The sequence below is a fragment of the Pinisolibacter sp. DMC100 genome (assembly GCF_056313705.1).
This window is the reverse complement of sequence record NZ_JBQUZT010000002.1, coordinates 619,469-674,533: the sequence shown is the minus strand read 5'-3', so window position 1 is coordinate 674,533 and position 55,065 is coordinate 619,469. Positions and strand designations below refer to the sequence as shown.

The window sequence follows — 55,065 nt, the reverse complement described above, 5'->3', positions numbered from 1 at the left end:
GATTCCCGAGCCTTCGACGAGGCCCCGATCCCCATGCGTCTGTCGCGTTATTTCCTGCCCATCCTCAAGGAAACCCCTGCCGAGGCGGAGATCGTCTCCCATCGGCTGATGCTGCGTGCCGGCATGATCCGCCAGCAGTCCGCCGGCATCTACACCTGGCTGCCGCTCGGCCTGCGGGTCCTCGACAAGATCGCCGACATCGTCCGCGAGGAGCAGAACCGCTCCGGCGCCGTCGAGCTGCTGATGCCGACCATCCAGTCGGCCCAGCTCTGGCGCGACAGCGGCCGCTACGACGACTACGGCCAGGAGATGCTGCGCATCACCGATCGTCTCGATCGCGAGATGCTCTACGGCCCGACGGCGGAAGAGGTCGTCACCGACGTGTTCCGCTCCTACGTGCGGTCCTACAAGGACCTGCCGCTGAACCTCTACAACATCCAGTGGAAGTTCCGCGACGAGCGCCGTCCGCGCTTCGGCGTGATGCGCGGCCGCGAGTTCCTGATGAAGGACGCCTATTCCTTCGACGTCGATCAGGATCGTGCGCGTGAGGCCTACTACCGCATGTTCGTCGCCTACCTGCGCACCTATTCGCGCCTCGGCCTGACGGCGATCCCGATGCAGGCGGACAGCGGCCCGATCGGCGGCGACATGAGCCACGAGTTCATCATTCTCGCCTCGACCGGCGAAAGCCAGGTCTTCTGCCACAAGGACGTGCTCGATCTGCCGATCCCGGCCGAGGACACCGACTTCCGCGGCGATCTGAAGCCGATCGTCGACGAGTGGACCCGTCTCTACGCCGCGACTGAAGAGAAGCACGACGAAGCCGCCTTCGCCGCCATTCCTGCCGACAAGCAGGTCTCGGCGCGCGGCATCGAGGTCGGCCACATCTTCTACTTCGGCACCAAGTACTCCGAGCCGATGGGCGCCAAGGTGGCCGGTCCCGACGGCGTCGAGCGCCCGGTCCACATGGGCTCCTACGGCGTCGGCGTGTCGCGTCTGGTCGGCGCCATCATCGAGGCGAGCCATGACGATGCCGGCATCGTCTGGCCGGACGCGGTGGCGCCCTTCGACGTCGTGCTGATCAACATGAAGCCGGGCGATGCCGCCTGCGACGCCGCCGCGGCCGAGATCTACGCCAAGCTCGGTGCCGCCGGTCGCGACGTGCTCTACGACGACACCGACACCCGCGCCGGCGCCAAGTTCGCCACCGCCGACCTGATCGGCGTGCCGTGGCAGCTGATCGCCGGGCCGAAGTCGCTGGCCGAAGGCAAGGTCGAGCTCAAGCGCCGCAAGACCGGCGAGCGCGAGGTCCTGCCGATCGCCGAGGCGCTGGCGCGCCTGGGCGTGCAGGCCTGACGAGAGGACTTGACGAAGGCATGGCCAAGGCGAGCGAACTCGACGAACCGACCGGAACCGCGCCCTTCGCCGGTTTCGAATGGATGATCGCCTGGCGCTATCTCAGGTCGCGCCGGCGTGAGACCTTCATCTCGGTCATCGCCGCCTTCTCCTTCCTCGGCATCATGCTGGGGGTGGCGACGCTGATCACCGTCATGGCGGTGATGAACGGCTTCCGCACCGAACTGGTCGGCAAGTTCCTCGGTCTCAACGGCCACATGTTGGTCCAGGCGACGGCCTCGCAGTTCACCGACTACGAGGAGGTCTCCAAGCGCATCTCCGGCGTCAAGGGCGTGAAGTTCGCCTTCCCCTTCATCGAGGGTCAGGCGCTCGGCTCCGGCCCCGCCGGCGCCGTCGGCGTGCTGGTGCGCGGCCTCGAGCGCAAGGACGTCGACAAGATCGAGCTCGTCGCCAAGAACGTGAAGCTCGGCAGCCTCGACGACTTCGAGGCCGGCAAGGGTCTCGCCATCGGCACCCGTCTCGCCCAGAACCTCGGCCTCGGCATCGGCGACCCGATCACCATCGTCTCCCCGCGCGGCAACGTCACCCCGATGGGCGTGACGCCGCGGGTCAAGGCCTATCCGGTGGTGGCGATCTTCTCGGTCGGCCAGTCGGAGTTCGACGCGAGCTTCGTCTTCATGCCCTTCTCCGAGGCGCAGGGCTATTTCAACCTCGACGGCCGGGCGAGTGCGATCGAGATCTTCACCGACGATCCCGACAAGGTCGGCGAGATGCGCCGTCCGGTCGAGGAGGCCGCCCAGCGCTCGGTCTACGTCACCGATTGGCGCCATCGCAACGTCACGTTCTTCGCCTCGCTCGAGATGGAGCGGAACGTGATGTTCATCATCCTGACGCTGATCGTGCTGGTGGCGGCGCTCAACATCGTCTCCGGCATGACCATGCTGGTGAAGGACAAGGCGCGCGACGTGGCGATCCTGCGGACGATGGGCGCCACATCCGGATCGATCATGCGGGTGTTCTTCATCACCGGCGCGACGATCGGCACGATCGGCACCATGGCCGGCTTCCTGCTCGGCCTCTTCCTCTGCCGCCACATCGAGGAGGTGAGGGAAGGGCTGTCGTGGATCCTCGGTACCCAGCTCTATCCGCCGGAGATCTACTTCCTCGCCAAGATGAAGGCCGACATGAAGATCGCCGAGACCGTCGCCGTGGTGGTGATGGCGCTGGTGCTGTCGCTGCTGGCCACCATCTTCCCGGCGCGCAAGGCCGCCAAGCTCGATCCGGTCGAAGCCCTGAGGTACGAATGATGGCGATCGATCTCGACGACCAGAAGGCCGCGGCGGGGGTCGGTGAAGAGCCCGTCCTGCGGCTCGCCCGGGTGGAGCGCCGCTATTCCGAGGGCGACCGCTATCTCGAGGTGCTGAAGAGCGCCGACCTGGAGATCCGCGCCGGCGAGATCGTCGCGCTGGTCGCCCCGTCGGGCGCCGGCAAGTCGACGCTGCTGCATCTGGCAGGCCTGCTCGAGAAGCCCGACGGTGGCGAGGTCTATCTCGGCGGCATCGCGACCGGCACCCTCAACGACGCCGAACGCACCCGCATGCGCCGGCTCGAGATCGGCTTCGTCTACCAGTTCCATCACCTGCTGCCCGAGTTCACGGCGCTCGAGAACGTCATGCTGCCGCAGATGATCCGCGGCCTCGGCAAGAAGGAAGCGACCAAGCGCGCCGAGCAGCTGCTCGCCTACATGCGGCTCGAGGAGCGGGTGCATCACCTGCCGGCCGAGCTGTCGGGCGGCGAACAGCAGCGCGTGGCGATCGCCCGCGCCGTCGCCAACGTGCCGCGCCTGCTGCTCGCCGACGAACCGACCGGCAACCTCGATCCGAAGACGGCGCACTACGTCTTCGACGCGCTGCAGGCGCTGGTGCGGTCCTCGGGTCTGGCGGCGCTGATCGCCACCCACAACATGGACATCGCCGACCGCATGGATCGGCGCATCACGCTGGCCGACGGCAAGGTCGAGGAACTGTGAGCGGGCGGCGGGGCACCCCGCCGCGGCCGGTTCACAGATCGAGATCCCAGGTCTCTCCCAACATCGGCGTGCCGAACATCGTGTGCGGCTCGGCCGCGACGCGTCGGAAGCCGGTGCTTTCGTAGAGGCGGCGGGCTTCGACCAGAATGTCGTTGGTCCACAGCGTCAGCCGACGGTGCCCGGTCGCCCGGGCGAAGTCGATCACCGCCTCGACCAGCCGCCGCCCGATGCCGCGCCCGCGCATCTCGGCCTCGACGTGCAGCAGCCGCAGCTTGGCGACGCCCTCGTCGGCATGGGTGACGAAGACCGCACCGACCGTCCGCCCGTCGACCTCGGCGACGAAACAGGCCTCGAGCCCCGGATGAGGATCGTCGAGGAAGCGGGCGCCGATCGCCATGATGAGCGCCTCGAAGCCGCGGCCGAAGCCGTAGTCGGTCGCATAGAGCGCCGCCTGCCGCGCGACGATCTGCGACACGTCACCGGTGCGATGCGGCCGGATCAGCAGAGGGCGCGTCGTATCGGTCGGATCGAGCAGTCGCTCGACGTCGGCCATCGCCCCGACGAGACGGCCGATCGCGTCGCAGCCGAGCCCCGCGACGTCGGCGCCGACCCGCCGGCGTTGTTCGGCCTCGAGCGGCGCCAGTTCCGCCCGCCCGCGCTCCGTCAGGGTGACGACCCGCCGCCGCCCGTCGCGGGCGTCGGCGCCGCTCTCGACGAGACCGGCGCCGGTAAGGCGCTTCAGCGTCCGGCTGAGCTGACCGGGGTCGAGCCCGAGATCGCGCACCAGTTCCGCCGCGGCGGCGCCGCCGCGGCGGGCGAGCTCCCAAAGGATGCGGACCTCGCCGAGCGTCCAGGGACTGGCGAGGAAACCGCGGTCGAGCAGCTCGAGCCGCCGTGTGTAGAAGCGGTTGAACGACCGGATCCGGTCGACGGCGGTCTCCGTGTCCCGGTCCGGCTCGACGCGATGCTGCATGTCGACCTCCTCGGCGATATCATTGACATAGTCAACTATATCGTTGCGAAGGTCAATCGAGGATCACCACACCCCGGTGTTGGGCATCGACGCCCACGGCTCGGCCGGAGCGCGGCGTTCGCCCTTCTGCAGGAACTCCACCGAGATCAGGTCGGGCGAGCGCACGAAGGCCATGTTGCCGTCGCGCGGCGGCCGGTTGATGGTCACGCCGCCCGCCATCAGTCGGGCACAAGTGGCGTATATGTCGTCCACCTCGAAGGCGACGTGGCCGAAGTTGCGGGCGGTTCCGTAATCCTCGTCGTCCCAGTTCCAGGTGAGTTCCAGCGTCGGTGCCTCGCGCCGGCCGCGTGCGACGTCGGCGCCGACGGAATCGATGTCGCGGGGCGCGGCGAGATAGACCAGCGTGAAGCGGCCCTGCGGGTAGTCGTCGCGGCGGACCACCTCGAGGCCGACGAGATCGCGCCAGAAGCGCAGGCTCTCGTCGAGATTGCGGACACGGACCATGGTGTGCAGATATCGCATCGGGGACCTCGTGAAGGGTCGGGAGAGAGTGACATGACGAGGATCGTCGAGGACGATCGGGAGGGCGCCGCCCTCCTCGCCGAGCTGGTGGAAGCCGCCGACACCGTGGTGGTCTTCACCGGCGCCGGCATCTCGACCGAATCGGGCATTCCCGATTTTCGCGGGCCGAACGGTCTGTGGAAGAAGATCGAGCCGATCTATTTCGACGATTTCGTCTCCTCCGAAACGGCGCGCCTGAAGGACTGGCGTCGGCGCTTCGCCTTTCGCGACCAGATCGCGAGCGTCGAACCCAACGTCGCCCACCGGGCGATCGCGCGGCTGGTCGGGTCGGGCAAGGTCAACGCCGTCGTCACGCAGAACATCGACGGCCTCCACGCGCGTGCCGGCGTGCCCGAAGATAGACTGATCGAGATCCACGGCAACGCCACGTTCGCGACATGCCTGGACTGCGGAGAACGCCACGAACTCGACGCCGCCGAGGCGACGATCGCGGCGACCGGCGCGAGCCCGCGGTGCGCCTGCGGCGGCCTGATCAAGGCCGCCGTGATCTCCTTCGGTCAGGCCATGCCGACCCGCGAGATGGAGCGCGCCGAGGAGGCGATCCACGAGGCCGATCTCTTCCTGGCGGTCGGCTCGTCGCTGACCGTCCAGCCGGCGGCGACCCTGCCGCTGATCGCCAAGTATCACGGCGCCCGGCTGGTGATCGTCAACGGCGAGGCGACGCCGCTCGACCACATCGCCCATGCGGTGTTGCGAGGCTCGATCGGCGCGGTCTTTTCCCGTTTCGGCGGCTGATCGCCCCACAGATCCGTGCACGACGGCGGAAAGCCGGTGGCCGCGCCGACGGCCGATGGTATCCTCCGCGTCAGAGGGATTCGAGGAAGCGATTCGAACGCAATCGGGCAGCGTTCGCGCGCATCGGGACGGTCCCCACGTGAAGTCGTGTGAGCTTCGTTCCGGGCGGTCGGGACGGACGCAGGGAGTGAGGCCGATGGGAGCCAAGACCGAATTCGACGCCCGTCTCGAACACGACACCCACCTCGAGGCCGGGTCCCATCTCGATCATGGCCCTCGTCTCGAACACGATGTAGCCGACGATGCCGCCGTCGACGTCATCGAGGTGGTCGGCACCATCAAGTGGTTCGACATCGCCAAGGGCTACGGCTTCATCGTCCCCGAGAACGGCCTGCCGGACATCCTGCTGCACGTCACCTGCCTGCGCCGCGACGGCTACCAGACCGCCTACGAGGGCGCCCGTGTCGTCTGCGAGGTGCTGAACCGTCCGCGTGGTCTGCAGGCCCTGCGCATCAAGCACATGGACGAATCGACGGCGATCCATCCGGCCCAGATGCCGCCGCCGCGCACCCACGTCCAGATCGTCCCGACCTCGCCGCTGGAGAAGGCGGTCGTGAAGTGGTTCAACCGCGTCAAGGGCTTCGGCTTCGTGACGCGCGGCGACGGCACGCCCGACATCTTCGTCCACATGGAAGTGCTGCGCCGCTACGGCCTCGCCGAGCTGCGTCCGGGCCAGGAGGTCTGGGTGCGCTGGGGCGACGGCCCCAAGGGCCTGATGGCCGCCGAGGTCCGTCCCGACGGCATCGCCGGCGCCCCCGCGTCGCACTGAGCCGGGGATGCGACCGCATTCCTCCTGTCGGGAGCCGCGCGTCTTGCCGTTCGTCCGCGATCTTCTCCGCCCGTCGTTCACCGGCATCCGCGCGCCGCGACGCGGCGCCTTCGCCTCGACCGTGGCGGCGCTGCTGCTCGCCTTCGTCTGCCTCGTCGCCGTGGCCTGGCCGGCGCGCGCGCTGGCACCGATCCCGCCCGAGAACGAGCTCTTCGTCGTCGCCGCCGGTGCCGGCGGCGTCCGGACCGAGACGAAGTTCGAGGTCGAGGTGGTAGACACCGACGAGACCCGCTCCAAGGGGCTGATGTTCCGCAAGTCGATGCCCGACGACCACGGCATGCTCTTCGACTTCCGCCGCGAGGAGCCGGTGTACTTCTGGATGAAGAACACCTACATCCCGCTCGACATGATCTTCATCGCCGCCGACGGCCGCATCGTCTCGATCGCGCACGACACGACGCCGCTGTCGGAGGCGACGGTCTCCTCGCGCGGCGCGGTGCGTTACGTGCTCGAGGTCAATGCCGGGACGGCGCGGCGGCTGCACCTTTCGGCGGGCGACACGGTCCGCCACGCGCGGATCATGCGCGGTCGATGAGTGTCGTATCCGCGAGACGCTTGCCCGCCTTCGCCGGGGCGTGTATTGCGGACGCGAGAGCGAAGTTCGGCGCCGTGCGGCGTCGGCGGAGCGGTTTCGCGGCGACGCGCGACCGGCGGATACGGGGTATAGCGCAGCCTGGTAGCGCGGAAGTTTTGGGTACTTCAGGTCGTCAGTTCGAATCTGACTACCCCGACCACCGGCTCCCGGTCGCGCGATCGGCGAGCCGCGACAGGCGATCGGACGGCTCGGCCGTCGGGAAACGAAGAGACTGAGGAGAGTGGACGACATGGTGGCGCGCATCTCTCGACCGGCGAAGACGGCCATGCAGTCCGGTCAGGCCAAGACCAGGCGCTGGATGCTCGACTGGGAGCCGGAGACGGCGAAGTCGGCCGACCCGCTGATGGGCTGGACCTCGAGCTCGGACATGAAGGGCCAGATCCGCCTGTTCTTCGCCACGAAGGAAGAGGCGATCGCCTATGCCGAGCGCAAGGGCCTCGAGTATCGGGTGATCGAGCCGCAGGAGCGGGCCCCCAAGACCGTCTCCTACTCGGACAACTTCAAATACGGCCGCATCGGCACCTGGACGCACTGAGCGCCGGTCGGCCGGCGCCGACGTCGACGGGGATCACCTCCCGCGATCCCGTCGACGTGCGAAGCGTGCCGAGACCACAGGCGGCTCAGCCCGCCATCGCGGCCCCGTAGCTCAGGGGATAGAGCGACAGCCTTCTAAGCTGTTGGTCGCAGGTTCGATTCCTGCCGGGGTCGCCAAGTTTTCTGCCGTTTTCAGGCGCGATAGATGTCCTTCGATCTGGACCTGTCCGCAATCTTGTCCGCAATTTCGAATCCAGACGTCGCGAGATCCTCGCCGCATGGACGGCCGGGGCGATCTCCGATTCTGCCGTCGAAGAGCTTCTAGCCGAGGTTGACGCCGACGAGCTGCGAAGCCGCGCCACGCGCACCATACGGCAGCCGACGCGTTGGTCGGGTCGACGCACGCCAACTTCGCCAGATCACGCTGCATCCATCGCGCGCCGTCGCCGATGGGCCTCCGCCGGATGGTTTCCGCCGCGCCTCGCCGCATTGTTCACGCCAGCGCAAGCCGCAGCCGTCGCCGTGATCATGTCCGAGATCGCCGAGCGTGGATCGTGCGATCTCTCGATCGACGCGATTGCGGCCCTTGCCGGTACTTGCCGAACCGTCGTCCAGAACTGCATCCGCACCGCGACCACCGCCGGGCTCTTCGCCCGTCAAGAACGCCGCCGTAGCGGTCGGGCGTCTCTCACCAACATCATCACGCTGGTTTCTCCCGAGGCGGTCGATTGGCTTTCCAAGCGCCCTCGCACCCTCCGCCGTGCTGCTGCGCAAGGGGGGTGGGTTCACGCTGGTGAGCACAGCAACCACCCTGATTCAATCAATAGGGCGGAGCCGGCTTTCTCGTCGGCCGAAGGAGGGCCGAATAGGCCCGACGCAGCCCTCGGAAGGAGGGCTAGGCGATGAAGCGCCGAGGACTGACACGCGAACAGGTCGAGCGAATGACACCCGAGGAGCTTCGGTTGCATGTCGACGGGCTCGATGCGCTCGAGATCGTCGAGGCGGGGATGCTCGGCGAAGAGGAACAACGACGGGCGGAGCTGGCAGCGAAGCGCCGCCGGCTCGTCGGAAAGACGAAGGGGAGGCGGTGATGTTTCGATGCGTTGGAGGCGGTCGGGCTATGATCGTGCGGGCGACCGGAAGGACTGCGGCTCGTCGCGCGTTCCGGGAGGCGACCGGGATGGAGGCGGAGACGGTCGAGCCCTTATAGCTGGGGCGTCTGAGGAGCCGCAGGAAGCCCGTCGGTCCGGTTCTGCACCGCGAGCCGCCCCACGACGCCGAAGGCCCCGGCGCGGCGCACGGGGCCTTCCTGCATTCATCCCCTTCGGGGGCGTCACGCGAAGTTCGTCCCCCTCTTAAGCGGAACTGTCTTCGCCGTCGCGGCGCCGGTGGCGTTCAGCCCCTTCGGGGCGTCAATCTTCACCGTCACGTTGATGTCGGCGGAGCCGGCAACGTTGACATCCTGAGGTGCGGCGGTGCTGGTGCGCATCGCGCCGGGGCTGTAAAGCCCCTGTTCGGAGAAGCTCGACAGCTTCTTCCGGCTGCCGTCGGGCAGGTACTCGTAACCGTCGTTCTTGAAGAACCCGCCCTTGTTGTAGCCGTTCGGGTCGAGCGGAGCCGGCACGCCGGGGATCGAAGCAATCGACGCGATCAGGTCGCGCACCCACGCGACGGCCGACTTCACGGCTCCAATCACTGTGTCGAGGGCCGCGACCGCTGCTGACGCGAACGAGCCCCAGACGGCCGCGCCGTCGCCGCCGAGACTGTCGACGAAGCCTTCGACCAGCGTGCGGACGATGCCGACGACGACGGTGGAGAGACCTTCGAAGGTCTTCACGACCGAGTCCTTGTACCGCTCCCACGCCCCGCCGAAGTCGCCATTGAAGAGGGCCGCGACCGCCGCGCCGAAGTCGGCCGCACCGCCCTTGAGGAGATCCCAGCCCGCCGCCATCGAGGCGACGAGTTCCTGCCAATGGAAGGCGAGGCCGACCACGGCCGAAATGATCAGGTTCACGGGACCGATCAGGAAGCGCAGCCCCGCGCCCGCGAGACGAACCGCACCGCCGAAGATCCGAGCACCGATCGCCCCGGCGGCGAACAGGCCGGGAAGCCCGCGAATTCCGGCCGCGACGGGGCGGGCGATGGCCGCGAGGCCCGCGACGCCGACGTATGCGACTCTGCCAGCCGCCGCCAGCATCCGGAAGCCGGCGGCGACGACGCGCACCACGCGGGCAAGAGCCCAAAGACCGCCGACCACCAGCGCGGCCTTCTCTCCGCCCGTCAGCTTCGACCACGCGTCGCCGAGGGGGATGTTGCGCAGTTCGCCGACCAGCCCGCGAAGCTCTTCGCGCATCTTGCCGAGGTCGGCATCGTTGAGGGCCGCGAACGCCCGCTTGAGGTGGTCGAACGTCCGTCCGAGGCGGGGTCCGATCTGGTCGACCTTCGACAAGATCGAGTACGCGCCCCACATCCCGGCGACGAACCCGAGCACCGGCAATGAGATGAGCGCGCCGAGGGCGGTCGCCAGCGAATTGATGAATAGGATCGCCGGGACGGCGACCGCGAACGCTAGCAGCCCCTTCACGAGGGGCCGGAAGACGTCCGGGTGCTGCGTCGCGAGCTTGTAGACGCCGCGCATGCCGTCGCGGATGGTGGTGAGGCCGTCGACCACGTCGCCCTTCACCGCCTCGCCCATGGCGTCCGAGAGCGACGTGAACGACGCCTTGAGCAGCTTGAGAGCGCCGGGCAAGCCCTGTTCGCTGATGCGCTTGAGGACCGCCATGCGCTCGCCAGACTTCGCCAGCTCGCCGTTCAACGTCGCGGCTTCCTGTGCGACGGCATTCGGCGTCAGGTCGACGAACTTCGCGAGGTGATACATCCCCGAAAGCTCTTTGCGGACGCCGGGGGTGACGTTGTGCCGCGAAAATTCCTTTTCGAGGCGGTCGAAATCGATCGACGAGACCGAAGAGCCTTGGAAGAGGTCGAGGATACCCGCCGCCTTCTTCGCGTCGGTAGCGCGCTTGAACACGCCGTTCTTGGTGAGCTTGTCGAGCATCGCCTGCCGCGCGCCGAACCAATCGCCCTGATGATAGTCGATCGCCTTCTGGAATTCGGGCGCATACTTCGCCACGCCGCCGCCGAATTGGCCGGCGAGCATCGAGGCCGCGCCCGCACCGGTGAACAGCTCCGGATTGACAGACTGGAACGCGAGCGGGTCGATACCGGTGCGCTGCATCAGCATCAACGCCTTCGACGTCGGCATCGCCGCGCGGGTGCCGATCGCCTTGAAGGCGTTGCCGGCCTCCTCCGGGGCGAAGCCCGCCTGAGTCAGGGCGGCAAGGCGGGTGAATGCGCCGTTCATCGCGCCGGAATAGGTCTTCACATACTCGTCTTCGAGCCGGGAGAGTTCGGACCCGCTGGCCCCCTTCATGGCGTCTTCGATGGCCCCAATCTGGTCGTGGACCATCAGGCGCGCGATCGGGGCCGCGTTCTTGGAGAAGGACTCCATCTGTTCGAAGTTGAGGCCGAGCCGCTTCGCCATGACCGACGTAGTATTCGCGACGCTGTTCAATTCTTTGTCGAACAGGCTGGCGCTGCTCGTCATGCCGAAGAAGCCGCGCTGAATCGAAAGCACGCGCTCGGCGGTCTCTTTCAAGTCCTCGTTCTTGATCGACGCCAGCGTCGCCATGGTCTCCATCGACGCGGAAACCTGATCGGTGGAGAGGTTGCGGCTGCGCAGCTCATTCGAGAGCTTGATGTAATCCTGCATCCCGTAAATCGAGTTCATCGAGAGATCGCGGGACTTGTTGACCAGCGAGTCGAATTCCTTGACGTCGTGGTTCGACTTGTCGTTCGGGTCCTTGATCAAGAAGGACTTTTGCAGCCCCTGTTTCGCGTCCTCGATTTCCTTGATGTTCTCGGCAACGGCGTGCATCGCCAGCGCCAGCGGGGCAAAGGCGAGCGCGCCAGCGTGCGCCGCCTCGCTGATCGAGGCGCGGAACCCGCTGGAGAACTTCTTCACGCCCCTCGTCATGGTGGCGAGGCCGGCCGCGACCGGGGTCGACACGATGCCGGCGAGGCTCTTTCCGGACGAGATCGCGCCGACCTGTTCGGCGAGCTTGCGGAAGTTTTTCGAGACGGACGCCAGCCCGGCGAAGGTTCCGTCTTTCGCACTGACGTTGATGGTTGTCTGTAGCGTGGACATGCGGACGGTTCCTTATAGTCCGTACTTCGCCTTGATCGTCGACATCTTAAAATTGAAGGCGCGATCGACTTCGACGGGGAATTCGGTGCTGATGCGGGCGAGAATGCCGGTCTTGACGGGATCGCGTTCCATCTCTCGACCGACGCCGGGGCCGTACATTGCCTTGATCGGAAGCCGGGACTTGCCGACGCGATGCGCGACCAGCCGATTGCCGTTCTTGCCGTTGATGAAGAAGGAGCCCCGGAAGGTGCGCCGGGTGCGCCACGGGGCAGCCGAAACGCCGCGCCGCGTCTGCCGCGCGTTGAATTCGGTGAGCAGCGAGTACCGAGACCGGCCGATGATCTTCGCCGTGAGCGTCGCCGGGGTAGCGTAGGTTTGGCGCGTCTTGCCGTTGACGTAAGCTCGCTTCCAGCCGCCGGCCTGCGTCACGAGCTGACGCGTCGTCGTCAGTCCCTTGGCGGCGGTCTTGTTCGTCGCCATCGCCAAGACCTTCGCCCGCATGTCGAGCCGCAGCTCGTCCATGCCGCGCGCGACCCGGATCAAGCCGGATGTGTCGACGTGAAGGCCCATCAGCGGCCGACCCTGCGGCGCGCGTTGGCACGCGCTTCGGCGACGTCGGCGCGGCGGTCGGTCGGGACGTCGAACGTCGCACCGGCGCGGATCGTCCGGACGTTGTGGCAGGCCTGCGCAGCCGCAGCGCGCCGGGCATCGGTCGGGCCTGCGGGAGGCGGCGGCGGGGTACGGGCGGCGGCGTAGAGGCCTGCCAGCGCCCTGCGGGAGACGTCGGCGCCGGCACCGAGAAGGGCCTCGACAGCGGCAGCGGGGGCGATCTTTCGGTGCGAGACGTCGAGGGTGACGGCGTCGCCGAGGCGAGCCGCCAGCGTCGAGGTCTGGTCGGCGGAGAGACCGAGGGCGACGCCGAGGCGACCGAGTTCGTAGGTTGCTGACATTACTGCCTCAGGCGCGGATGAAATCGAAGGCGGAGACGTTGCCGAGGGCATCGCGGCGAAGAACCGCCCACCGGCCGAATTCGGTTTCGACTCTGGTGAGACCGTTCGCGCGCTGGAGTTCGCCCGGGCGCCACTGTTCGACGGTCGCGGCGGTAGCGGCGCGCTGGTCGTTGGTGAGCCCGAGCGCGCGGCCGGTCGAGCACGTCTTGATCTCGGTGAGGACGGCCGCAGGCGGCGTCTTCGTCACGCCGGCAGTGGTCGGGCGCGGCGCGGCAGCCATCGAGCGATCTGCGTTTGCCAGCGCAGCCGCAAGCGCCGGGGAGATGGCGGCTGCGCTGGTCGCGGGGGCAACCGGCTTGAGGCGTGCAGCGGTCTCGCGAAGCGCGGCTGCTGCATCCTGTTCGGTGCGGATGTCGGTCGCGCGAGCGGCGGCGCGCCGGAACTTGGCCATGCCGTCGAGTTCGGATGTCGTCATCGGATGAGTCCTCGCGCGGCGCTGCGCAGTTCGAGCGCGGCGCGTTGGGCGTTGGTGAGCTGGTCGAGTAGTGCCGCCTCGTCGAGGCCCGCGCGCCGGGCGACGTCGCGGGTGTCTACGACCGCCGCGCGGCCGGTGCCGGGCGAGGTGGCAAACGGGCGAAGCTGGCGAGGGGAGAGGCCGCAGGCTAGGGATGCGTCGGCGATCGAGATGTGCATTTCACGCAAGTGGTGCGTGTCGCTTTAAGTTACACCTATGCGGCAGCGGTCTCGTGGGGAGAGTTGTTGCGGACGTATTCGGAGACCTTCGCAAGAGCCCTGCGCTCAATTTGCCGGACGCGCTCGGTGGATATGTCGTATATCGACGCGATGTCCTTGAGTTTGTAGCGGCCTTCATCGACGAGTACACGCTCGACAAAGATGTCGCGGTCTCGTGGTGGCAGCCGTTCTGAGGCCTCGCCGATCAACTTGCGCAGATTGGCGAGCTGCTGCCGACGGTCGAGCAACTCGTCGGGGAGTTCGGCCGGATCGGCGAGCCGATCGCCGAGCGTTGCAGCGTCTTCGTCGTTGCCCATCGGATCATCGAGTGACAGGCGCGCGCGAGCGGCGCGGATGCCGTGGACGGTCGCGAGATCGAGACCGAGTTCGGCGGCGGCACGGGCCGTTACTTCGGATGCAGTGAGGTCGGGGTTGCCGACTTGGATGCGCCGCTCCAGCCGTGGAAGATTGACCGTCACGCGCTTCGTGAGCGGACTCACCGGGCAACGGACAGGTCCGTCGCCGTGCGTGATGAGCCCCAACAATTCAGCCCGAATCCAATACTCGGCAACTGTCGAGAGCCGCGCGCCGCGCGCGGGATCGAACGCGTCGATTGCCTTGAGTAATCCGACGAAGCCGGCCTGCACCGCGTCGGCGCGGCGGGCCGGATCGCGTTCGATCTTGCTGGCGATCCGCTGCACCAGTGGTGTGTGCGCCAGCACCAGCCGGTCGCGGGCGCGTGTCTCGCCGGCCTTCGCCCGCGTCATGAGGTCTCGTTCTTCTTCGGCGGTCAAAAGCATGCGGGGAGGGCCTTTCGTTTGGTCCTCTTCATCAAATAGCGTTCCGATCGAAATTCAATTGCTCGGCGGGCTTGATCTGGGGAGAGCTATAAAGTACATACAAGAGGAGTAGATGTATTGCCAAAGTGGCAACACCACTCCGCCAATGGAGCAATACATGTCTGAGATTTCTTTTCCCCTCGCATTCGACCCGATCGGCGGCCGTATCGTCGACTCGACTGGTCGCCTTGTCGCTTTCCTCGATGCTGATGTCGATGATCTCGCGGGCCTTGAACTTGTCGGGCTTGTCAATCGCGCCGCCGAGGATCGGGAGCCGGTGCCGGCGGCGGAGTGATCGATGCGGCGCGCCGGCTTCGGCCGGCGCTTCTGCATCGATAGTGCGCGGTGTATCGTTGCGCGCGAAGGTGGAGTCGATGAACCCGATCGAGAAGGCGCGGCGCGCGCGAGAGATTGCCGAGAAGCTGGCGGAGCTGCGCAAGGTCGCGGCCGAAGGCGACATGCCGTTTCTCGATTACCTTCTCCAGAACGCCGAGCTGGAGGCGGCTTCGATCCGCGACGAGACACCGGGCCTGCGGGTGATCGACGGCGGGCTCGTTGAGACATGATCCGTGCTGCGCTGGCGCTGGTCGCCGCCGTCATGATCTGGTCGCCCGGCCGTGCGGCAGAGATCCACTATTCACCGGGCGAGAATTTGGAACATCTCGACGTCGCCCTGATCGGCTCCGCCCGTGAGCGGATCGACGTCGCGGCGTTCGTCCTGTCCGATTGGCCGGTGATCGACGCGCTTGTCGCGGCTGCGGAGCGTGGCGTCGAGGTTCGGCTCGTGCTCGATCGGTCGCAACTGCCGCGCACCAACGTCGCCCGGCTGGAGCCCATTGCACCCTTCGTGCGGGTGTCGCCGGCCGGGCCGCTGATGCACTTGAAGGCATATGTGATCGACGGGCGGCGTCTACGGACGGGATCGGCGAACTTCTCGGCGGCGGGATTGAAACATCAGGCAAACGACTTGGTGTTGATTGACGATGCTGACGCGGTGGCGCGGTTCGAAGCTGCCTTCGAACGCGAGTGGACGCGGGCGAGACCGCTGGAGCCCTAAGAGCGTTCGCAGACGTCGGTTCGCAATAGGGCCTCGAGCCCCTCGAGATCCGGGAGCGCCGCGCGCAAGAGATCAACGGCGCGCATCCGAGCCTCGGCTCCCTGTGGCGAGGTCGGGGTGGTCGATTCCAACTCGACGCGGATCGTCTCGGCAGCGTCCAGAAGCCGTTGCCCATCGATGCCGAGGAGTTCGGAGATAACTGACGATTCCGCAATCAATGCCATGGCGTGACGGACCTTGGCGTCGATCTCCATCATGCGGGCTTCGGCAACTTCTCTGCGGCGGCGGGCTATTTCGGGATGCATGACGCTACGGTAAGACACGCGTTCGCTTGCAAATACAGAGTTTTGATTGAACCGAAACCAGACGCTACCGATAGTATGCGCAGTGTTGACGAAACTGTACCTATGTACAGGAGGAATTTTACTCGGCTGGTGTCAGTCGGCCTTGTTCGGGCCTTCGATCCGGTGGGGCTGGAGCGGCGGGGCCTTCATCACTACAAAGCCGGAAAGCGCGAGATGCTCGACCAGCCGCTCGGCAGTGATCTTGGCCATGAATTCATCGCCCGTGTGCGTGCGCTTGCGGCCGTCGAACCTGAGGCCGAAGGCGAGGGCGTCGCGGATCTCGTCGGCAGTGGCGGGGCGGGCTTCGTCGGTCATGGCGTCGTGTCCTCGATCTTGAGACTGAGAACATAAACAGAACATTCTCGATGCGCCAGCCCGTCGGCGAGTATCCGGTCATGGGCAGGGCGAGGGTAGGGGGACGGCTGGGGGAGGGACGTCCCTATTTCGGCGCGTGCGGCACGGCGGCGGCAGAAAATGTGCAGTGGGACGTCCCGCGATGCCACGGGACAAGGCGAGCGCCGAGTTGCCGCGATCGGAACGGCCGATCGATTGGCGTTTGGGACGTTGAATTTAGCCCATATCTAGTGAGGCCTCGCGCGGCCGAGCCCCCGCAAGCCCTCTCCCCGGGCGGAGGACCCGTGACGACATAGGGGGGTGGGTGTGTACATAAGCTATTGATATTGAGCCGAAAAATAACGAAGTGCGCTTCGGCTTCGTAATCCGGTCGATTTGCCGTTGGCGACAAGCGAAGAGCATGGGAAACCCCCGCTCGCCACGAAGTAACCGAGGGAATGATAGGCGCGGCCGATCGTTCGATACTCAGCAAGATGGGTGCTTCATCCTGCTACTGAGAAGCACCGTCACTATCCCGAATACGTCGAGCCTGCCGCGTGGTGTCACTCGACCGGCTGTGCTGCCGCTAGGGCGGCAGCGCGGCGTGCGTCATGCTGGTGGCGTCGGGGTGGTCATCGGGGTGTGTGGTGGTGGTCGCGGCTACATGGGGCTCACATTCGGGAGCCATAGTGTACGCCGACGCGGTTCGTCGATCAGCGCCATGGGTGGGAATTGACGTCCGGAGTGAAGGGGTAACCGTCCCGAACGGATTCGATGATTGCGCAAATGAGAGTTCCCCATCTTTGGTCGCGAAAATCAATATGTAGTGTAGACGTCCAGTATGCGATCTAGTAAATTCCTGTTATGTTCTTCTCAAGGAAGAGCCGCAGGAGAGAAAATGGCTAAGAAGCCCCCGGTTTTGGACATTCCCGAATTGGCGCGTGAACCGAAGCCCAACTATCCCACGGAAGAACTCGCAAAAGCAGCTAAGCAGCCGTTTTTAGATCACGTGCGCTCTGGCAAGCGCCCGTATGAATGGGAAGGTATTACGTACACGAACCCGAAGAAAGGGGAGCGAATTCGCTACATCTGCGATTTCGAAGTTCCGAATTATCGTAGGGACAGTGACACGGGGTGTCCTTGTCCACACTGCTCGCCAACGAGCCCGAAATTTCGATCCGGTCGCCTTGCTTGGTTCCCCGACAGCCATGTTCTTCGCATTATCGGGCCGAAGTGTTTCAAGTCGATCGACTCCGAGGAGCACGAGCGAGCCAACGCCGAGTTTCTGGCAGAGAAGCAGCGCGAGATCGCCCTCGAAAACCTTCGCCGAGACCCAAATCGCCTCGCGCTGGTCGCCAAGCAAATGGCAAACGCCGTCGCCTTCGCCGAGGAGTTGGAGAAGGTGCGGGGGGGCGTAAGAGATGCACTCACACGGGGAAGGATGGACCTCTCTACCCATGCACGCGACGGGCTTCTGATCGTCAGTGAAGACGTGCGCTACAAGACCTCGGACGGTCGAGAGGAGCGAATGGCTACGCCGTATATGCGTGACTCCACCCCGTTGACGTTCTATCGAGCGGATAAGCCTAGATACATGGACAAGCTGCCGAAGGCCCTGTCGACGTTTGCCGCTGCGGTCCGTGAGTTGGAAGAAACAGATCTGGCGACAGCTTCAACCAGCGACATGATGCGTCTGAATAGCAGGCTCACGGGGAGTCACAAGGCAGCCGACGAGTGCATCGCAGGGATTAGAGTCATTCACGCTGGCATCGACGGCGGCATCATTGGGCGGATACGAGATTGGTCCGCACGGGAAGACAGCGCGATCGGCGGCAAGCTCGTCGACATCCGTCGGGAGCCGGATGCGATTGTGGTGAGAGCAGGTGCCCTTTCCCGAAGGGTGAAGATCCCCGAGATCCTATGGTCTCGCCTCGAAGACCTCGCGGCGATCTGATGGGCCTGCGTTAGGTCAAAATTGAACGGACGATCGGGATGTTGCCGCAGTCGATCTGCGAACCACCGGGCGGCGAGTGTCGATTCAGGTTCCGGTCTCAGACGATCCGGATGGAACCGCCCTACGATACTCGACGCCGGCGACGACGCATTCGGGATGACGCACTCTCTGACGGACTAGAAGCGCTTTTATTTTGTGACGCAAACTGACGCCAAGCCTGTCGCCTGTTGTGCGAGCATTGCAGAAGCGCTCGGTCCCACGGACATTGTTATTGGATGCCTCGAAGCGACCGTCTGAACGTACATGTAATCTTGCGGTGCGCGCCCTTGAGTTATTGCGAGTGCAGTGTCTAATACATCATACAAGAAGTCTTCAAACAGGAAGACCGACTTCGCACCACTTCGGGCTGCGGTTTGCGTCACAGCATCTTCAATGCATTGGCATTTTAGCTCGTTCCAGCTTCGCACGCATAAATCATGAAACTGCTTCTTTTGGACGGTTCTCGAAGGTTGCGGGGGCACCGGTACAGGCGCCAGCATTGGCGGGGTTGCCGAAGGTATAGCGGTTGGTGACGGCGGTGGGGCGACGAAAACCGTTGCCGTCGTACAGCGTGGCCGCAACGCTTCCCGCACGGCCATCAGGCCGCCGATGGGAACGGACGTGGGTGGCGCGCCATTCACCCCAACTTGAGTGACGAAGGCGCTTTCAGGCAGGCGGGAGCCGTCTACCCTTGCTTGCTTGAGCAGGTCGGCTATCGCACCAACAAATCGGGCGGCGTCCTTCGCTGGCATGAACCCTGACGGCTCGATGCCGAGGTTCGTGTCCGTGTCCATTCCCGGCAGGGTGATGAACCGGGGTGGCCGACCGTCCGGCATCATGAACTTGTAGCCGAGGGCGTCTCGCGCTGAGCAAACCACTTCGATCTTCGGGAAATTGGGACCACCATCCAGCACAGCCCGAGGATTCACCGAGCTGGGGTCGACCTGCCACTTTCCGAAGTCTCCCGGCGCGGTGGGTTGCTTGCCATTGCAGGCGACATACTTTTTAGGTGTGCTCTTCGGATCTTCAAATTGACTTCTGTAATTCATTGAAGTGCCGTTGTCTTCCGTCCACACCTCACTCCACTGAATTTCAGGGTCGTTTTTGAATGGGCGTACTTCAATCCTAAAATGCCCATTGTCGAGTTTTTTGATGGATACGATTTCAATCTTTTTAAGCTGGCCTTCTATCTCTCGATATTGGATTTCCTTTTCCAATATTTGCTGAGCATTGGAGCCTTGTCCTTTGGCGAAGGCAGCACAATGCTTGGCGTCTTGCCCCCATGTCCCGTAAGGAAATCCTTGTGTAGGTGGTGTTTGAGCAACGGCATTAGAAGAGGCCAAGAAGAGCAGAGAGAAAGCGGCGCGTTCAAGCTTCTTCATGGTTGTGGCCTATAAAGTAGGTCTTGGTTGAATGAAACAGAATTCGCCATTCTATTTCAGAGGGATGGGGTGCCCATTCGTCACGAAGTGCGCGAGGACATACAACTTTCTAGCGAGGGTTACATGCCTTTGGCAATAAGGGAAATTCCCCCTCGGCTAGCCCTGCGTAAGACACAACGCGAGATCCTTCTTGAGGTCATCGCCACCAACGAAGCCGAGACGGGCCGCATCGAGCGTGAGCGCGAGCGCCTCGCCGAGTCTTCGGAGGAGACCATCCTAGCCGAACCGGCGATCTCGACGAGGAAGGCGGCCGAGGTGACGGGAGCGGGAGGCCGCCACTTCTTCGCCGTTTTGTGGTATTCGCTTGCGCAGCGCCCGGCCACTGCCGCGCTATTCGCGCTCCGTCAGCGGTGCCACGAACCGGCACCCCTTGCCACTCACTGTGAGCCGATCGCGCGTCAGGCGGGCCGGGAAGCGGATGCCGTGCAGCTCTCGCGTTTCCATGATGCCCCGCCGGCCGACGCTGGCGAGGACCGCGTCGACTACCGCGCGACCCTGTCGCCAATCGCGGTCGTTGAAGGTCAGCCACGGAATCGCAACCCGGCGCTCGCTGCCGTCGTCAGCACGAAGATGCATGATGATGGCGGAGCCATTGGCGTGGGGGCGGTGATCGCTGCCGATGATCGTGTAATGGTGGAGTTCACGCATGGGCGACCCCGATCTTGGTAAGGAGGTCGCCGAGCTTGTCGCGGTGTACGCGGAACGAGCGGAAGCTCTTGGAAGCATCGATACGCGTCTTGTATCGGCGCTTGAACGTATCCTTATGAATATTGGCGATTTCGCATACTTCGGCGAGATCGAGGTATTGATGATCCATCAGCGTGGACTCCTGCGGTTGAGTGTCCACTGCATTTAGGTGCTTTCTGATGCGTCGAAATGCTGCGCTTTGCGTCTCGTGGGGAGAGGCTACGGCGGGCCGGTTGACGTCCGCCCCGTGTTGTGTGTCACCGACGGCGCCCCCGGGCGCGGTGTTTCCGGTGGGTTAAGGGAACGCGAGACTCGACGCAACTTCCGCGACATGCTTCGATTGCAACCCTAACGGGGGATAAGAGATGAAGCGTATTCTTAGCGTCGCAATGGTCGCGGTTTCGATGGGTGGCTGCGCCACGGTCACGCGCGGGATGTCTGAACAGGTGACGTTCACTTCCGAACCGTCGGGGGCGTCCGTGCGACTGTCCACCGGCCTGCAGTGTTCGGCGACGCCCTGCACGTTCGATATCTCGCGGAAGCAAGAGTTCATCGCGGTCTTCTCGAAGCCGGGTTACGAGGATCAATCCATCGAGGTGAAGACCGAGCTAGCGGGCACTGGTGCTGCGGGCTTCGCCGGAAACGTCCTCGTCGGCGGTGTGGTCGGCATGGGGGCCGACGCGGTGACGGGAGCCACGCAGGACCACAAGCCGAATCCAGTTCATGCCGTCATGAAGCCGCAGACGAGCGGCGCCGCGCCCAAGGAAAAGAAGCACGGCCGCGCGACGTCGCCGGTGTCGTGAGTGGCGTAAAAGCCGGGCGATGCCGCTGTGACGCAGTTGAGGTGCGACCCGGTACCGCGACTACGTGAGGGGGTCTACGCGGCGGCGCTCAAGGAAAAGGTGCGCTCCGATCCGTCTTTCGGCTTCGTTGCCCTACGGACCAACAACAGCGCCGCGCACGCCATGGCGATCGTCCGAGGCGCCGGTATCGGCGCCTTGCCGACCTACGCGCCCCTTCTTTCGTCCGAGCTGGTGTCCGTGCTGCCAGAGTTCGAACTGCGGCGCGACGTCTGGCTAGCGCAGCGGAGCGTCGCGACATTCGTGCTCTGTCAGGGGGTGGGGTGACGAGCAGCGAGTGCCGTGGCCCCAGAGGAGAGGGTGCTGTGTGGCTAGGATGTCTGATCTCAACTAAGAAAGATGGTTCCAATCGCAATTGCCAATATGACGACAATAAATATTGCGACGAGCCAGTTGTTCATTTTCTCAGCCGGAACGCGTATTTTCTCACTATTTATGTGGATAATCATGTCGCTAATGGCGCTTTGAAGCACCAGCGCAGCACTTTTGTCTTGAGTGGGGGAGCTTTGGAAGCTTCCACCAGTTGCCGCATCGCGAACTTTTGACTGGCAGGCAATGTGAAGTTTGCGCCTTGAGGGATGGACTCGATCATAGAAGTCCCCCATCAACCCATCTATGCGCGATTGAAGACCTAGTATTTTGGCTTCTCGTATGGAGTCTTCTGTCGCGTCATTTCCTGCTGAGCACCAATATTCTGTGCCGAGATCTCCTAGGGACTCGAGGTTTTCACAAATAGAATCGACCAAGCTTCCCCAAGAGTCCTGGCCATACTGCCATATTCGAATAAATAGATTCGACATCCCGCCGCCAATAACGCCTAGCGTTGCGGGTAGTAGGATCAATATTTCAAATGTTTTACTTGCTACTTCTTTGGGCATTTTCAGCTAGAATGGCAGCGTCATGGATATAGCCCCACGCCTGCGGCTTGTAGGTCTGCATGCGTGGTGTATCTGCAACGATCTCCAAGCGTTCTTGGATTTGGTCTAGTGACCAGCCTTTGCGGATCAGGCCTCCGAGAGATTCCTCTAAGAACGATGATGGCAATCCAGCTACGCCATCAAAAATGAGGCGCACAGGACCGTCCTGCAAAGCAGGCTCAAGCACGTCGTCGCGGAATCTCTCGCCTGAATATGGCCCGTCGTCCCGGTAGCGGCCTGCGGGCGCTAGGCTGAACGACTCTGCAATAGACAGGATGCGTCCCACGGATCCACTCATATCGTCAGATCCCAAACAATCATGGTGCCCAGGATCGGGGTTGCGCGGTTAAAGGAGCGTGATTTTCCGCCCTTTTCATGCCGGACTACCCCACACCTTGAGTATATAGTTACTGAACCGCTATCGCAAAGGTCGGCTGCCGCAACAATCTGACGGAGCCCCTTGCCACGGTTCCCTTGTCCCGTCGATGTGCGACCCACTTTGATCGCGATCTTCATCGCGTGGCCATCGTTGTCGAATGGGTTAAGTGGTTTATTTGAACGAGTAATCCGCTCTAGGATTCGGGAGACCTTGTCGTATTTCTCCCATCGCGGCAGCGTGGCTGGGATGGAGGCGCCATGGTCGTAGATCATTATCACAACTTTGTTTTTCCCAGACTCCTCCGTGCGGCGATAGGCGGAGACCCACCATGAGGGCACTGTAAATTCCTCGCACAATTCCGTATATCGCCATGCATGATGTACTGAATTGGTGATGGCTTCCATAATTGCGTCGCACAAAGAAGGGTCTACCAAGGTAAGATCTACACCTATTTTTTTGAGGTAATCTATTATAACGCCTCCATTAACATTACTGCAGCGCGTCATCTTGAGTAATACGCCGCGTGTATAGCTGTATATTTCGCTTTCTGGCGAATCAACGCCAGATAATGAGAAGAATCCAATAGATCTAAGTATTCCTACAACGGACGCGTCCCACTCTTTAATATTTACGGCTTTTGGGACGAATGATCGATAATATCGAATGCGATCGTACTGTGAGGCAAGAACGAGTGCTGCGTGTAGGCCGATATATTTGATGGTAGAGAAATCCCAGTAATTATTTATTTTTACGTCACTTGCCGAGCGACGTGCTCTTCGCATGTTGCGACGCGGTAAGTATAGAACTCGCGTAAGTTCTGAACGGATCTCTGAAATGAATTGAATGGTAGCGTCCCACTCCGCTTTCGCTAACGACAATCTTTCTGGAGCAGGACGAGCTTCTCCTAACGCGATCGCATATTGAGTGCGGCCCTCGGCGTACAGTTCGACGACTCGCGCTGAGCGCGATCCATCACGGCTCGATCGTCTCGCGATTATCCAAGCACGGTGTTCTAGCTTGCGGCGCCGCTTGACGATCGCCCCCCGTTGGCTGCGAGCGTCTAGCCAGAGCTTTCTCGCAATTGATATTTTTCTCATTTGAAACGGTGCTGGCGATGAACGGAATTCAAACTGATATCAAGATGGCCCGTTATTGCAACCTATGAGCTGGCAGTGGTTCCTGCTGCAACGCCGGAAACGAATTGCAGCAATTTCACGCCGCCACTAACACCGCCGCTTCCCGAACCTCGATCGGCAGTCCCTGCCACACGTCCGGCTCGTCGACCTTGAGCGCCACCAGCTCCGCCGCGTCGTCGATCGAGATCCCGGCCACCGCCAGCGCGTGCTGTACTTGCCGTTCGTGCGCGAGCTCGCGCGCGAGGTCGACGTTGAGGCCGGCATCGTGCCGCCCGGCGACATGGTCCACGACAAGCGGTTCGGGCTCGGTGCGCACTGTGTAGGGTTCGACGACCGGCATCGCGTAGCAGGCCCCACGATCGGCGATCCACGTCGCGACCTCGCCCTCTGTCGGCTGCCGACGGAGGAGTGCGTCACCGACAGCCGCGAGCGTTAGCGGGCTGCCGTCGGGAAGCGTGATCGGTTCCGACTTCACGAGCTGGACGCCGACGGCGGCGAGGCGGTCGCGAATGATGGTGGCGGCATCGTCGGGGGAGGGGGCGAACACCCATGCACGAGAGGTCGTGCGTCCTCGTCCGGGCGTCTGGATCTGGACGGCGAACCACCCCGGCGAATTGTCCGCATTTCCCTCAAGAGTCCTATTAGAGGGGTTTGCGGACAATTCGGCAGCGGCGCGGACGAGCGCCATACCCTCCGCCATCCGCTTCTTCTCCGCCGCAACCTCCTCCTCGGTCCACCCATAGAGCCGCCCGGCGACGGTCGCACTCTCGACCAGCACCCCGACATCAAGCCCCACCTCGAACCGCCCCAGCTGGAGGTTCTGGAGTCCGACGACGACATCGGGCAACGGACCATCGAACGCGCCGTCACCGCACGTCACGATCAACTGGCGCTGATCGGGGCCGACGTCCGCCGGCCGACCGCGCGCCGCCGCCTGTCGCTGTTCGCTGGTGACCGTGCGCAGCACTGCATCGACGCCGGGATCGGGGTGGCGCGGTGTCCGTAGGTCGACCGTCGAGCCATCGAGGGCTGCGAGCACATGCACGTCGGTGTCGAACCACTGATCATACGCGAGATGCTCGACAGGCCGATCGAGCAGGACGGCGGCGAGCTGTTCAACGTCGCGCGGCGCGGGGGTGCTGGTGCCGATTGCTGCGACCAGCTCCGCCCCGTTGTGGACGTCGATCCCGCGCACGCTGCCGAAGGTGAGCGCATTCCAGCCGGCCGGCACGATCGAGTCCACTTCGCGACGAACCGCCACCTTCGGTGCAGAGACCACGGACGACGCCGAACCCGTCAGGACGTCGAGAAGGCGCAACGCCGACCGGATGCGACCACGGGTGCCGGAACTCCCGCCAAGGCTTCGCTTGGACGCCTGAGCGCCGGCAATGTGCAGCCGCGTCACGCCGGGGCCGTCGATCGTCTCGGCGTCGAAGATCTCGATGTATCCGGGGAAGATAGCCCGCATTTGGGGTTCCGGAAGCAGGCCCGCGTCGAGGAACAGAATCGGTGCCGACTGCACGATCGAGGACAACTCGAGCCGGTTCGCGATCGAGATCATCGACCGGCCTTCCGAGTCCACGTTGGCCGTCAGCCCCACCACATGCTCATGGTTCTTGGCGAGCGCCGCCGCCACTGCGTCGGCGATGTCTTTGCAGGCCCGCGCAGCTTTCAGGTCGGCGATCAGGGCATCGGTATTGGCGTCACCGGCGGCGGCGATCCGCCATTCGATCTGTCGAACCAACTCGGACGCAGCCCGACGACCGGCCTCGGTGTTGACGATGTCGAGACCGGCGGCGATCAGTGCCGACCGGGATATCGGTTCGGCCGTGCGATAGCCTGGCGACCGCATGGCAATCGCCTCGGCGGTGCTGGCGGCAACGGCGGCAACGGCGGCGGTCACTCTCCATAGGTCGCCCGTCGCCTGATCGGAGGGCGTCCACCCTCCCTCGGCGTTTTCGTAACCACGAACCGAACGGCGCTCGGCGACGTCGGCGACATAGGCCGATCGGGTTTCGACCAGCGTTGCGGCGAAGGACTCATCGACCGCCACCAGCCGCACCTTCGCGCCGCGCTTGTCGAGGATTTCACGCAAGATAGGGAGGTCGGCGACGAGCGCCGGCATGGGGACGAAGATCGTTTTGACGTCGGTAGCAAGTCGCGCGGCCTGTTCGCGATACACACACGTCTTGTAGAACGGACAGACGATCGGTTCCCCGTCCCGGTCGGTCGAACGGCAGAGCTGCGCAGCCGAACCGCCAGCGCCATTTACCTTGGCGACGAGCACGCGGCGGTCGCACACGGCAACGCCGGCCGCGTCGACACCCGTTCGGCCGACGACGACGGCAGCCCTTTCCATGAGCCCCGCCGCTTCATGAGCGAGCTTGAGCGTCGGGACGATCACAAGATCGATGAACCCGGCTGCCGGCGGCATGGCGGCGAGGGCATCACGAAGCGCACGGGACTTGCCGAGCCCCTCACGACCACGAACGCCGAGGCGCGGCGCGACCGCCTTCGGCGTCGCATGGAAGGCCTCAGCGGTGGCAACGGCTCGACGGACGGCAACTGCAAGGTCGTGTCGCACCTTGTTGACCGGAGCCGCGATGCGAGGCTTGAGCATCGGCGCCGCGAAGGTGAACGGCCGTTCCGCCTCCTCGGCAGCAACCTCGTCTGTGTGTTCGGCAGCGAGACGACGGCGCCATTCACCGAGGGCAGACCCGTCGCCGACACGTTCGTCGAGCCATTGCAGCGCTTCGGCGAACGAGACGCCGAGCGCCACCCGAACGAGTCCGATCGGGGTGTATCCGCGACCTTCGCCGAAGTCGTAGACCGACCGCCGGCCGATCTTGAGAGACGTCTGGTTCTCGCCCGACCGCCATGTCGCTTGAGCGGTGAAGGCGGAGCCCGACCGGCGAACGTAATTCAAGCCGAGGCAGAACACCCACGACTCCCGCGCGTCGTATGCACGCGCGTTCAAGTCGTCGAGCACCTCGCCGGAACTGCCGACCGGCGCGGGCGTCCATACCTTCGCGGTGCCGGCGCGGTCGGTCGTGGTGGCCGACGTCGGAGCGCCGAGGACCTCGCCGAGTTGAGCGAAGAACTCGTCGACCATGGACGGATCGACAGCGGGGATTTCGGCGACCGCGACGTTGTGGGGGCCTCGATCACCTTCCCACTCATAGGGTGCGAGCGTCTTCGGGTGAATGCCGAAGGCAACGAACTGTTTTCCGACGCCGACCAGCTCGACCTTGTGGCCGTCGGCGAAGGCGACCGACGACGAGGGGAGTGCAATCCCGCCGTCGGTGCGGAAGATAATCATCCGGCGCGGCCGGCGACCATACCGGACGAGTCCGTCAGTCGAGAGGAGCCGGGCGGCGAGGGCGTGGACCTTGTAGGCAAGCGCCTCGTCGTTCACGTCGACATCGACGCCGAACACGCCGCCGAATCCGCCCGCGATGCCGAGACCGCCGAGACGATCGTGGTGCAGCATGACGGCGTTGCGGAGCTGGTCGATATCGAAGCGACGGACGCAGGCGAACTGCCAGCCGCTGATGAGCGGGGCCTTGCCCGCGCCGGGGTGCGGGGTGCCTTCGAAGGTTAGCGCATCGTGCGACAGCAACGGCACGGGCGACCAGCCGCCGGTATGGACCGGGGCAAGGACGTCAAAGTATTTCGTGGGGGTTGAATTCAAGACGAGCCCCAGTCCGGGGCAGAATTTCGCCAGAATGTTAAGGCTTCACTCTTGACGAGATCTGAGCCGAAACCTATCTTACGCGTAAGGCGACGTTCTGCGATGTTGGGTCGCCCACCAGCTCGAAATACCACGGCTCCGAGTTTGCCTCTCGGGGCCGTTTTAATTTCAGGGCCAGCTACTGCCCTGCTTCGAACGGCGAACGGACGCGGCCGGATGCACGCGTCACCCGAACAGTTGGTGGTTCGCAAGTATTCTCTGCAACCCCGGCCATTTCATATTTTCTATACATCGGCCGCCGAGCCAATACAGTTTCCATGAATACCCTACAAATAGTAGGACGATGCGCGATGCCTACAACCCGAGCCGTGCGGCGCGCCGTTGGCGCTTCGGCAGGGTTTCGGGATGGCTCACATCAAATTTAGTATTGGCACGGCGTTAGATGTATTTGTGATGCTGATGCAAATGTATTGTAAAAACATGGCTTCGTGCCTTGCGCATGAATACATGACGCCACTACCTTCATCAGGAAGAAGCCACCCCCGGCCCCGATGGAGCCCACCGACATGTTGACCACCCCTCAAGCCGCCGAGAAGGCGGGGATCTCGCACCGAGCTATCTGTTACGCGATCGAAGACGGACGCCTCCCGGCGCGTCGCATCGGTCGCGACTGGACGATCGACGAAGCCGACCTCGAAGGCTTCGTCGCAGGCCGCGAAGCCGGCTCCCGTCATCGAGCCCGCCCGCTCGCCGTCGCACTCGGTGTGATGGTCTGTGTGGCTTCGTGGATGCCGAGCATGTGGGGAGGGATTGCCCGATGAAAGACGGCATGCTGACGAAATCCGACATCGCTGCCCGTGGCGGCGCGTTCACCTTTGCGATGTCGCGATAGACGGTTGCGCGCGACGCGCCGGTCGCCTCCTCGACCTTTCGACGTTCCTCGTTCGCTGGGCGACCGTTGGGCAACGCCTGCAGTTTCGTCTCATGAGACGAAACTGCAGTAGTCTCGTTGAGGCCGTTCTTCGACAGGCCACGATCCTGACGCCACTTCCACAGCGTCTTGTCGCTGCATCCGAGGATCTTCCCGCCCTTTCTGGTCGAGATCGACAGGTCGCGAATGATCGCCTCGCGCTCGCCCTCGGTCATGAGGCCGGGGTCTTCGGCTTTCGCTTCATGGACCTTGTCGAGAATGGTGCCGGCCGGCCCGCCGCCGCCGCGCTCGCTCGTTGGCTGTTGGGTCGCGAGGATCTGGGGAGAGCGGTTGCGTGCGCCTCGGCGCGGCCTTGAGCGGTGTTGAGCGCCTCACGAAATCAGGCGCATCGTGAACCGCAACGGAGCCACCAGTGCTCAATCTCCAACAAACCGCGAAGGCCCTCGGCATCGCCCCGGCGACCCTTCGTCGTCACCTCCGGGTCGCATTCCCCGGTGAACGCCCGACGCGCTTCGCGCCGGCCGACCTCTCGACCCTCGCCGCTCGACTGGGCTTCACGGTCGACCTCTCTCGACCGGAGCGCCGCGCATGAGCGCCAAATATCCGGCCGTCGAATTGGACCACCTCGCCGACCGTCTCGGCGTCTCGGTCTCGGCGCTCCGCCACATCGCCGAACGTTGCATCTTCCTCGACGAAGCCGACGTCGAACACGTCCCGGTCGCCGAGGCGTCACGCCTCCTCGATCGTCCTGTCGAGGACCTTCTCGCCGCCGTTGCCGATCTCGTCGTGCTCGACGATCCGCACTACGGCGACGCCTGATCAACCACATCAACCAGCTGCTGCGCGCCTTCGGCGCTTCCGCAGCACCGGAGCCACTCCATGGAAATTGTCACCCAGACTCGCCCCGATCCCGTCAACGCCATCGACGTCGAAGCCGTCACCGGCCTTTCGCGCCGCGAGATCGAGAACGCCATCCGCGCCGAGCGACGCATCGGCACACACGATCAGGTGTCGTGGCCCCGCGACCCCTTCGGCCTCGCCCGCGATCTCGTCTGGCGGGAAAGCACGGGCTCGTTCCGGCCCGTGCCGGATGCTCGTCGCACCACGACGCAGCAGCTCGGCGAAGCCCTCGTCGAGTCCCGCCGCCGCCGCGCCGAAGAGAACGCATCGGCCATTGCCGCCAGCCAGCGCGAGGCCGCCGCCATCGTGGCCAACGGCCGCAGCGATGCCTTCGCCAGTGCTGTGGCTGCGCAGGCCTGCCACGAGCGCGCCGTGTCGAACGCAGCCGCCGGGCTGGAGGGTTGAGCATGAGCCTGCATCGACCCGAACGGCTTCATGCACTGGTCGACGTCGCCGAGGCCTTGGGCCTTGGAAGCGCCGACGTCCTCCGCCTCGCCCGATCCGTCGCCGGCTCCGGACTCCGGTTCGAACAGAACACCCGCCGACCGCGCGTCGTCGACTTCCTGCGGCCGGCCTTCATCGCCGAGCACCTTGCCGACCTCGACGACGATCTCGGCGAGCGGCTGGCGGCGATCGAAGCGCGAGAGGGGGCCGACCACGTCCTCGGGATCATGACGCCACTCTGCACCGCCGAGGCCGAAGAAGCCCGTCGGGCGATCGACGCGACGATCGAGCGCGACCGGTTCACCGATCGCCGGCAGGAAGTCGACGCCGACGGCGCGGTGACATGGAAGCCGGCCGAACCGAAGTACACAAGCGCTCCGCGATCGGAATCGACATATGCCGCCCATCGGCGGGAACAGGTCGCCAAATGGGGCGTGCGCTCGCCCGCGAACAAGTGGGGGGCGTAATGTCCGACCTGATCGACTTGAACGAGTTGCGCGATGCCGCCTTCGACCCGTGTCCGGCGCGGGCCTATGCGCGGGCCGCAACTATCTGCTACCGGCACGGTCTGGACGCCGACCAGCGGACGGACATCCTTCGCGCCGTGATGCTTTGGCGCGGCGACACGAAGGCGGCGGACCTGCTGCCGCGCCTCGTACATCGTCGCATCGATGAGTTGACGGGCGATATCGGCTTCTTCGAAGTCGAGCCGGCGCTCGCGCCCTACGTCGCCGAGCGCGACGAAATCCTGTCGGCGGCGTCCTCGACAGCGATGTATGCCGCCGCCCTGCGGATCATGCACCGCGTCGTCGAAGACTATGGCGAGCATCACCCGGTCGCCGGCCGCGCCATGTGGATGGTCGCCGAGGCCGTGCTCGAAAAGTGCGGCGAAGGCAGCGAAATGCGTTGGCACCACGTTGCCGCCATGGCCGAACTTCTCGGCGAGCGCGCAATGAAGCTCGGCGACGAAGGGCTTGCTCGGGTATTGCGGCGAGGCCCGCCGATCCCGCCGGCCGCTGCCGCGTGATCTCCGCACCATCGCGACGACGAAGCCCGCCCCCTGTGCCAGCCAAGGCCCTGCGGCGGGCTTCGCCCTTCGGCAGGGTCAGCGCCGCTTGCGCGAGGCGCGAAGCGCGCCGATACGGCTCTGTTCCCTCTCTCGTTCCGACCACATGTCGTAGGCGGTGAGTCCTTCACCAGCGCGAGGCTGAACTTCCTTAGCCCAATCTTCGAGGCCGACCCTGCGCTCGTCGAGATAGATATGATGGTCATAGACCTTGCCGATACCGCGCACTTTGTGCGCAAGGCAAAGCTCTGCAATGTGTGGCGGAACACCAATGCGGGCAAGGCCGGTGCGAAAGCCGTGACGAATGGAGTGAATTTTCCATTCTGGTATTGGCTTGTCGCCATTTAGTTTGGCGACCCGTTCATCGATTTCGCGCTTGATCTTGGACCAACCGCTAGGCGGCGTACTTCCGTTGCTGGTGAAAACGAGAGTCTCGCCGGCTTCTTTTGCAGCTTTGATGCGTCGCGTTAGTATCGCTAGTGGAACGGGGGCAAGGGGGATCGCATGCGGTTCGTCAGCCTTCATTCGTGACGCTGGGATCTCCCATACCTTGCTCGATAGATCGACCTCGTCGACCACCATTTCGGCGACCTCAGACAGCCGCGCCCCGGTAAGTATCAGGAGGGCAAAGAGGTCTCCCCATATTCCGCGACGGCGAGCGCCTTCATCTAGTTCGAACGCTGCGCGCCAAACAAGGCGCATTTCTGGAATGGATAAGTATCGTTGCGACGGTTTCTCTGCCGTGCGGTCGATCGTAAGGTCGCGAGCGGGATTTTCCGCCGTGTAACCTCGCGCCATGAAGTATGAAAACGCCAATTTGATGTAGGTAAGCGTTCTGTTTCGTTGAACTAGTGCGCCACGGTCTTCAATCTCATTGAGAACGGACTTGATGTCACTCTTTGTAATCGCGCGGACACGGCGCGCGTTCCACGGCGCGCATTCCCTCCGCAGGGTGCGAAGGATCTCCGCCCCGCCGCCGCCAGTCAGCTTGTTTCGCTCCAATGTTTCCAGAGCTTCGCGCCACGTCACTGACGAAGTGGCTGCATCCGGGTCGCTCTTCGCACGGCGAACGATCTCCCGAGCCCGCTCGCGGGCGTCGGCAAGGTCTACCCCATCGACATCGCCAATCGTCTGGAGCGTCTCGGGACCTCCGGCGGTTGCGCGAAATCGGACCTGAAACGCCTTCCGTCCGTTTGGAAACACACGCACCTGAAAGCCGATGCCTCGCTCGATCGTGGCGTCGGTTACCGCGTACGGCGCGGCCTCCGGCTTTAGGTCGGCAACTGTCTTCTTTGTGAATCGGATCTTGGGTCTAGCCATGGCTCATAGTGCCATGTTCGCAATCGTGTCCGCAATCGGTCTTGCGCGAAATCAGCTGTGGCGATACAACCAATTATGCGATGACGGGAAAAATGTAGGAAAAACCGATGTTTGAGGCCATAGATTTGACGATCCGTGATCGCGATAGTGGCCAAAAGAACAGCCTTCTAAGCTGTTGGTCGCAGGTTCGATTCCTGCCGGGGTCGCCACATTCCCGCGAGATCGCCGAGGTCTCGCGCCAGCCTTCTTCGTCGACGACCACGTCGCCCGCGCCGACACGTTCGCGTGAGCGCGACGCCGCGCGGCCTTGCTCTGCCACCACCGATCGGCTATCGAGCGCGCCCGCATGCCGCACCGATCCGCGCGATCGCGGCATCACCGTCGCGCTGAGACGCGCGAGACGAGACCGCCGATGTCCGAACCGACCACCACCCCGACCGAACCCGTCCCCGCGCTCGAGCCGGCCGCCGCCAAGCGCGCGACCGCCTTCGCGCTCGCCGTGGTCTTCCTCGATTGCGTCGGCTTCGGCCTCGTGCTGCCGGTGCTGCCGCCGCTGATCGAGGAGGTCGGCGGCATCGGTCTCGACGACGCCGCGCGCGTCGGCGGCTGGATGTTCGCGCTCTTCAGTCTGGCGCAGTTCGTCTGCGCGCCGCTGGTCGGCGGGCTCTCCGATCGCTTCGGCCGTCGGCCGCTGCTGCTGCTCGCCGTCGCCGGCCTTGCGGTCGACTACGTCGTCCACGCGCTCGCCCCGTCGATCGGCTGGCTCTATGTCGGCCGCCTCTTCGCCGGCGTCTGCGGCTCGTCCTGGGTCATCGCCAATGCCTGCCTCGCCGACGCCAGCCGGCCGGAGGACCGCGCCCGCGCCTTCGGACTGATGGCGGCCGCCTTCGGCCTCGGCTTCGTCCTCGGCCCGGCGATCGGCGGCCTGCTCGGCGCCTTCGGCACGCGCGTGCCCTTCTGGTGCGCGGCGGCGCTGGCGGCGGCGAACTTCGTCTTCGGACTGATCGCGCTGCCCGAGACGCTGCCGGCCGACCGTCGCCGCACCTTCCGTTGGCGCGAGGCGAACCCCTTCGGCGCCTTCGTCGTCTTCCGCGCCCACGGCAGCGTGCTGCCGCTCGCCGGCGTGCTGACGCTCTACTTCTTCGCCACCTCGGTCTATGTCGCGATCTGGTCGTTCTGGGGCGTCGCCAAATACGGCTGGTCGGCATCGACGACCGGGATCACGCTGGCCGTCTCCGGCGCCGCCATGGCGTTGATGCAGGGTGTGGCCACCGGCCCCGCCGTCGCCCGTTTCGGCGAACGGCCGCTGGCGCTCGCCGGCCTCGCGATCGGGGCGGCCTCGTGCTTCGCCTACGGGCTGGCGCCGACCACGGCGATCGTCCTGCCGATCCTCGTCGTCCATGCGGTCGAGGGCTTCGTCCATCCGATGCTGAGCGCGATGATGTCGCGCGCCGTGCCGGAGGACGCGCAGGGCGCGCTGCAGGGCGGGCTCTCGGCGGGCATGAACCTCGCCATGCTCGCCGGCACCATCGCCTTCACGCAGGTCTTCGGCTTCTTCCTCGCGCCGCAGGCGCCGATCGTCAGCCCCGACGTCGCCTTCCACGTCGCCGGCGTCCTGATGGTGCTGGCGGTCGTGCTGCTCGCCGTCGTCACCCGTCCGGCGCGGACGGCGTGATCGTCCGCCTCGCGCGGCCCCGAAAACGACGAGACCCCCGCGAGCCGGCTCGCGGGGGTCTTCGGGATCTTCCGTCGCGGACTGGTTCTCAGCCGAAGCGGCCGGTGATGTAGTCCTGCGTGCGGGTGTCCTGCGGGTTGGTGAAGATGCGGTTGGTCTCGCCGAACTCGACGAGATTGCCGAGCAGGAAGAAGCCCGTCATGTCGGAGCAACGCGCAGCCTGCTGCATGTTGTGGGTGACGATGACGATGGTGAACTCGTTCTTCAGCTCGTCGATCAGCTCTTCGATGCGCGCCGTCGAGATCGGGTCGAGGGCCGAGGTCGGCTCGTCGAGCAGGACGACCTCGGGCTTCACCGCGATGGTGCGGGCGATGCAGAGGCGCTGCTGCTGACCACCGGAGAGGCCGGTCGCCGGCGTGTCGAGCCGGTCCTTGACCTCGTTCCAGATGGCGGCCTTCGACAGCGACCATTCGATCCGCTCCTCGAGATCGGCCCGGCCGATGTTCTCGTTGAGGCGGATGCCGAAGGCGATGTTGTCGCGGATCGACATCGGGAAGGGCGTCGGCTTCTGGAACACCATGCCGACCCGATTGCGCAGACGCACCGCCTGGACCTCGGGGGCGAGCACGTTCTCGCCGTCGAGCATCACCCGGCCGGTGGCGCGCTGGCCCGGATAGAGGTCGTACATGCGGTTCAGCACGCGCAGCAGCGTGGACTTGCCGCAACCCGACGGCCCGATCATGGCGGTGACCCTGCGCTCGGGCACCTTCATGTCGATGCCGTGCAGTGCACGGTTGTCGCCGTAGAAGAACTCGAGGTTCTCGATCGAGATCTTGGGTTCTCCCGCGGAGGCGGGGACGGAATCGCGCAGCGCTTCGGACATGGGGGTCACTTCGATGTTCACGGGGAAGCCTTTCCGCGAGGAGCCAGCACGACCCGGGACAGGACGTTGAGGAAGAGGACGCCGATCGTGATCATCAGCGCGCCGGCCCAGGCGAGTGCCACCCATTCGTCGAAGGGGCTACCGGCATACTGATAGATCGTCACGGGCAGGCTGGCCATGGGCTGGGTCATGTCGAAGGACCAGCCGAGGTTGCCGAGCGAGGTGAAGAGCAGCGGCGCCGTCTCGCCGGCGGCACGCGCCACGGCGAGCAGGATACCGGTGGCGATGCCCGGTCGCGCCGCCCGCCACAGGACGGAGGTGACGACCTGGGCCCGCGTGGCACCCAGCGCGAAGGCGGCCTCGCGCAGGGAACCGGGAACCAGCCGCAGCATGTCTTCGGTCGAACGCACCACCACCGGCAGGATCAGCACGGCGAGGGCGATCGACCCGGCGATGCCGGAGAAGCCGCCGAAGGGCTGGACCAGCAGCTGGTAGACGAAGAGGCCGACCAGGATCGACGGCGCCGAAAGGAGCACGTCGTTGACGAAGCGGACGGCGTCGGCGAAGCGGCCGCGGCCGAGTTCGGCGAGCCAGGTGCCGGCGAGCAGCCCGATCGGTGCGGCCAGCGCCAGACCGATCGCCACCTGGACGATCGAGCCGACGATCGCGTTGGCGAGGCCGCCGCCGCGACCCGGCGGCATGGTCGGCATGGTGAAGACCGAGAACGACAGGGCCGTGGCGCCACGATAGAAGAGCGTCCACAGGATCCAGGCGAGCAGCACGATCGCCAGGACGGCGAGGCCGGTGGCGACGACACGCCAGAACTGGTCGACGACGAGACGGCGTTCGAGGCGGGTCATGTTCAGCCCTCCATGCGCGAGCCGACGAGCCAACGCGCGAGCGCCAGCACGACGAAGGAGATGACGAAGAGCGCGAGGCCGAGCTCGAGCAGCGCATGGAGCTTCATCGAGCCGGGGCCGGCCTCGGGGAATTCGTTGGCGATGGTCGAGGCGATCGAGGCGCCCGGCGCATAGAGCGAGGCCTTGATGCGGTTGGCGTTGCCGATGACGAAGGTCACCGCCATGGTCTCGCCGAGTGCGCGTCCGAGGCCGAGCATGACGGCGCCGACCAGCGCCGAGCGGCCGTAGGGGACGGTCACCGCGCGGAACACTTCCGTCGTGGTGGCGCCGACGCCGTAGGCGGCCTCCTTCAGCACCGGCGGCACCGAGCCGAAGATCTCGACGAACATCGCGGTGATGAAGGGCATGATCATCAGGGCGAGGATCAGGCCGGCGGTCAGAACGCCGGTGCCCGCCGGGGCGCCGGAGAAGAGCTGGCCGACGAAGGGCAGGGGGCCGAGGACCGCGGTCAGCACCGGCTGCACCCAGGCCGACATCAGCGGCGCCACGACGAAGAAGCCCCACATGCCGTAGATGATCGACGGCACGGCGGCGAGAAGCTGGATCGCCGTGCCGATCGGCCGGCGCAGGCTCAGCGGCGCGACTTCCGTCAGGAACAGCGCGATGCCGAGCGAAGCGGGAAAGGCGAGCACCATCGCGATCACCGAGGTGATCAGCGTGCCCCACAGCATGACGCCCGCGCCGTATTGTTCGGTCACGGGGTTCCATTCGGTGGAGACGAAGAAGCCGAGGCCGAAGGCCTTCAGTGCCGGGAAGCCACCGTGGAACAGGAGCACGACGATGGCGCCGAGCAGCACCAGGACGAGCGTCGCCGCGCCCGTCAGGGCCCAGTGAAAGAGGCGATCCTTCACGAGCTTGGAATGGCGGGCCTGGACCGCCTGCAGCGGCGGGATGAGATCGGTCGAAGCCGGGTCGGGGCTGAGCGCGGTCAAGGGCTTGTCTCGCGTGGATCCGGGAAGACCCCTCCGCGGGCGAGCCGCGGAGGGGTGGTCGGTTCGGGGAAGATCACTTCCAGATCGGCGCGCCCGAAGCGTCCTTGACCTCGGCGGTCCAGGCCTTGCGGATGCGGTCCTTCACCGCGCCGGGAAGCGCGATGTAGTGCAGCTTCTCGGCCGCGGCGTCGCCCGACTTGAAGGCCCAGTCGAAGAACTTCATGACCTCGGCCGACTGCGCGGCATCCTTCGGGTCCTTCGGCAGAAGGATGAAGGTGGCCGAGACGATCGGCCAGGCGGTGTCGCCGGCGGTGTCGATCATCGAGGCGTCGAAGTTCTTCGCCTTGTCCCAGTCGGCGGCCGCAGCGGCGGCCTGGAAGGCCGGAACGGTCGGCTTGACGAACTTGCCGGCCTTGTTCTGGAGCTGGGTGGTGGTCAGAGCGTTGGCCGAGGCATAGACGTACTCGACGTAGCCGATCGAGCCCTTGGCGTTCTTGACCGAACCGGCGACGCCGTCGTTGCCCTTGGCGCCGTTGCCGGCTTCCCACTTGACCGAGGTGGCCGAGCCGACCTTGCCCTTCCACTCGTCCGAGACGGCGTTGAGGTAGGCGGTGAAGACGAAGGTCGTGCCCGAGCCGTCCGAACGGTAGACCGGCAGGATGGCGAGGTCGGGCAGCTTGACGTCCGGGTTCAGCTTGGCGATCGCCGGGTCGTTCCACTTGGTGATCTTGCCGAGATAGATGTCGGCGACGACCGGGCCCGAGAGCTTGAGCTGGTCGGCGGCGATGCCGTCGAGGTTGACGATCACGACGACCGAGCCGACCACGGTCGGGAACTGCAGCAGCTTGCCGCTCTCGAGCTTCTCCGGAGCCATCGGGGCGTCGGAGGCACCGAAGTCGACGGTGCGGTTGAGGATCTGGGTCTGGCCACCGCCCGAACCGATCGCCTGATAGTTGAGGGCCGAACCGGCGGCGGCCTTGTAGTCGGCACCCCAGGCGCCGTAGACCGGCGCCGGGAAGGTCGCGCCGGCACCGGTGAAGTCGCCGGCGAGAACCGGCGCGGTGAAGATGCCGAGCATGGTGACGGCAGCGAGCGTCGCGCGCACCGAGTGGACGGCCTTGTTCATGACGGAAATCTCTCCTTGTTCGCCGGGTCGATCCCGGAACGTCCCGACCATGCAACACGGTCGATGACAGTTTGATGTCGAACGAACGGCGGAGAATTTCAGAAACAGAACAAGGGATTGGAACGGAAGCGGCGGCGCCGGCCGCGGCCTTTCGTGGCAATTCGTCACGAAGGCCCGATCAGGCGGGAAGGGCGCGCATCACCGCTCCCGCGCAGATCGCCGTCATGATCGCCGGCAGCGCCCAGGACATCTGTCGCCTGACCTCGAGGCAGGGTCGATGCAGTCTCGATCTGGGCTTGCCGCAGGGCACGCCGAGCATGCTGTCGAAGAGCAGCACCGTGACCAGATAGACGTAACCCATCGAGATGATCTGGGCGATCGGCGTGTTGAGCGAGATCGAGCCGGGGAAGCTCGACTCGAAGGTGAAGCTGATGGCGGCGAGCGCCAGCAGCGCCGAGAAGATCAGCCCGCCCTTGTCGGTCGCCCCGAGGCCGGGCGCCCACAGCACGTAGATCGAGACGGCGAGCACCGCGGCGATCGGGATGAAGATGCGCAGGATGTAGCGCTCCGACAGTCGCTCCACCTCGAGCGCCGCCTCGAGCCGGGAATAGCTGCGGGCGTTCCAGCCGGCCGCCTCGGCATTGGTGAAGTCGAGGCGCAGCGGCTGCCAGTCGGTGACGGAGAGCCGCTCGGCGACCTTGGAGAAGCCGCGATCGGCGTCGGTCGCCACCAGCAGCACGTCCTGCTTGGCATGGCGCGGCGCCGAGAAGGAGAGGGCGATCTTCTGATGGTCGAAGGGGAAGGCCGTCATGTCGGTGGCGACGCGGAAGTCGGCCTCGTAGCGCTCGACCACGACGACCGAGCCGTCGGCATGGGTGGAGGCGGCGACCGTGCGGCCGTCGACGTCGCCGATCTGGTTGTCGACGACGACGCCGGGCGTCCAGATGCCTTCGAGGTACTTGTCGGCTTCCGAGCCGACGCGGTCGACCCGCGGCGTGCCGGCTTCGACGGCGTCGAAGCCGACGCGTGGATCGCGCCAGCGCTGGGTCACCTCGACCCACAGCCGCGCCTTGCCGGCGACTTCCTTGATCTCGGTGACGTCGAGGATGCGCAGCGCGATGCGCACCCGCACGGGCAGTTCGACCCCCTGTGGCAGACCGGTCTCGGCGTGTGCCGACGGAAGTGCGGCGAGCGCTGCGAAGAGGACGGCGGCGAGAGCCGCGACGAGCCGGATCATTTCGCCTCCTCGTCGCGAGCAGGCGACGCGATCACGCCGAAGGCGAGGATCGAGAAGAAGACGAAGGCGAGGATGCCGCCGACGGTCGCCAGCACGCCGAGATCGGAGCGCAGCCGGCGATCCTGCACCGCCTGTTCGGGGAAGGTGGCGAGCGCCACGACGTTGCCGACGAGGCGGCCGGAATAGTCGACCAGCGGCTGGCGCAACACTGCGCCGCCGGTACCGTCGATGTCGAGGTCGCCGACTTCGGTCTCCCGCGCGATCGAGAGTCGTCCGGCCCGCAGCTGGGCGGAGAATCGGGCGAGATCGGTCGAGGACGACAGGACGAGGTCGCCGCCGTTGTCGGCGGATGCCGGCAGACCGGCGAGCGAGCGCGACAGGACCACCGCCAGATCGGCATTGGTGACGGTCTTGATCTGCTCGAGGATCGGCTGCAGGTCGAGGCCGACCTCCATCGTGCCGGCGAGCGCATCACCATGGCGGATCACCGAGATGCCGCGCACGCCGACGATGCCGGTGACGCCGATCTCGACGCCGACCTGACCGCGGCCGGTCTTGTTGGCGGCGAGCACCATCGGACGCAGCCGCGAGATGTCGTCGTCGTGGCTCTCCGGCTTGTGGACGCGCAGGAGGTAGCGCAGGTCGGCCGAATGGAAGCCGAAGACGGTGACGCCCGCCTGTTCCTTCAAGTAGGTCCAGGTCGAGGCCGACAGCGCGGCGAGCGCCGGGCGATCGTTGGCGGCGAGCGGTGCCGGTACGTCGGAGCGCCGCGCCATCGCCTCCGCCTGGGCCTGGGCGAAGCGGCCGGCCTGATCGATCGCCGAGGTCACCGCCTGGCCGACCGCCCGCATCCGTGCGGCACGGTCGTCGGTCGCGGTCTCCCGCCGGGTCGAGGTGGCGAGCCACACCATCGCCCCGAGCGTCGCGACGATCACCAGCGCGGCGCCGAGGGAAAGGACGAACCGGGTCCGCAGGCGCGGTACCGACGCAAACGACGAAATCGCGCTTTCGCTCGACAAGGCTGAACTCCGATCGCGGGAGACGAGACGGCGGGCGCGGCCGGAAGGCGGACGCGGCAGGAGCCGCGATCCTAGTAGAATTGCGGAGGAACGATCAAGGCGTCGCGGCGGCGCGCGACGGCCCGAACCGGGTCGGAAAGATCAATGGCCGTTGATGTTTCGCCTCTGGTGCCCGAGCGGGGGCGATCCTCTGCGCCGCGTCCGAGACGACTCGAAACGCGTCGAGCCGGCCTCAGACCGGCGCGACCAGCGCCGCCGTCGCGGACGTCGTTCCGCTGGTCGTCACCCGCTCGCGGCCCTCGGCGTCGACGACCACGCGGGCCGCACCGCTCGCCACGCGGGCGAGCGCCAACGGATAGATCCGGTGTTCCTGCGCCAGCACGCGCGCGGCCAGCGTGTCGGGCGTGTCGTCGTCGAGCACCGGCACCGCGGCCTGGACGATGATCGGCCCGACGTCCATCTCGGCGCGGACGAAATGCACGGTGCAGCCGGCGATCTTGACGCCGTCGGCGAGCGCCCGGGCGTGGGTGTGTAGCCCCTTGTAGGAGGGCAGCAGCGCCGGGTGGATGTTGATCAGCCGATCGTGCCAGCGTTCGATGAAGTAGGGCGTCAAGAGCCGCATGAAGCCGGCGAGCACGACCAGTTCGACGCCGTGGCCGACGAGTTCGGCGACCACCGCGCGTTCGAAGGCCTCGCGGGTCTCGAAGCCCTTGTGGTCGACCACCACGGTCGCGACCCCGGCGGCGGACGCCTTGGCGAGACCGCCGGCCTCGGCGACGTTGGAGACGACGCAGACGATCTCGGCCGGGTAGGCGGGATCGGCAGCCGCCGCGATCAGCGCCGCCATGTTCGAGCCGCCGCCCGAGATCAGAATGCCGACGCGGACGCGCTTGGCCATGATCAGCGGCCGCGCGGCGGCCAGGCGAGGTCGAGCTTGCCGCGGGTGTCGACCCAGGCGCGCTTGCCGTGCTCGTCGGCATCGCGGCCGGAGCCGTCCTGCAGCCAGCCCAGCGTGACGCAGCTCTCGCCGAGATGGCGGAACATGTCGGAGATGTCGTGCGCCTTGTCGGCGTCGACCACCAGGACCATGCCGATGCCGCAGTTGAAGGTGCGCAGCATCTCGGCTTCCGAGACGTTGCCGACCGAGGCCAGCCACTTGAAGACCGGCGGCACGGCGCAGGCGTAGAGGTCGATCTCGGCGACGCAGAGTTCCGGCAGAACGCGCGGAATGTTCTCGATGAAGCCGCCGCCGGTGATGTGGGCCATGGCCTTCACGCCGCCGACCTTGCGGATCACCTCGAGGATCGGCTTGACGTAGATCCGGGTCGGCTCGAGCAGGGCGCGGGCGACCGAGGTGCCGGGCTGGAACGGCGCGTCGTCGTTCCAGTCGAGGCCGGCCTCCTTCACGAGGCGGCGCACCAGCGAGTAACCGTTGGAATGGACGCCGGACGAGCCGAGGCCGAGCAGCACGTCGCCGGGGCGCGTGGTCTTCTTCGGCAGGATCTCGTCGCGCTCGACCGCGCCGACCGCGAAGCCGGCGAGATCGTAGTCGTCGGCCTTGTACATGTCGGGCATCTCGGCCGTCTCGCCGCCGATCAGCGCGCAACCGGCGATCTGGCAGCCCCGCGCGATCGAGGCGATGACGCGCTCTGCGACGTCGAGCTCGAGCTTGCCGGTGGCGAAGTAGTCGAGGAAGAACAGCGGCTCGGCGCCCTGGACGACGAGGTCGTTGACGCTCATCGCCACGAGGTCGATGCCGATCGTGTCGTGGATGCCGGTCTCGATCGAGATCTTCAGCTTGGTGCCGACGCCGTCGTTGGCCGCCACCAGCACCGGATCACGGTAGCCGCAGGCCTTGAGGTCGAACAGACCGCCGAAGCCGCCGAGTTGCGTGTCGGCACCCACACGCGACGTCGCCTTGGCGTGCGGCGCGATGCGACGGACCAGCGCGTTGCCGGCCTCGATGTCGACGCCGGACCGGGCGTAGGTCCAGCTGTTCTTGCCCTCGGACATGGATGGCGTCCTCCCTCGAGATCTCGTCCGGTTCGATGGACGATCGAGACCGCTTTTGCAAGTCCGTATGAGAGCCGAGCGCGGTTGCGCGCGCCGGTGCATTTCGCGCGACACCTCTTGGAAGCGACTGGAATCGGGACCACATTGGGGTCGTGGAGGCTCGATCGGGCGAGTGGAGGGTCCATGGCGTCGAATGTCACCATCCCCAACCTGATTTCGATCGCCCGCCTCGTCATGGTCCCGGTCGCGGTCGACGCGCTCGTCGCCGGTCGGCCCGACATCGCCTTCTGGGTCTTCGTGCTGGCCGGCGCCTCCGACGGCGTCGACGGCTGGATCGCCCGCCGCTTCGACCAGCGTTCCGAACTCGGCGCCTATCTCGACCCGCTCGCCGACAAGGCGCTGCTCGTCTCGATCTTCGTGACGCTCGGCATCGTCGGCGTGCTGCCGGGCTGGCTGGCGCTGCTCGTGGTGTCGCGCGACGTACTGATCGTCGGCGGCGTGATGCTCTCCTGGCTGATCGGCCGTCCGGTGCCGATCCGGCCGATCTTCGTCTCCAAGGCCAACACCGCCGCCCAGATCGCCTTCGCCGCGCTGGCGCTCTCCGCCGGCGCCTTCGGCTGGGAGCCGGGCATCCTGTGGACGGTGGGGGACGTGGTGGTCGCCACGTTGACGATCGTTTCCGGCGCGGCCTATGTCGTCGACTGGCTGACCGCCATGTCGGAGGCGCCGGGCGATCCCGGCCGCCCGGCCGAGCGGCGCGAGGAAACCGAACCCCAGGGAAGGAACGACGCGTGACGCTCGAACGCCAGCTCCGCTTCTGGCTCGCCGCAGCCGCCCTCTTCGTCGGCTTCCTGTGGCTCTTTTCCGGCGTGCTCCTGCCCTTCGTCGCCGGCATCGCGCTCGCCTATCTGCTCGATCCGGCCGCCGACCGGCTGGAGGCGATCGGTTTCTCGCGCGGGATGGCGGCTCTGACCATCATCCTCGGGCTGGTGCTCGCCGGCCTCGTGGTGCTGATCCTGCTGGTGCCGTTGCTCGGCGACCAGCTCGCCGCCTTCGTCACCGAACTGCCGGTGCTGGTCACCCGCCTGCGCGCGCTCGCCGCGCCGATGGTCGACGGCCCGCTCGCCAGGCTGATGGGCGGCGACGTCTCCGCCCTCGAGGGCTCGCTCGGTCAGGCGCTGTCGCAAGGCGCCGGATTCGTCTCGCAGCTCCTCCAGTCGATCCTGTCGAGCGGCAAGACCATCCTGTCGATCCTCTCGGTCGTCACCGTCGCCCCGGTCGTCGCCGCCTACATGCTGGTCGACTGGGATCGCGCCATCGCCCGCATCGACGGTTGGCTGCCGCTGCGCCATCGCGACACCGTCCGTCGTCTGGCGAGCGAGATGGACGCCGCCGTCTCCGGCTTCGTGCGCGGTCAGGTGGCGGTCTCGGTCACCATGGGCATCTACTACGGCCTCGGCCTCGCCCTGGTCGGCCTGCGCTTCGGCCTGCTGATCGGTCTGATGTCGGGCCTCCTCGGCATCATTCCCTATCTCGGCTTCGGTGCCGGCCTGATCGCCGGCCTGATCGTGGCACTGGTGCAGTACTGGCCCGACTGGCACGGCATTCTGCTGGTGCTGGTCGTCTTCGGCGTCGGCCAGGCGATCGAGGGCTGGGTGCTGACGCCCAACTGGGTCGGCCGTTCGGTCGGGCTCCACCCGGTGTGGCTGCTCTTCGCGCTCTTCGCCTTCGGCTCGCTCTTCGGCTTCGTCGGCATGCTGGTGGCGGTGCCGGCGGCGGCGTCGATCGGCGTGCTCGCCCGTTTCGCGCTCGAGCAGTATCTGGCCAGCCCGCTCCATCTCGGCCACGGCGACGAGACGCCGGCGCTGCCCGCCCCCCGCGAGCGCGCGATCGATGGCTGAGGTCCGCCAGATCCCGCTCGATCTGCCGATCGCCGAACGCCGCGGCCGCGACGACTGGATCGTCTCGGACGCCAACGTCGAGGCGACGGCGCTGATCGAGCGCTTTCCCGACTGGCCGGGCGACGTCGTCCTGGTGACCGGCCCGGTCGGCGCCGGCAAGAGCCATCTCGCCCATGTCTTCACCGAACTCTCGGGTGCCGTGATCCTTCCCGCCGCCGATCTCGCCGTCCGCGACCCGGTCGAGCTCGCGGACCACCCCGCGCTGGTCGTCGAGGATCTCGGCGAAGGGCTCGACGAGACGGCGCTCTTCCATCTGCTGAATGCCGCGCGTCAGGCCGGCCGCAGGGTGCTGCTCACCGCCGCGACGCCGCCATCGGAATGGGGGCTGCGCCTCGCCGATCTCGCTTCGCGGCTCCGCGCCGCGACGCCGGTCGCCCTGCGTGAGCCCGACGACGCGCTGCTCGAGGCACTGCTCGCCAAGCTCTTCTCCGACCGCCAGACCATGGTCGACCCGTCGGTGATCGCCTTCCTCGCCCGGCGGATGGAGCGTTCCTTCGCCGCCGCCCACGATCTCGTCGCCGCCCTCGACCGCGAGGCGCTCGCCGCCAAGACGCCGATCACCCGCGCGGTGGCCGCCCGCGTCGTCGCCGGCCTCGGCGAGCGGGCTCGGCAGGAACCCCAACTCGACGATCCCGACGACGCGTGACACATTCGTCACGAAACTCGCACAAAGTCGGGTGAAGGATGGCCGGCGCGTGAATCGCCCGACCGCCCAGGAGGAATTCGTCTTGCCGAGAACCGCATCGAAGGAGCGCCGCATCGTGGATCCCGCCGACCTCACGTCGAGCCCCCGTCGTTTCGTCAACCGTGAGCTCTCCTGGCTCGGGTTCAACCGACGCGTCCTCGAAGAGAGCGCCAACGTCGATCATCCGTTGCTCGAGCGCCTGCGCTTCCTGTCGATCTCGGCGAACAATCTCGACGAGTTCTTCATGGTCCGCGTCTCGGGCCTGGTCGAACAGATGCGCGCCGGCCTCTCCACCCGTTCCGACGACGGCCTGACGCCGGCCGAACAGCTGGTGGTGATCGAGGAGGCGGTCTCCTCGCTGACCGGCGAGCAGCAGCGCCTGTGGCGCGAGCTGCAGCGCGAACTGGCGACGGTCGGTCTGGTGATGGTCGACGGCGACAGTCTGACCGACGGCGAGCGGGTCTGGCTCAAGGATCACTTCCTGAGCCACATCTTCCCCGTGCTGACGCCCCAGGCCTGCGACCCGGCGCATCCCTTCCCCTTCATCCCCAATCTCGGCTTCTCGCTGATCCTCGATCTCACCCGCGTCGGCGGCGGCGAGGGCATGACGGCGCTGATCCGCATCCCCTCGACGCTCGAGCGCTTCATCGAGCTGCCGTCGACGAAGCCCGGGGTGAAGCGCTACATCGCGCTCGAGACGGTGATCTGCCTGCACATCGCCGGCCTCTTCCCCGGCTATGACGTCAAGGCCAAGGGTGCCTTCCGCGTCGTCCGCGATTCGGACATCGAAATCGAGGAAGAGGCCGAAGACCTCGTCCGCGTCTTCGAGACCATGCTGAAGCGCCGCCGCCGCGGCGTCGTCATCCGTCTGGAGATCGAGGCGGCGACGCCGACCAAGCTGCGCGGCTTCGTCGCGGAGAGCCTCGGCGTCGAGCCCGACGGCGTCCATCTGGTCGACGGCATGCTGGCCTTGACCGAACTCTCCAAGCTGGTCGGCGTCGACCGGCCGGAGCTGCGCTTCGGCCCCTACGCGCCGCGCTTCCCCGAGCGCATCCGCGAGTTCGGCGGCGACTGTTTCGCCGCGATCAAGGCCAAGGACTTCGTCGTTCATCACCCCTACGAGAGCTTCGACGTCGTCGTTCAGTACCTGATGCAGGCGGGACGCGATCCCGACGTGGTGGCGATCAAGCAGACGCTCTACCGCACCTCCAAGGACAGTCCGATCGTCAAGGCGCTGTCGGAAGCCGCGGAAGCCGGCAAGTCGGTGACGGCGGTCGTCGAGCTCAAGGCGCGCTTCGACGAAGAGGCCAACATCCGCTGGGCACGCGACCTGGAAAAGGCCGGCGTGCAGGTGGTCTACGGCTTCATGGAGCTGAAGACCCACGGCAAGCTGTCGATGGTGGTGCGCCGCGAACAGGGCCAGTTGGCGACCTACTGCCACATCGGCACCGGCAACTATCACCCGATCACCGCCCGCATCTACACCGACCTCAGCTACTTCACCGCCGATCCGGCGATCGGCCGCGACGTCGCCCGTATCTTCAACTTCGTCACCGGTTATGCCGAGCCGCAGGCGCTGGAGAAGATGGCGGTGAGCCCGCTGTCGCTGCGCCATCGCATCGTCGAGCACATCGAGGCCGAGATCGAGCACGCCCGTGCCGGCCGCCCCGCCCAGATCTGGATCAAGCTCAACAGCCTCGTCGACGCGCAGATCATCGACAAGCTCTACGAGGCGAGCGGGGCGGGGGTGAAGATCGACCTCATCGCCCGCGGCATCTGCTGCCTGCGCCCCGGCATCCCGGGCCTGTCGGAGAACATCCGGGTGAAGTCGATCATCGGCCGTTTCCTCGAACACAGCCGCGTGTTCTGCTTCGGCAACGGTCATGGTCTTCCCTCGGCCGAGGCGATCGTCTACATCGGATCGGCGGACATGATGCCGAGAAATCTCGATCGTCGCGTCGAGGTGCTCTGCCCGATTATCAATCCGACGGTGCACCAGCAGGTGCTCGATCAGATCATGGTCGCCAACCTCCGGGACAACCAGCAGAGCTGGCGTCTGCTGCCCGACGGGGGTCACGAACGCATCCGGCCGGCGGAGGGCGAGGAGCCCTTCAACGTCCACAAATACTTCATGACCAACCCATCGTTGTCCGGCCGTGGAAAATCCTCGAAGCACGATCAGCCCCGAAACATCGTCCGTGTGCCCAGGACCTGAGGGTTGGCGGGGGCTGCTGTCGCGTTGCGGCACCCCCGGTCGTCTCGAAGGCTACGGGCCGCTCGCGGTCATCGACATCGGCTCCAACTCGGTGCGCCTGGTCGTCTACGAGCGGCTGACGCGCGCGCCCACGGTGCTGTTCAACGAGAAGGTTCTCGCCGGCCTCGGCAAGGGGCTGGCCAAGACCGGCCGTCTCGCCGAGGCCTCGCTCGCCCAGGCGCTCGATGCCGTCCGCCGCTTCAAGCACATCGCCGACCAGTGCGGCTCCGTCGGCCTCCACGTGCTGGCGACCGCCGCGGCGCGTGAGGCCGAGAACGGCCCGCCCTTCGTCGCCGAGCTCGAACGCATCTGCGGCGTCCAGGTCCAGGTCCTGACCGGCGCCGACGAGGCTCGCCTCGCCGCCTACGGCATCGTCGCCGGCGTCCACGATGCCGACGGCATCGCCGGCGACCTCGGCGGCGGCTCGCTCGAGCTCGTCGACATCCGCGGCGACACGATCGGCAAGGGCCTGACCTATCCGCTCGGCGGCATCCGCCTGCAGGAGGCGGCCGAGGGTTCGATCCGCAAGGCCGAGCGCCTCGCTGCCCAGATCCTCGACAAGTCTCCGGTCCTCGGCAGGCTCGCCGGGCGATCCTTCTATGCCGTCGGCGGCACCTGGCGTTCGCTCGCCAAGCTGCACATGCATCAGACCGACTATCCGCTCCGGGTGATGCACAACTACGCCATTCCGGCCGAAGTGGCGCTGGAGTTCTGCCGCGAGGTCGGTCGTGGTGCGGTCGAACTGCTGCCGCGCATCGAGACGGTCTCGAAGCAGCGCCGCGAGCTTCTGCCCTTCGGCGCCGTGGTGCTCGCCCAGATCATCCGCGCCGGCAAGCCGAAGAACGTCGTGCTCTCCGCCCTCGGTCTGCGCGAGGGCCATCTCTACGACCTGCTGTCGCCCGAGGAACGCGCCCGCGATCCGCTGCTGGCGGCGGCGGAGGAACTCGGTTACCTGCGTTCGCGCTCGCCGCGCCACACCGAGGAGACCGGCCCCTGGACCGGCGCGGTCTTCGCCGCCCTCGGCCTCGACGAGACCGCCGAAGAGCGCCGTCTGCGCACCGCCGCCTGCCTCGTCGCCGACATCGGCTGGCGTGCGCATCCGGACTATCGCGGCTCGCAGAGCCTCAACATCATCTCCAACGCCGCCTTCATCGGCGTCGACCACCCCGGCCGCGCCTATCTGGCGCTGTCGAACTACTACCGCCACATGGGGCTGGTGGAGGATGCCGTCAGCCCGCGCCTGGTGCAGTTGGCGCCGCCGCGTCTGCTCGCCCGCGCCAAGGCGCTGGGGGCGGCCTTCCGCGTCGCCTTCATCCTGTCGGCGGCGATGCCCGGCATCCTGCCCGACGTCAAGGTCGGCCGCCTCGGCGGACGCCTGACCATGGATCTGCCGCCCCACCTGGCCGACCTCGACGGCGAGGTGCTGCAGCGCCGCTTCCGTCAGCTCGCCAAACTCGCCGGCCTCGACACCGAGATCCGACGCGCATGAGTGGCGGGGCCTCATCCGGTCGCGGCGACCTCCGCGACGTCGCGGGCCTGGTCGCCGCCGGCCTGGTGCCGGCCGACGCCGCCCCGGCGCTCGCCCGCGTCGTCGATCGCTTCGCCCTGACCATCACCTCGGACATGACGGCACTGATCGACCCGAGCGATCCGGCCGATCCGATCGCCGCCCAGTTCGTGCCGTCGCCGGAAGAACTCGACGCCCGCCCCGACGAGACCACCGACCCGATCGGCGACGGCCCGCATGCCGTGGCGCCGGGCGTCGTCCATCGCTATCCCGACCGGGTGTTGCTCAAGCCGACGCATCTCTGCCGCGTCTACTGCCGCTTCTGCTTCCGCCGCGACCGGGTGGGCGACGGCGAGGCCAACCTCTCCGAGGCCGAGCTCGACGAGGCCGTCGCCTACGTCGCCGCGCGGCCCGAGATCTTCGAGGTGATCCTGACCGGCGGCGACCCGATGATCCTGTCGGACCGCCGTCTCGGCCTGATCCTCGATCGGCTGGAGGCGATCCCCCATGTCGAGGTCGTACGCATCCATTCCCGCGTGCCCGTGGTCGATCCGGCCCGCGTGACGGAGGCGAGCGCCCGCGGCCTGCGCCGCCGCTTCGCCACCTGGATGGTGATCCACGTCGACCATCCGCGCGAGCTGGCCGAAGCCGCGGCCGCGGCGATCGGCCGTCTCGTCGACGCCGGCGTGCCGGTGCTCTCCCAGACGACGCTGCTCTCCGGCGTCAATGCCGACGCCGCGACGCTCGAGGCACTGTTCCGCCGTCTCGTGGCGTTGCGAGTGAAGCCCTATTACCTCCACCACCTCGACCGCGCAGAGGGCACCGCGCGCTTCCGCACGTCGGTGAACGAGGGCCGGGCGCTGATGAAGCGGCTGCGCGGCCGCCTCACCGGCATCGCCCAGCCGACCTATGTGCTCGACATCCCCGGCGGCGCCGGCAAGGTGCCGATCGGCCCCGATCCGCTGACGAAGCTCGGAGAGAGCGACGGCGGTTGCCGCTGGTCGGTCGAGGATCCGGACGGGTGCAAGCACGCCTTCGACGACTGAGTCGGGGGCGGGGCCCATCGCGTGACGAGAGTTCGAGCAGGGCAATCGACCGCTCGAATTCGAAATGTTAAGTTTTTCGTAGAATAGAGGTTCGATCGCGGCCGGCCACTTCCGATCGCACGACCGAGATGGATTGCTGCCGCAGTCGTTCGAACACCAAGGAGGCGAGAGGCGATGCCCGTCACGCTCTATCGATCACCTGCGAAGCGCCCGATCGGCGCCCGTCCGGTTCGGGCCGACATGGCGCAGCTCTCGGGCTCCGAGATCCAGATCTGGTCGGGGCCGAAGATCCGCGACGTCTGCCGCTCGGCGTTCCTGCGCAATCGTTACGAGCACTGGCAGAAGCTCGCGAGGAACAGCGGCACGCCTCTCCTCAAGGATCTGTACGGCAACGAGGAGGAGGCACGCCTCGACGAGGCGATGCTGTTGCTCCAGCAGGGCAGCGACTTCATCTATGTGCAGCAGGGCGCCGTCTCGGTCGAGAGATATGGGAAGATCTTCCGGGGTCTGATGCTCTCGACCATCGAAGGAACGATGACGACGTCGTTCCTCAACTTCTACAACGGCGCATTGCGCGACATGCAGCCGCGTTACATCCAGTTCCGAACCGAATTCTCGGCTCGCCACGTCCGATGGGAACGCGTCGCGCTGCCGCTCGTCTCCGACGACCGACAGCAGGCCAAGTTCATCATGACCTATTCGGAGCCTCTGGACGACAAGCTCGACATCCTGGCGGCGACCTTCGAACGCTCCCCGATCGGGATGATCGCGGCGTCGCGACCGATCGGTGAGGAGCGGTCACTCGACGAAGGCGAGATCCTGCTCGTCAACAATCGGGCGCGCGCGCTGCTGCGCCTGCCGCAGGCCGGACTGTCGTTGTCGACGGTCGCCGACCTGCGCGGTTGGATCAGAGACACGGCCGGATGGGTACTGACCGGCGAATCGGGCGCCAGCGCCGTGAGCGGCCGCTCGACGCTGACCTTCCGCGACGGAGCCGAAGGGCGACGGATCACGATCGTCGTCGAGCCGATCGAACATTTCGTCGTCTATCACTTCCTGGAAACCGGTCAGGCGGTCTGAGCGAACGAACGACCCGCCGCCCGCCGTCACGCCTTCTTCGGGGCGTCTTCCCGTGACGAAGGCGCACCTCACACGCGTCCCTTCCAGGGCGCCGCGTGCTTCTCGACCCAGCGCATCATCATCTCGAAGCTGAAGGCGACGACGCCGATGATCAGGATGCCGAGGACGACGACGTCGGTGCGCAGGAAGTTCGAGGCGTTGAACACCATCTTGCCGAGGCCGGCGTCGGCGGCGACCATTTCGGCCGCGACCAGCGTCGTCCAGCCGACGCCGACGCCGATGCGCAGCCCGACCAGGATGTCGGGAATGGCGCCGGGCAGGATGACGTGGCGGATCAGCTGCCAGTAGCTCGCACCCATCGACAGCGCCGCCTGGATCTGTTCCTGCGCCACCGAACGCACGCCGGCCCGGGCGGCGAGGGCGACGGGAGCGAAGATCGCCAGATAGAGCAGCATGATCTTGGCCATCTCGCCGATGCCGAACCAGATGATCATCAGCGGCAGATAGGCGAGCGGCGGCAGCGGGCGGTAGAACTCCAGCGGCGGATCGAAGATGCCGCGCCAGATGCGCGACACGCCCATGGCGATGCCGGTCGGCACGGCGATCAGCACCGCCAGCCAGAAGGCGACGAAGACGCGGCCGAAGCTCCAGGCGAAATGGACCCACAGCGGATGGCCGTCGAGTTCTCCGGCGAGCGCCTGGCGGAAGGCGTTCCAGATCGCCTCGGGCCGCGGCAGGAACAGCGGCTTGATCAGGCCGAAACGGGTCGTCAGCTCCCACACGACGAAGATCGCGATGGTGGTGAGGATGTTGAACCCCAGGCTCGACCCCTCGCCGAGGGTGCGATAGCGGCTGATCTTCCGCGGCTTGTCGGGGGCGGGCTCGGCCGCGGGGCGGCTCTCGGTCGGATCCGTCATGATCAGTCTCCCGCCACGGCCGCGGCACTGGGCGCGCGCTGTTGGATGTCGGCGAGGACGACCTCGCGCATGCGGACGAATTCCGGGTCGGCCTTCACCGCGCGCGCGTCGCGGCATTGGATGAAGCGGCGGCCGAAGTCGAGTTCGTAGGTCTTCTCGATCTTGCCGGGGCGCGGCGTCATGACGACCAGCCGGGTGGCGAGGAAGAGCGCCTCTTCGACCGAATGGGTGATGAAGAAGACCATCTTGCCGGTGCGATCCCAGACGTCGAGGATCAGCTCCTGGACCTGCTCGCGGGTCAGCGCGTCGAGCGCCCCGAGCGGTTCGTCCATCAGCAGGACCTCGGGATCGCAGGCGAGCGCCCGGGCGATGCCGACGCGCTGCTGCATGCCGCCGGAGAGCTCGTAGATCATCTTCCGTTCGAAGCCGGAGAGACCGACCAGCGCCAGATTGCGCGCGGCGATCTCGTAGCGCTCGGCCTTGCGCATGCCGCGCAGCATCAGGCCGAAGGCGACGTTGTCGACGACGTTCAGCCAGGGCAGCAGGGCGTGTTTCTGGAAGACGACGCCGCGATCGGCGCCGGGACCCTCGACGTCCTTGCCGTCGAGGAGGATGCGGCCTTCGCTCGGCGGCAGGAAGCCGGCGAGCGAGGAGAGCAGCGTCGTCTTTCCGCAGCCCGAGGCGCCGATGGCGACGACGAAGTCGCCGTTCTTCATCTGGAGATCGACGTGGCTGAGGGCGACGATCGCGCCGTCGCGGGCGCCGTAGCGGATGGTGAGGTCCTGGACCTCGAGAGCGGACGACATGCGCATCCGCGGGCTCGCTGCGGTCTGTTCGGCGTGGCTCATGGCAGGGTCCATTGCGGTCGGTCCGCGGCGTCGAAGCCGGGGAGGAGGCCGCGGCGTCTGCGCCGCGCGATCCGCGGAGTGGGTGCCGGTGCGAGCGCGTCGGCGCCGGTCCCACTCCGGGCTCTGTCGGACGGGCGGTTCCGGGGCATCGGGGAGAGATGCCGAGATCCGGACCGTCGCTGCGCGATCACTTCGCGGCGGCTGCGGCGAAGGAGGGGTCGACCGAGGCGCCGAAGTCGGCCGGGATGTCGGTGATCCGGCCTTGCGCCTTCAGGAACACGGCGGTCGAGGCCATGGCCTGGGCGACACCGCCGGCCTTGCCGCCGCCGAGCCATTCGGCCGAGGCCTGTTCGGCGGCGCTCGGATGGGCGTAGGCGGCGAGTGCCGGCGGCACGTCCTTCTCCTCGGCACCGACCACCTTGGCGATCGTCTTGACTGCGTCGCCCTTCAGATAGGCGGCGGGATCGGCCTTGTAGGCGGCGTCGGCCTTGGCCATGGCGGCGACATAGGCCTTCACGAAGTCCTTGTTCTTCGCCGCCCAGTCCTTGCGGACCATGACGGCGTCGAAGGTGCGCGCGCCCTGCTTGGCGATGTCGGCGGAGGAGAGCAGCACCTTGCCGCCCGATGCCTTGGCCTTGGCCAGCACCGGATCCCAGACGAAGGTGCCGTCGATGTCGCCGCGCTCCCAGGCCGCCGCGATTTCCGGCGGGCGCAGGTTGAGGAGCTGGACGGCGCCGCCGAGACCCGCCTTGTCGAGCGCGAAGCTCAACTGATAGTGCGAGGTCGAGACGAAGGGCGTGGCGATCTTCTTGCCCTTGAGGTCGGCGAGCGACTTGGCGCCGAGGCTCTCCTTGACGACGAGCTGCTCGGCATTGGCGATGTCGTCGAGGATCCAGATCACCGCGACGTCGAGCCCCTGGGCCACGGCGGCGGTCGCCGGCGACGAGCCGACCTCGCCGAGCGGGATGTCGCCCGACGCCATCGCCTTGATGACGTCGCCGCCACCGCCGAACAACTTCCAGTTGATCTTGTAGCCGGTCGCCTTCTCGAGGTCGCCGGTCACCTGGGCGAGGCGGAAGGGCACGATCATGTCCTGATAGGCGATCGTGACTTCCCTGGTCTGTGCCTGAGCCCCGAAGCTGGTCGTCAGGGCGGCGACGCCCAACAGCAAGGAGGCACGTCTGCTGATCGTACGCATCATGGTTTTCTCCTTGTCGGTGGCCCCGCTGGTGCCAAGCGGCACGGCGCTGGACCGACCTCTCGTCTCCGATGGCTGGAATGTTCCCCCATCGATCTCCGCCGCCGTTAGCGCCAGAGTCCGACCGAGCATTGTGCCAGAGGCCGAATTCGTCTGTTCGCATTCGGTATTTTACGGATATTTTCTTCGAGACGGCGGCGGCCCGGGGCCATTCTGGCACCATGGCGTGCGGCGAGGGGCGATCACACCGCCCGGATCGGAGGCTCGACATGGCGGCGCGTCACGAGGTTCTGTGGTCGAACCTGCTCGAACTCAGGCGCGACGACACGATGAGCCTGCAGGCCCAGATCCGCCGCGCCATCGTCGCGGCGATCCGCAGCGGGCGCCTCGCGGCCCATGCGCCGGTGCCCTCGAGCCGGATCCTCTGCGAGCATCTCGACGTCGCCCGCAACACGGTGATGCTCGCCTATCAGCAGCTGACCGACGAGGGCTACCTCTACACCAAGCCGCGCGCCGGCTGCTTCGTCTCGCCGGGGCTGGCGGTCGCCGAGCCCGACGCCGCGCCGGAGCCCGCCGACGAGGCGGCGATCGCCTGGTCGTCGCGCCTGCGCATCCTGCCGCATGCCCAGCGCAACATCATCAAGCCGTCCAACTGGGCCACCTGCCGCTATCCCTTCATCTACGGCCAGTTCGATGCCGATACCTTTCCGCTCAACGCCTGGCGGGAATGCTGCATCCAGGCGATGCGGGTGCTCGAGGTGCGCGGCTGGGCGCAGGATCTCATCACCCGCGACGACCCGACGCTGGTCGAGGAGGTGCGCACCAAGATCCTGCCTCTGCGCGGCGTCTGGGCGAAGTCCGACGAGATCCTGATGACGACGGGCGCGCAGCAGGCGCTCTATCTGATCGCCGATCTCCTGGTGAACGACCGCGTCCGCGTCGGCATCGAGGACCCCGGCTACCCCGACGCCCGCAACACCTTCATGCTGCGCGCCGGCGAGGTGCGGCCGCTGCCGGTCGACGAGGGCGGCCTCAGGATCGACGACCGGCTGATCGGCTGCGACTACGTCTATGCCACCCCCAGCCACCAGTCGCCGACCACCGTCACCATGCCGATGGACCGCCGCATCGCCCTGCTCGAGGCGGCGTCGCGGCACGACATCGTCATCATCGAGGACGACTACGAGACCGAGACGAGCTTCGCCGGGCCGCCCAATCCGGCGTTGAAGAGCCTCGATCGCTCCGGCCGGGTGATCTATGTCGGCTCGCTCTCCAAGTCGATCGCCCCCGGCCTGCGTCTCGGCTTCATCGTCGCCTCGGCCGAACTGATCACCCACCTGCGCGCCCTGCGGCGGCTGATGGTGCGCCACCCGTCGAGCCTGATCCAGCGCGCCTTCGCGCTCTTCCTCCAGCTCGGCTATTTCAACGCGCTGATGCGCGAGGTCGCCGTCGTCCACCGCGAGCGGGCGCAGGTGCTGCAACAGGCGCTGCGCGATCACGTGCCGGCCGTCGACTTCGTCCCGGTCGGCGGCGGCGCCTCGTGCTGGGTCAGCGGCCCGGCCTGGCTCGACGCCCAGCGTCTCGCCCGCGAGGCCTTCGAGCGCGGCGTCATGCTGGAGCCCGGCGACGTCCACTTCCTCGCCCAGACCGCGCCGATGAACCACTTCCGCCTCGGCTTCTCGTCGATCCCGGCCGGCCGCATCGTGCCGGGCATTCAGGCCCTGGCGCCGCTGGTCGAGGCGCAACGTCCGGTTTGATCCACCGTTGGCTCCATGCGCCGCGCGGCGCTGGCGCTACCGATCTCCTCCGGCCACGCGATACTGCCCCCATGACGGCGCCGAGGCGT

Annotated in this window: 57 protein-coding genes and 2 tRNA genes; 30 read left to right on the top strand and 29 right to left on the bottom strand. The window is 66.2% G+C overall.

The annotated features are described in order from the left end of the window. The first annotated feature begins 33 nt into the window (after positions 1 to 33). The 3 genes from proS to ACT541_RS12000 are packed head-to-tail and all read left to right on the top strand — an operon-like array spanning position 34 to position 3,385. Positions 34 to 1,356, top strand: coding sequence for a proline--tRNA ligase (proS, locus tag ACT541_RS12010; RefSeq protein WP_476137144.1), 1,323 nt, complete (start codon positions 34 to 36; stop codon positions 1,354 to 1,356). A 20-nt stretch (positions 1,357 to 1,376) separates the two neighbouring features. Further along, positions 1,377 to 2,663, top strand: a complete 1,287-nt coding sequence (locus ACT541_RS12005) for a lipoprotein-releasing ABC transporter permease subunit (protein ID WP_476137142.1) — start codon at positions 1,377 to 1,379, stop codon at positions 2,661 to 2,663. Further along, a complete protein-coding gene (locus tag ACT541_RS12000; protein ID WP_476137141.1) occupies positions 2,663 to 3,385 on the top strand; it encodes an ABC transporter ATP-binding protein in 723 nt (240 codons plus the stop codon). The genes ACT541_RS12005 and ACT541_RS12000 overlap by 1 nt, the downstream gene beginning before the upstream one ends. Before the next feature lie 31 nt (positions 3,386 to 3,416). Here the strand turns inward: ACT541_RS12000 and ACT541_RS11995 are convergent, their stop codons facing one another. After that, positions 3,417 to 4,358: a bifunctional helix-turn-helix transcriptional regulator/GNAT family N-acetyltransferase gene (locus tag ACT541_RS11995; protein WP_476137139.1), complete on the bottom strand. Its 942-nt coding sequence runs from the start codon at positions 4,356 to 4,358 to the stop codon at positions 3,417 to 3,419. Positions 4,359 to 4,421: 63 nt separating this feature from the next. Further along, positions 4,422 to 4,880, bottom strand: a complete 459-nt coding sequence (locus ACT541_RS11990; protein WP_476137138.1) for a VOC family protein — start codon at positions 4,878 to 4,880, stop codon at positions 4,422 to 4,424. A 33-nt stretch (positions 4,881 to 4,913) separates the two neighbouring features. On the opposite strand from ACT541_RS11990, the gene ACT541_RS11985 reads away from it, so the two are divergent. The 7 genes from ACT541_RS11985 (at position 4,914) to ACT541_RS11955 (ending at position 8,784) form a co-directional block, all read left to right on the top strand. Next, positions 4,914 to 5,675 (top strand): SIR2 family NAD-dependent protein deacylase, encoded by a 762-nt coding sequence (locus ACT541_RS11985; RefSeq protein WP_476137136.1) that lies wholly within the window; start codon positions 4,914 to 4,916, stop codon positions 5,673 to 5,675. Between the two features lie 196 nt (positions 5,676 to 5,871). Further along, the gene (locus tag ACT541_RS11980; RefSeq protein ID WP_476137134.1) at positions 5,872 to 6,504 is read left to right on the top strand and encodes a cold-shock protein; all 633 of its coding nucleotides are present in this window, start codon (positions 5,872 to 5,874) and stop codon (positions 6,502 to 6,504) included. Positions 6,505 to 6,547: 43 nt separating this feature from the next. After that, positions 6,548 to 7,099, top strand: a complete 552-nt coding sequence (locus ACT541_RS11975; protein ID WP_476137132.1) for a DUF192 domain-containing protein — start codon at positions 6,548 to 6,550, stop codon at positions 7,097 to 7,099. Positions 7,100 to 7,221: 122 nt separating this feature from the next. Next, positions 7,222 to 7,298, top strand: a tRNA-Pro gene (locus tag ACT541_RS11970). 90 nt (positions 7,299 to 7,388) lie between these two features. Continuing rightward, a complete protein-coding gene (locus ACT541_RS11965) occupies positions 7,389 to 7,694 on the top strand; it encodes an ETC complex I subunit (RefSeq protein ID WP_476137130.1) in 306 nt (101 codons plus the stop codon). A gap of 100 nt (positions 7,695 to 7,794) precedes the next feature. Next, positions 7,795 to 7,870: transfer RNA gene (locus ACT541_RS11960), tRNA-Arg, on the top strand. A gap of 764 nt (positions 7,871 to 8,634) precedes the next feature. Further along, the gene (locus ACT541_RS11955) at positions 8,635 to 8,784 is read left to right on the top strand and encodes a hypothetical protein (protein WP_476137128.1); all 150 of its coding nucleotides are present in this window, start codon (positions 8,635 to 8,637) and stop codon (positions 8,782 to 8,784) included. A gap of 242 nt (positions 8,785 to 9,026) precedes the next feature. On the opposite strand, the gene ACT541_RS11950 is transcribed toward ACT541_RS11955, so the two are convergent. Genes ACT541_RS11950 through ACT541_RS11925 form a run of 6 tightly spaced genes read right to left on the bottom strand, consistent with a single transcriptional unit; the run spans position 9,027 to position 14,379 of the window. Then, complete coding sequence (locus ACT541_RS11950; protein WP_476137126.1) at positions 9,027 to 11,897, bottom strand: hypothetical protein; 2,871 nt, start codon at positions 11,895 to 11,897, stop codon at positions 9,027 to 9,029. A gap of 12 nt (positions 11,898 to 11,909) precedes the next feature. Continuing rightward, complete coding sequence (locus ACT541_RS11945; protein WP_476137124.1) at positions 11,910 to 12,467, bottom strand: phage tail protein; 558 nt, start codon at positions 12,465 to 12,467, stop codon at positions 11,910 to 11,912. Further along, on the bottom strand, positions 12,467 to 12,847 hold the full coding sequence (locus tag ACT541_RS11940; protein WP_476137122.1) for a hypothetical protein: 381 nt from the start codon (positions 12,845 to 12,847) through the stop codon (positions 12,467 to 12,469). Before ACT541_RS11940 ends, ACT541_RS11945 begins: the two co-directional genes overlap by 1 nt. Positions 12,848 to 12,854: 7 nt before the next feature. Continuing rightward, complete coding sequence (locus tag ACT541_RS11935; protein ID WP_476137120.1) at positions 12,855 to 13,322, bottom strand: hypothetical protein; 468 nt, start codon at positions 13,320 to 13,322, stop codon at positions 12,855 to 12,857. Next, the gene (locus ACT541_RS11930) at positions 13,319 to 13,549 is read right to left on the bottom strand and encodes a hypothetical protein (RefSeq protein ID WP_476137119.1); all 231 of its coding nucleotides are present in this window, start codon (positions 13,547 to 13,549) and stop codon (positions 13,319 to 13,321) included. The genes ACT541_RS11935 and ACT541_RS11930 overlap by 4 nt, the downstream gene beginning before the upstream one ends. Positions 13,550 to 13,575: 26 nt before the next feature. Next, entirely contained in the window at positions 13,576 to 14,379 is an 804-nt protein-coding gene (locus ACT541_RS11925) for a sigma-70 family RNA polymerase sigma factor (protein ID WP_476137117.1), read from the bottom strand. A gap of 157 nt (positions 14,380 to 14,536) precedes the next feature. Between ACT541_RS11925 and ACT541_RS11920 the strand changes: the two genes are divergently transcribed. The 3 genes from ACT541_RS11920 (at position 14,537) to ACT541_RS11910 (ending at position 15,475) form a co-directional block, all read left to right on the top strand. Then, entirely contained in the window at positions 14,537 to 14,713 is a 177-nt protein-coding gene (locus tag ACT541_RS11920) for a hypothetical protein (RefSeq protein ID WP_476137115.1), read from the top strand. Between the two features lie 79 nt (positions 14,714 to 14,792). Next, complete coding sequence (locus tag ACT541_RS11915; protein ID WP_476137113.1) at positions 14,793 to 14,984, top strand: hypothetical protein; 192 nt, start codon at positions 14,793 to 14,795, stop codon at positions 14,982 to 14,984. Continuing rightward, complete coding sequence (locus ACT541_RS11910) at positions 14,981 to 15,475, top strand: phospholipase D-like domain-containing protein (protein WP_476137111.1); 495 nt, start codon at positions 14,981 to 14,983, stop codon at positions 15,473 to 15,475. Before ACT541_RS11915 ends, ACT541_RS11910 begins: the two co-directional genes overlap by 4 nt. On the opposite strand, the gene ACT541_RS11905 is transcribed toward ACT541_RS11910, so the two are convergent. Beyond that, the gene (locus ACT541_RS11905; RefSeq protein ID WP_476137109.1) at positions 15,472 to 15,732 is read right to left on the bottom strand and encodes a hypothetical protein; all 261 of its coding nucleotides are present in this window, start codon (positions 15,730 to 15,732) and stop codon (positions 15,472 to 15,474) included. The genes ACT541_RS11910 and ACT541_RS11905 overlap by 4 nt on opposite strands. Positions 15,733 to 15,912: 180 nt before the next feature. After that, on the bottom strand, positions 15,913 to 16,134 hold the full coding sequence (locus tag ACT541_RS11900; RefSeq protein WP_476137107.1) for a hypothetical protein: 222 nt from the start codon (positions 16,132 to 16,134) through the stop codon (positions 15,913 to 15,915). A gap of 916 nt (positions 16,135 to 17,050) precedes the next feature. Between ACT541_RS11900 and ACT541_RS11895 the strand changes: the two genes are divergently transcribed. Next, positions 17,051 to 18,106: a hypothetical protein gene (locus ACT541_RS11895; protein WP_476137105.1), complete on the top strand. Its 1,056-nt coding sequence runs from the start codon at positions 17,051 to 17,053 to the stop codon at positions 18,104 to 18,106. Between the two features lie 188 nt (positions 18,107 to 18,294). Here the strand turns inward: ACT541_RS11895 and ACT541_RS11890 are convergent, their stop codons facing one another. The 3 genes from ACT541_RS11890 to ACT541_RS11880 all read right to left on the bottom strand — a co-directional run bounded on the left by ACT541_RS11890 (position 18,295) and on the right by ACT541_RS11880 (position 20,404). Then, positions 18,295 to 19,527 carry a hypothetical protein gene (locus ACT541_RS11890; protein ID WP_476137103.1) on the bottom strand — a complete coding sequence of 411 codons (1,233 nt, stop codon included), beginning with the start codon at positions 19,525 to 19,527 and terminating at the stop codon, positions 18,295 to 18,297. A 390-nt stretch (positions 19,528 to 19,917) separates the two neighbouring features. Further along, positions 19,918 to 20,235, bottom strand: a complete 318-nt coding sequence (locus ACT541_RS11885) for a hypothetical protein (RefSeq protein ID WP_476137101.1) — start codon at positions 20,233 to 20,235, stop codon at positions 19,918 to 19,920. After that, positions 20,228 to 20,404: a hypothetical protein gene (locus tag ACT541_RS11880; RefSeq protein ID WP_476137099.1), complete on the bottom strand. Its 177-nt coding sequence runs from the start codon at positions 20,402 to 20,404 to the stop codon at positions 20,228 to 20,230. Before ACT541_RS11880 ends, ACT541_RS11885 begins: the two co-directional genes overlap by 8 nt. Before the next feature lie 235 nt (positions 20,405 to 20,639). On the opposite strand from ACT541_RS11880, the gene ACT541_RS11875 reads away from it, so the two are divergent. Together ACT541_RS11875 and ACT541_RS11870 are read left to right on the top strand one after the other, a co-directional pair. Continuing rightward, entirely contained in the window at positions 20,640 to 21,077 is a 438-nt protein-coding gene (locus ACT541_RS11875) for a translation initiation factor 2 (RefSeq protein WP_476137097.1), read from the top strand. 99 nt (positions 21,078 to 21,176) lie between these two features. Next, complete coding sequence (locus ACT541_RS11870) at positions 21,177 to 21,401, top strand: hypothetical protein (RefSeq protein WP_476137096.1); 225 nt, start codon at positions 21,177 to 21,179, stop codon at positions 21,399 to 21,401. Between the two features lie 59 nt (positions 21,402 to 21,460). Here ACT541_RS11870 and ACT541_RS11865 read toward each other — a convergent pair whose 3' ends face one another. From ACT541_RS11865 to ACT541_RS11850, 4 genes are all read right to left on the bottom strand, one after another. Further along, the gene (locus tag ACT541_RS11865; RefSeq protein WP_476137094.1) at positions 21,461 to 22,012 is read right to left on the bottom strand and encodes a hypothetical protein; all 552 of its coding nucleotides are present in this window, start codon (positions 22,010 to 22,012) and stop codon (positions 21,461 to 21,463) included. Next, a complete protein-coding gene (locus ACT541_RS11860) occupies positions 21,990 to 22,337 on the bottom strand; it encodes an STAS-like domain-containing protein (protein ID WP_476137092.1) in 348 nt (115 codons plus the stop codon). Before ACT541_RS11860 ends, ACT541_RS11865 begins: the two co-directional genes overlap by 23 nt. Positions 22,338 to 22,345: 8 nt before the next feature. Continuing rightward, positions 22,346 to 22,834, bottom strand: a complete 489-nt coding sequence (locus tag ACT541_RS11855; protein ID WP_476137090.1) for a hypothetical protein — start codon at positions 22,832 to 22,834, stop codon at positions 22,346 to 22,348. An 808-nt stretch (positions 22,835 to 23,642) separates the two neighbouring features. Then, a complete protein-coding gene (locus ACT541_RS11850) occupies positions 23,643 to 27,257 on the bottom strand; it encodes a bifunctional DNA primase/polymerase (RefSeq protein WP_476137088.1) in 3,615 nt (1,204 codons plus the stop codon). Positions 27,258 to 27,823: 566 nt separating this feature from the next. Here ACT541_RS11850 and ACT541_RS11845 point away from each other — a divergent pair. The 5 genes from ACT541_RS11845 to ACT541_RS11825 all read left to right on the top strand — a co-directional run bounded on the left by ACT541_RS11845 (position 27,824) and on the right by ACT541_RS11825 (position 30,559). After that, the gene (locus tag ACT541_RS11845; protein ID WP_476137086.1) at positions 27,824 to 28,078 is read left to right on the top strand and encodes a helix-turn-helix domain-containing protein; all 255 of its coding nucleotides are present in this window, start codon (positions 27,824 to 27,826) and stop codon (positions 28,076 to 28,078) included. 698 nt (positions 28,079 to 28,776) lie between these two features. Continuing rightward, entirely contained in the window at positions 28,777 to 29,007 is a 231-nt protein-coding gene (locus tag ACT541_RS11840; RefSeq protein WP_476137084.1) for a hypothetical protein, read from the top strand. Between the two features lie 60 nt (positions 29,008 to 29,067). Further along, positions 29,068 to 29,493, top strand: a complete 426-nt coding sequence (locus tag ACT541_RS11835; protein ID WP_476137082.1) for a hypothetical protein — start codon at positions 29,068 to 29,070, stop codon at positions 29,491 to 29,493. 2 nt (positions 29,494 to 29,495) lie between these two features. After that, positions 29,496 to 29,999 (top strand): hypothetical protein, encoded by a 504-nt coding sequence (locus tag ACT541_RS11830; protein ID WP_476137080.1) that lies wholly within the window; start codon positions 29,496 to 29,498, stop codon positions 29,997 to 29,999. After that, positions 29,999 to 30,559 carry a hypothetical protein gene (locus tag ACT541_RS11825; protein ID WP_476137078.1) on the top strand — a complete coding sequence of 187 codons (561 nt, stop codon included), beginning with the start codon at positions 29,999 to 30,001 and terminating at the stop codon, positions 30,557 to 30,559. The genes ACT541_RS11830 and ACT541_RS11825 overlap by 1 nt, the downstream gene beginning before the upstream one ends. 78 nt (positions 30,560 to 30,637) lie before the next feature. Here the strand turns inward: ACT541_RS11825 and ACT541_RS11820 are convergent, their stop codons facing one another. Then, positions 30,638 to 31,918 (bottom strand): tyrosine-type recombinase/integrase, encoded by a 1,281-nt coding sequence (locus ACT541_RS11820; protein WP_476137076.1) that lies wholly within the window; start codon positions 31,916 to 31,918, stop codon positions 30,638 to 30,640. A gap of 412 nt (positions 31,919 to 32,330) precedes the next feature. Between ACT541_RS11820 and ACT541_RS11815 the strand changes: the two genes are divergently transcribed. Further along, positions 32,331 to 33,593 (top strand): MFS transporter, encoded by a 1,263-nt coding sequence (locus ACT541_RS11815; protein WP_476137074.1) that lies wholly within the window; start codon positions 32,331 to 32,333, stop codon positions 33,591 to 33,593. Between the two features lie 88 nt (positions 33,594 to 33,681). Here the strand turns inward: ACT541_RS11815 and pstB are convergent, their stop codons facing one another. From pstB to purM, 8 genes are all read right to left on the bottom strand, one after another. Then, complete coding sequence (pstB, locus tag ACT541_RS11810; RefSeq protein WP_476137072.1) at positions 33,682 to 34,476, bottom strand: phosphate ABC transporter ATP-binding protein PstB; 795 nt, start codon at positions 34,474 to 34,476, stop codon at positions 33,682 to 33,684. Positions 34,477 to 34,493: 17 nt separating this feature from the next. Beyond that, positions 34,494 to 35,336, bottom strand: coding sequence for a phosphate ABC transporter permease PstA (gene pstA / locus ACT541_RS11805; RefSeq protein ID WP_476137071.1), 843 nt, complete (start codon positions 35,334 to 35,336; stop codon positions 34,494 to 34,496). A 2-nt stretch (positions 35,337 to 35,338) separates the two neighbouring features. After that, positions 35,339 to 36,328: a phosphate ABC transporter permease subunit PstC gene (gene pstC / locus ACT541_RS11800; RefSeq protein WP_476137069.1), complete on the bottom strand. Its 990-nt coding sequence runs from the start codon at positions 36,326 to 36,328 to the stop codon at positions 35,339 to 35,341. A gap of 73 nt (positions 36,329 to 36,401) precedes the next feature. Next, positions 36,402 to 37,454, bottom strand: a complete 1,053-nt coding sequence (gene pstS, locus ACT541_RS11795) for a phosphate ABC transporter substrate-binding protein PstS (RefSeq protein WP_476137067.1) — start codon at positions 37,452 to 37,454, stop codon at positions 36,402 to 36,404. 178 nt (positions 37,455 to 37,632) lie between these two features. Continuing rightward, positions 37,633 to 38,691 carry a ligand-gated ion channel gene (locus tag ACT541_RS11790; RefSeq protein WP_476137065.1) on the bottom strand — a complete coding sequence of 353 codons (1,059 nt, stop codon included), beginning with the start codon at positions 38,689 to 38,691 and terminating at the stop codon, positions 37,633 to 37,635. Then, positions 38,688 to 39,710 carry a cache domain-containing protein gene (locus tag ACT541_RS11785; protein WP_476137063.1) on the bottom strand — a complete coding sequence of 341 codons (1,023 nt, stop codon included), beginning with the start codon at positions 39,708 to 39,710 and terminating at the stop codon, positions 38,688 to 38,690. Before ACT541_RS11785 ends, ACT541_RS11790 begins: the two co-directional genes overlap by 4 nt. Positions 39,711 to 39,942: 232 nt before the next feature. Next, on the bottom strand, positions 39,943 to 40,608 hold the full coding sequence (purN, locus tag ACT541_RS11780) for a phosphoribosylglycinamide formyltransferase (protein ID WP_476137061.1): 666 nt from the start codon (positions 40,606 to 40,608) through the stop codon (positions 39,943 to 39,945). Positions 40,609 to 40,610: 2 nt separating this feature from the next. Next, on the bottom strand, positions 40,611 to 41,723 hold the full coding sequence (gene purM / locus ACT541_RS11775; RefSeq protein WP_476137059.1) for a phosphoribosylformylglycinamidine cyclo-ligase: 1,113 nt from the start codon (positions 41,721 to 41,723) through the stop codon (positions 40,611 to 40,613). Positions 41,724 to 41,906: 183 nt separating this feature from the next. Here purM and ACT541_RS11770 point away from each other — a divergent pair, with 183 nt between their 5' ends. The 7 genes from ACT541_RS11770 (at position 41,907) to ACT541_RS11740 (ending at position 50,256) form a co-directional block, all read left to right on the top strand. Next, positions 41,907 to 42,518 (top strand): CDP-alcohol phosphatidyltransferase family protein, encoded by a 612-nt coding sequence (locus ACT541_RS11770; protein ID WP_476137057.1) that lies wholly within the window; start codon positions 41,907 to 41,909, stop codon positions 42,516 to 42,518. Further along, positions 42,515 to 43,624 (top strand): AI-2E family transporter, encoded by a 1,110-nt coding sequence (locus tag ACT541_RS11765; RefSeq protein WP_476137055.1) that lies wholly within the window; start codon positions 42,515 to 42,517, stop codon positions 43,622 to 43,624. The genes ACT541_RS11770 and ACT541_RS11765 overlap by 4 nt, the downstream gene beginning before the upstream one ends. After that, the gene (locus tag ACT541_RS11760) at positions 43,617 to 44,330 is read left to right on the top strand and encodes a P-loop NTPase family protein (protein ID WP_476137053.1); all 714 of its coding nucleotides are present in this window, start codon (positions 43,617 to 43,619) and stop codon (positions 44,328 to 44,330) included. Before ACT541_RS11765 ends, ACT541_RS11760 begins: the two co-directional genes overlap by 8 nt. An 82-nt stretch (positions 44,331 to 44,412) precedes the next feature. Further along, positions 44,413 to 46,584 (top strand): RNA degradosome polyphosphate kinase, encoded by a 2,172-nt coding sequence (locus ACT541_RS11755; RefSeq protein WP_476137052.1) that lies wholly within the window; start codon positions 44,413 to 44,415, stop codon positions 46,582 to 46,584. Next, positions 46,568 to 48,112, top strand: a complete 1,545-nt coding sequence (locus tag ACT541_RS11750) for a Ppx/GppA family phosphatase (protein WP_476137050.1) — start codon at positions 46,568 to 46,570, stop codon at positions 48,110 to 48,112. Before ACT541_RS11755 ends, ACT541_RS11750 begins: the two co-directional genes overlap by 17 nt. Then, positions 48,109 to 49,176 carry a lysine-2,3-aminomutase-like protein gene (locus tag ACT541_RS11745; protein ID WP_476137049.1) on the top strand — a complete coding sequence of 356 codons (1,068 nt, stop codon included), beginning with the start codon at positions 48,109 to 48,111 and terminating at the stop codon, positions 49,174 to 49,176. Before ACT541_RS11750 ends, ACT541_RS11745 begins: the two co-directional genes overlap by 4 nt. Before the next feature lie 174 nt (positions 49,177 to 49,350). After that, positions 49,351 to 50,256 carry a hypothetical protein gene (locus ACT541_RS11740; protein WP_476137048.1) on the top strand — a complete coding sequence of 302 codons (906 nt, stop codon included), beginning with the start codon at positions 49,351 to 49,353 and terminating at the stop codon, positions 50,254 to 50,256. A gap of 68 nt (positions 50,257 to 50,324) precedes the next feature. On the opposite strand, the gene ACT541_RS11735 is transcribed toward ACT541_RS11740, so the two are convergent. The 3 genes from ACT541_RS11735 to ACT541_RS11725 form a co-directional block, all read right to left on the bottom strand. Continuing rightward, entirely contained in the window at positions 50,325 to 51,173 is an 849-nt protein-coding gene (locus tag ACT541_RS11735; RefSeq protein ID WP_476137046.1) for an ABC transporter permease subunit, read from the bottom strand. A gap of 2 nt (positions 51,174 to 51,175) precedes the next feature. Next, positions 51,176 to 51,979: a taurine ABC transporter ATP-binding protein gene (locus tag ACT541_RS11730; protein ID WP_476137524.1), complete on the bottom strand. Its 804-nt coding sequence runs from the start codon at positions 51,977 to 51,979 to the stop codon at positions 51,176 to 51,178. Between the two features lie 229 nt (positions 51,980 to 52,208). Next, positions 52,209 to 53,222: a taurine ABC transporter substrate-binding protein gene (locus ACT541_RS11725; protein WP_476137045.1), complete on the bottom strand. Its 1,014-nt coding sequence runs from the start codon at positions 53,220 to 53,222 to the stop codon at positions 52,209 to 52,211. Positions 53,223 to 53,488: 266 nt separating this feature from the next. On the opposite strand from ACT541_RS11725, the gene pdxR reads away from it, so the two are divergent. Continuing rightward, complete coding sequence (pdxR, locus tag ACT541_RS11720) at positions 53,489 to 54,976, top strand: MocR-like pyridoxine biosynthesis transcription factor PdxR (RefSeq protein WP_476137043.1); 1,488 nt, start codon at positions 53,489 to 53,491, stop codon at positions 54,974 to 54,976. Positions 54,977 to 55,065: the final 89 nt, after the last annotated feature.

Bases quoted from the DNA above. Each gene is read 5' to 3' on its own strand.
- ACT541_RS11885 (WP_476137101.1), bottom strand. From the start codon at position 20,235: ATGCGTGAACTCCACCATTACACGATCATCGGCAGCGATCACCGCCCC.
- ACT541_RS11855 (WP_476137090.1), bottom strand. From the start codon at position 22,834: ATGGAAGCCATCACCAATTCAGTACATCATGCATGGCGATATACGGAA.
- ACT541_RS11965 (WP_476137130.1), top strand. From the start codon at position 7,389: ATGGTGGCGCGCATCTCTCGACCGGCGAAGACGGCCATGCAGTCCGGT.
- proS (WP_476137144.1), top strand. From the start codon at position 34: ATGCGTCTGTCGCGTTATTTCCTGCCCATCCTCAAGGAAACCCCTGCC.
- pstA (WP_476137071.1), bottom strand. From the start codon at position 35,336: ATGACCCGCCTCGAACGCCGTCTCGTCGTCGACCAGTTCTGGCGTGTC.
- ACT541_RS11880 (WP_476137099.1), bottom strand. From the start codon at position 20,404: ATGGATCATCAATACCTCGATCTCGCCGAAGTATGCGAAATCGCCAAT.
- ACT541_RS11830 (WP_476137080.1), top strand. From the start codon at position 29,496: ATGAGCCTGCATCGACCCGAACGGCTTCATGCACTGGTCGACGTCGCC.
- ACT541_RS11760 (WP_476137053.1), top strand. From the start codon at position 43,617: ATGGCTGAGGTCCGCCAGATCCCGCTCGATCTGCCGATCGCCGAACGC.
- ACT541_RS11990 (WP_476137138.1), bottom strand. From the start codon at position 4,880: ATGCGATATCTGCACACCATGGTCCGTGTCCGCAATCTCGACGAGAGC.
- ACT541_RS11925 (WP_476137117.1), bottom strand. From the start codon at position 14,379: ATGCTTTTGACCGCCGAAGAAGAACGAGACCTCATGACGCGGGCGAAG.
- ACT541_RS11935 (WP_476137120.1), bottom strand. From the start codon at position 13,322: ATGACGACATCCGAACTCGACGGCATGGCCAAGTTCCGGCGCGCCGCC.
- ACT541_RS11905 (WP_476137109.1), bottom strand. From the start codon at position 15,732: ATGATGGAGATCGACGCCAAGGTCCGTCACGCCATGGCATTGATTGCG.
- ACT541_RS11840 (WP_476137084.1), top strand. From the start codon at position 28,777: ATGAGCGCCAAATATCCGGCCGTCGAATTGGACCACCTCGCCGACCGT.
- ACT541_RS11740 (WP_476137048.1), top strand. From the start codon at position 49,351: ATGCCCGTCACGCTCTATCGATCACCTGCGAAGCGCCCGATCGGCGCC.
- ACT541_RS11790 (WP_476137065.1), bottom strand. From the start codon at position 38,691: ATGATCCGGCTCGTCGCGGCTCTCGCCGCCGTCCTCTTCGCAGCGCTC.
- ACT541_RS11815 (WP_476137074.1), top strand. From the start codon at position 32,331: ATGTCCGAACCGACCACCACCCCGACCGAACCCGTCCCCGCGCTCGAG.
- ACT541_RS11845 (WP_476137086.1), top strand. From the start codon at position 27,824: ATGTTGACCACCCCTCAAGCCGCCGAGAAGGCGGGGATCTCGCACCGA.
- ACT541_RS11745 (WP_476137049.1), top strand. From the start codon at position 48,109: ATGAGTGGCGGGGCCTCATCCGGTCGCGGCGACCTCCGCGACGTCGCG.
- ACT541_RS11895 (WP_476137105.1), top strand. From the start codon at position 17,051: ATGGCTAAGAAGCCCCCGGTTTTGGACATTCCCGAATTGGCGCGTGAA.
- ACT541_RS11730 (WP_476137524.1), bottom strand. From the start codon at position 51,979: ATGTCGTCCGCTCTCGAGGTCCAGGACCTCACCATCCGCTACGGCGCC.
- ACT541_RS11820 (WP_476137076.1), bottom strand. From the start codon at position 31,918: ATGGCTAGACCCAAGATCCGATTCACAAAGAAGACAGTTGCCGACCTA.
- ACT541_RS11865 (WP_476137094.1), bottom strand. From the start codon at position 22,012: ATGCCCAAAGAAGTAGCAAGTAAAACATTTGAAATATTGATCCTACTA.
- ACT541_RS11770 (WP_476137057.1), top strand. From the start codon at position 41,907: ATGGCGTCGAATGTCACCATCCCCAACCTGATTTCGATCGCCCGCCTC.
- ACT541_RS11875 (WP_476137097.1), top strand. From the start codon at position 20,640: ATGAAGCGTATTCTTAGCGTCGCAATGGTCGCGGTTTCGATGGGTGGC.
- ACT541_RS11725 (WP_476137045.1), bottom strand. From the start codon at position 53,222: ATGATGCGTACGATCAGCAGACGTGCCTCCTTGCTGTTGGGCGTCGCC.
- ACT541_RS11995 (WP_476137139.1), bottom strand. From the start codon at position 4,358: ATGCAGCATCGCGTCGAGCCGGACCGGGACACGGAGACCGCCGTCGAC.
- ACT541_RS11890 (WP_476137103.1), bottom strand. From the start codon at position 19,527: ATGAAGAAGCTTGAACGCGCCGCTTTCTCTCTGCTCTTCTTGGCCTCT.
- ACT541_RS11955 (WP_476137128.1), top strand. From the start codon at position 8,635: ATGACACCCGAGGAGCTTCGGTTGCATGTCGACGGGCTCGATGCGCTC.
- ACT541_RS11910 (WP_476137111.1), top strand. From the start codon at position 14,981: ATGATCCGTGCTGCGCTGGCGCTGGTCGCCGCCGTCATGATCTGGTCG.
- ACT541_RS11900 (WP_476137107.1), bottom strand. From the start codon at position 16,134: ATGACCGACGAAGCCCGCCCCGCCACTGCCGACGAGATCCGCGACGCC.
- ACT541_RS11945 (WP_476137124.1), bottom strand. From the start codon at position 12,467: ATGGGCCTTCACGTCGACACATCCGGCTTGATCCGGGTCGCGCGCGGC.
- purM (WP_476137059.1), bottom strand. From the start codon at position 41,723: ATGTCCGAGGGCAAGAACAGCTGGACCTACGCCCGGTCCGGCGTCGAC.
- ACT541_RS11835 (WP_476137082.1), top strand. From the start codon at position 29,068: ATGGAAATTGTCACCCAGACTCGCCCCGATCCCGTCAACGCCATCGAC.
- pstS (WP_476137067.1), bottom strand. From the start codon at position 37,454: ATGAACAAGGCCGTCCACTCGGTGCGCGCGACGCTCGCTGCCGTCACC.
- ACT541_RS11825 (WP_476137078.1), top strand. From the start codon at position 29,999: ATGTCCGACCTGATCGACTTGAACGAGTTGCGCGATGCCGCCTTCGAC.
- ACT541_RS11920 (WP_476137115.1), top strand. From the start codon at position 14,537: ATGTCTGAGATTTCTTTTCCCCTCGCATTCGACCCGATCGGCGGCCGT.
- pstB (WP_476137072.1), bottom strand. From the start codon at position 34,476: ATGTCCGAAGCGCTGCGCGATTCCGTCCCCGCCTCCGCGGGAGAACCC.
- ACT541_RS12000 (WP_476137141.1), top strand. From the start codon at position 2,663: ATGGCGATCGATCTCGACGACCAGAAGGCCGCGGCGGGGGTCGGTGAA.
- ACT541_RS12005 (WP_476137142.1), top strand. From the start codon at position 1,377: ATGGCCAAGGCGAGCGAACTCGACGAACCGACCGGAACCGCGCCCTTC.
- pdxR (WP_476137043.1), top strand. From the start codon at position 53,489: ATGGCGGCGCGTCACGAGGTTCTGTGGTCGAACCTGCTCGAACTCAGG.
- ACT541_RS11940 (WP_476137122.1), bottom strand. From the start codon at position 12,847: ATGTCAGCAACCTACGAACTCGGTCGCCTCGGCGTCGCCCTCGGTCTC.
- ACT541_RS11950 (WP_476137126.1), bottom strand. From the start codon at position 11,897: ATGTCCACGCTACAGACAACCATCAACGTCAGTGCGAAAGACGGAACC.
- ACT541_RS11735 (WP_476137046.1), bottom strand. From the start codon at position 51,173: ATGACGGATCCGACCGAGAGCCGCCCCGCGGCCGAGCCCGCCCCCGAC.
- purN (WP_476137061.1), bottom strand. From the start codon at position 40,608: ATGGCCAAGCGCGTCCGCGTCGGCATTCTGATCTCGGGCGGCGGCTCG.
- ACT541_RS11915 (WP_476137113.1), top strand. From the start codon at position 14,793: ATGAACCCGATCGAGAAGGCGCGGCGCGCGCGAGAGATTGCCGAGAAG.
- ACT541_RS11985 (WP_476137136.1), top strand. From the start codon at position 4,914: ATGACGAGGATCGTCGAGGACGATCGGGAGGGCGCCGCCCTCCTCGCC.
- ACT541_RS11980 (WP_476137134.1), top strand. From the start codon at position 5,872: ATGGGAGCCAAGACCGAATTCGACGCCCGTCTCGAACACGACACCCAC.